The organism is Kitasatospora sp. NPDC096147 (genome assembly GCF_044763225.1).
Taxonomy (GTDB): Bacteria; Actinomycetota; Actinomycetes; order Streptomycetales; family Streptomycetaceae; genus Kitasatospora.
In genome coordinates this window covers 149,020-205,684 of record NZ_JBIWFX010000010.1, presented here as the reverse complement: position 1 = coordinate 205,684, position 56,665 = coordinate 149,020, and the positions used below count along the sequence as shown (strand labels likewise).

The 56,665-nt window shown below is 72.4% G+C and carries 49 protein-coding genes; 30 read left to right on the top strand and 19 right to left on the bottom strand.

The genetic code is table 11. From position 1 onward, the window contains the following. Positions 1-34: 34 nt before the first annotated feature. Complete coding sequence (locus tag ACIRBX_RS28050) at positions 35-1,108, bottom strand: hypothetical protein (protein ID WP_402300705.1); 1,074 nt, start codon at positions 1,106-1,108, stop codon at positions 35-37. A gap of 157 nt (positions 1,109-1,265) precedes the next feature. Here ACIRBX_RS28050 and ACIRBX_RS28045 point away from each other — a divergent pair, with 157 nt between their 5' ends. Beyond that, positions 1,266-2,081, top strand: coding sequence for a hypothetical protein (locus ACIRBX_RS28045; RefSeq protein WP_402300703.1), 816 nt, complete (start codon positions 1,266-1,268; stop codon positions 2,079-2,081). A gap of 45 nt (positions 2,082-2,126) precedes the next feature. Here the strand turns inward: ACIRBX_RS28045 and ACIRBX_RS28040 are convergent, their stop codons facing one another. Both ACIRBX_RS28040 and ACIRBX_RS28035 read right to left on the bottom strand, forming a co-directional pair. Next, positions 2,127-2,780 (bottom strand): MBL fold metallo-hydrolase, encoded by a 654-nt coding sequence (locus ACIRBX_RS28040; protein WP_402300701.1) that lies wholly within the window; start codon positions 2,778-2,780, stop codon positions 2,127-2,129. 53 nt (positions 2,781-2,833) lie between these two features. Beyond that, positions 2,834-3,577 (bottom strand): maleylpyruvate isomerase family mycothiol-dependent enzyme, encoded by a 744-nt coding sequence (locus ACIRBX_RS28035; protein WP_402300699.1) that lies wholly within the window; start codon positions 3,575-3,577, stop codon positions 2,834-2,836. A gap of 313 nt (positions 3,578-3,890) precedes the next feature. Here ACIRBX_RS28035 and uvrA point away from each other — a divergent pair, with 313 nt between their 5' ends. From uvrA to ACIRBX_RS27975, 12 genes are all read left to right on the top strand, one after another. Next, the gene (gene uvrA / locus ACIRBX_RS28030; protein WP_402300696.1) at positions 3,891-6,836 is read left to right on the top strand and encodes an excinuclease ABC subunit UvrA; all 2,946 of its coding nucleotides are present in this window, start codon (positions 3,891-3,893) and stop codon (positions 6,834-6,836) included. A 152-nt stretch (positions 6,837-6,988) separates the two neighbouring features. Then, the gene (locus ACIRBX_RS28025) at positions 6,989-7,432 is read left to right on the top strand and encodes a Rieske (2Fe-2S) protein (RefSeq protein ID WP_402300693.1); all 444 of its coding nucleotides are present in this window, start codon (positions 6,989-6,991) and stop codon (positions 7,430-7,432) included. A 161-nt stretch (positions 7,433-7,593) separates the two neighbouring features. Further along, entirely contained in the window at positions 7,594-8,586 is a 993-nt protein-coding gene (locus tag ACIRBX_RS28020) for an ArsR/SmtB family transcription factor (protein WP_402300690.1), read from the top strand. 281 nt (positions 8,587-8,867) lie between these two features. Then, positions 8,868-10,925 (top strand): excinuclease ABC subunit UvrC, encoded by a 2,058-nt coding sequence (uvrC, locus tag ACIRBX_RS28015; RefSeq protein WP_402300689.1) that lies wholly within the window; start codon positions 8,868-8,870, stop codon positions 10,923-10,925. A 77-nt stretch (positions 10,926-11,002) separates the two neighbouring features. Further along, a complete protein-coding gene (rapZ, locus tag ACIRBX_RS28010; protein ID WP_402300812.1) occupies positions 11,003-11,833 on the top strand; it encodes an RNase adapter RapZ in 831 nt (276 codons plus the stop codon). Positions 11,834-11,944: 111 nt separating this feature from the next. Beyond that, positions 11,945-12,949, top strand: coding sequence for a uridine diphosphate-N-acetylglucosamine-binding protein YvcK (gene yvcK, locus ACIRBX_RS28005; protein ID WP_402300809.1), 1,005 nt, complete (start codon positions 11,945-11,947; stop codon positions 12,947-12,949). After that, a complete protein-coding gene (gene whiA, locus ACIRBX_RS28000) occupies positions 12,940-13,920 on the top strand; it encodes a DNA-binding protein WhiA (protein ID WP_345288653.1) in 981 nt (326 codons plus the stop codon). The genes yvcK and whiA overlap by 10 nt, the downstream gene beginning before the upstream one ends. 306 nt (positions 13,921-14,226) lie before the next feature. Next, positions 14,227-15,231: a type I glyceraldehyde-3-phosphate dehydrogenase gene (gene gap / locus ACIRBX_RS27995; RefSeq protein ID WP_402300686.1), complete on the top strand. Its 1,005-nt coding sequence runs from the start codon at positions 14,227-14,229 to the stop codon at positions 15,229-15,231. A gap of 159 nt (positions 15,232-15,390) precedes the next feature. After that, the gene (locus ACIRBX_RS27990) at positions 15,391-16,596 is read left to right on the top strand and encodes a phosphoglycerate kinase (RefSeq protein WP_402300685.1); all 1,206 of its coding nucleotides are present in this window, start codon (positions 15,391-15,393) and stop codon (positions 16,594-16,596) included. Positions 16,597-16,599: 3 nt separating this feature from the next. After that, the gene (gene tpiA / locus ACIRBX_RS27985; protein WP_402300683.1) at positions 16,600-17,385 is read left to right on the top strand and encodes a triose-phosphate isomerase; all 786 of its coding nucleotides are present in this window, start codon (positions 16,600-16,602) and stop codon (positions 17,383-17,385) included. Between the two features lie 86 nt (positions 17,386-17,471). Beyond that, positions 17,472-17,708, top strand: a complete 237-nt coding sequence (gene secG / locus ACIRBX_RS27980) for a preprotein translocase subunit SecG (RefSeq protein ID WP_402300681.1) — start codon at positions 17,472-17,474, stop codon at positions 17,706-17,708. A 269-nt stretch (positions 17,709-17,977) separates the two neighbouring features. Then, positions 17,978-18,265, top strand: a complete 288-nt coding sequence (locus tag ACIRBX_RS27975) for an RNA polymerase-binding protein RbpA (RefSeq protein WP_057240347.1) — start codon at positions 17,978-17,980, stop codon at positions 18,263-18,265. A gap of 72 nt (positions 18,266-18,337) precedes the next feature. Here the strand turns inward: ACIRBX_RS27975 and pgl are convergent, their stop codons facing one another. The 5 genes from pgl to tkt all read right to left on the bottom strand — a co-directional run bounded on the left by pgl (position 18,338) and on the right by tkt (position 25,230). Next, positions 18,338-19,120: a 6-phosphogluconolactonase gene (pgl, locus tag ACIRBX_RS27970; RefSeq protein ID WP_402300680.1), complete on the bottom strand. Its 783-nt coding sequence runs from the start codon at positions 19,118-19,120 to the stop codon at positions 18,338-18,340. Further along, complete coding sequence (gene opcA / locus ACIRBX_RS27965) at positions 19,117-20,316, bottom strand: glucose-6-phosphate dehydrogenase assembly protein OpcA (protein ID WP_402300679.1); 1,200 nt, start codon at positions 20,314-20,316, stop codon at positions 19,117-19,119. The genes pgl and opcA overlap by 4 nt, the downstream gene beginning before the upstream one ends. Next, positions 20,313-21,833, bottom strand: a complete 1,521-nt coding sequence (zwf, locus tag ACIRBX_RS27960) for a glucose-6-phosphate dehydrogenase (RefSeq protein ID WP_402300806.1) — start codon at positions 21,831-21,833, stop codon at positions 20,313-20,315. The genes opcA and zwf overlap by 4 nt, the downstream gene beginning before the upstream one ends. A gap of 105 nt (positions 21,834-21,938) precedes the next feature. Beyond that, on the bottom strand, positions 21,939-23,054 hold the full coding sequence (tal, locus tag ACIRBX_RS27955; RefSeq protein WP_402300677.1) for a transaldolase: 1,116 nt from the start codon (positions 23,052-23,054) through the stop codon (positions 21,939-21,941). 79 nt (positions 23,055-23,133) lie between these two features. Continuing rightward, positions 23,134-25,230 carry a transketolase gene (gene tkt / locus ACIRBX_RS27950; protein WP_402300676.1) on the bottom strand — a complete coding sequence of 699 codons (2,097 nt, stop codon included), beginning with the start codon at positions 25,228-25,230 and terminating at the stop codon, positions 23,134-23,136. A gap of 442 nt (positions 25,231-25,672) precedes the next feature. Here tkt and ACIRBX_RS27945 point away from each other — a divergent pair, with 442 nt between their 5' ends. Next, a complete protein-coding gene (locus ACIRBX_RS27945; RefSeq protein ID WP_402300674.1) occupies positions 25,673-26,614 on the top strand; it encodes a heme o synthase in 942 nt (313 codons plus the stop codon). Positions 26,615-26,924: 310 nt separating this feature from the next. On the opposite strand, the gene ACIRBX_RS27940 is transcribed toward ACIRBX_RS27945, so the two are convergent. Then, positions 26,925-27,566: a DUF2461 domain-containing protein gene (locus ACIRBX_RS27940; protein WP_402300673.1), complete on the bottom strand. Its 642-nt coding sequence runs from the start codon at positions 27,564-27,566 to the stop codon at positions 26,925-26,927. A 75-nt stretch (positions 27,567-27,641) separates the two neighbouring features. On the opposite strand from ACIRBX_RS27940, the gene ACIRBX_RS27935 reads away from it, so the two are divergent. Continuing rightward, complete coding sequence (locus ACIRBX_RS27935) at positions 27,642-27,992, top strand: hypothetical protein (RefSeq protein ID WP_402300671.1); 351 nt, start codon at positions 27,642-27,644, stop codon at positions 27,990-27,992. A 67-nt stretch (positions 27,993-28,059) separates the two neighbouring features. On the opposite strand, the gene ACIRBX_RS27930 is transcribed toward ACIRBX_RS27935, so the two are convergent. From ACIRBX_RS27930 to ACIRBX_RS27915, 4 genes are all read right to left on the bottom strand, one after another. Further along, positions 28,060-29,037: a heme A synthase gene (locus ACIRBX_RS27930; RefSeq protein WP_402300670.1), complete on the bottom strand. Its 978-nt coding sequence runs from the start codon at positions 29,035-29,037 to the stop codon at positions 28,060-28,062. A 47-nt stretch (positions 29,038-29,084) separates the two neighbouring features. After that, positions 29,085-30,356 carry an acyltransferase gene (locus ACIRBX_RS27925; RefSeq protein WP_402300668.1) on the bottom strand — a complete coding sequence of 424 codons (1,272 nt, stop codon included), beginning with the start codon at positions 30,354-30,356 and terminating at the stop codon, positions 29,085-29,087. A 2-nt stretch (positions 30,357-30,358) separates the two neighbouring features. After that, positions 30,359-32,515: a bifunctional polysaccharide deacetylase/glycosyltransferase family 2 protein gene (locus tag ACIRBX_RS27920; protein ID WP_402300666.1), complete on the bottom strand. Its 2,157-nt coding sequence runs from the start codon at positions 32,513-32,515 to the stop codon at positions 30,359-30,361. 73 nt (positions 32,516-32,588) lie between these two features. Continuing rightward, complete coding sequence (locus ACIRBX_RS27915) at positions 32,589-33,023, bottom strand: hypothetical protein (protein WP_402300664.1); 435 nt, start codon at positions 33,021-33,023, stop codon at positions 32,589-32,591. A 171-nt stretch (positions 33,024-33,194) separates the two neighbouring features. Between ACIRBX_RS27915 and ACIRBX_RS27910 the strand changes: the two genes are divergently transcribed. The 3 genes from ACIRBX_RS27910 to ACIRBX_RS27900 all read left to right on the top strand — a co-directional run bounded on the left by ACIRBX_RS27910 (position 33,195) and on the right by ACIRBX_RS27900 (position 36,517). Beyond that, positions 33,195-34,268, top strand: coding sequence for a glycoside hydrolase family 26 protein (locus tag ACIRBX_RS27910; protein WP_402300663.1), 1,074 nt, complete (start codon positions 33,195-33,197; stop codon positions 34,266-34,268). 143 nt (positions 34,269-34,411) lie between these two features. Continuing rightward, entirely contained in the window at positions 34,412-35,728 is a 1,317-nt protein-coding gene (locus ACIRBX_RS27905; RefSeq protein ID WP_402300661.1) for a choice-of-anchor A family protein, read from the top strand. Positions 35,729-35,908: 180 nt separating this feature from the next. Next, positions 35,909-36,517 (top strand): LPXTG cell wall anchor domain-containing protein, encoded by a 609-nt coding sequence (locus tag ACIRBX_RS27900; protein ID WP_402300659.1) that lies wholly within the window; start codon positions 35,909-35,911, stop codon positions 36,515-36,517. Positions 36,518-36,539: 22 nt separating this feature from the next. On the opposite strand, the gene ACIRBX_RS27895 is transcribed toward ACIRBX_RS27900, so the two are convergent. Together ACIRBX_RS27895 and ACIRBX_RS27890 are read right to left on the bottom strand one after the other, a co-directional pair. Then, entirely contained in the window at positions 36,540-37,304 is a 765-nt protein-coding gene (locus ACIRBX_RS27895) for an ABC transporter permease (protein WP_402300657.1), read from the bottom strand. After that, positions 37,301-38,224 carry an ABC transporter ATP-binding protein gene (locus ACIRBX_RS27890; protein WP_402300655.1) on the bottom strand — a complete coding sequence of 308 codons (924 nt, stop codon included), beginning with the start codon at positions 38,222-38,224 and terminating at the stop codon, positions 37,301-37,303. Before ACIRBX_RS27890 ends, ACIRBX_RS27895 begins: the two co-directional genes overlap by 4 nt. A gap of 164 nt (positions 38,225-38,388) precedes the next feature. Between ACIRBX_RS27890 and ACIRBX_RS27885 the strand changes: the two genes are divergently transcribed. From ACIRBX_RS27885 to ACIRBX_RS27850, 8 genes are read left to right on the top strand one after another with little or no spacing between them, the layout of a single operon-like run. Then, a complete protein-coding gene (locus ACIRBX_RS27885; RefSeq protein ID WP_402300653.1) occupies positions 38,389-39,231 on the top strand; it encodes a helix-turn-helix transcriptional regulator in 843 nt (280 codons plus the stop codon). Continuing rightward, positions 39,228-40,643 (top strand): Fe-S cluster assembly protein SufB, encoded by a 1,416-nt coding sequence (gene sufB / locus ACIRBX_RS27880; protein WP_402300651.1) that lies wholly within the window; start codon positions 39,228-39,230, stop codon positions 40,641-40,643. The genes ACIRBX_RS27885 and sufB overlap by 4 nt, the downstream gene beginning before the upstream one ends. A gap of 59 nt (positions 40,644-40,702) precedes the next feature. Next, entirely contained in the window at positions 40,703-41,932 is a 1,230-nt protein-coding gene (gene sufD, locus ACIRBX_RS27875) for a Fe-S cluster assembly protein SufD (RefSeq protein ID WP_402300648.1), read from the top strand. Then, positions 41,932-42,252, top strand: coding sequence for a bifunctional 3-phenylpropionate/cinnamic acid dioxygenase ferredoxin subunit (locus ACIRBX_RS27870; protein ID WP_402300647.1), 321 nt, complete (start codon positions 41,932-41,934; stop codon positions 42,250-42,252). Before sufD ends, ACIRBX_RS27870 begins: the two co-directional genes overlap by 1 nt. A 6-nt stretch (positions 42,253-42,258) precedes the next feature. Continuing rightward, complete coding sequence (gene sufC / locus ACIRBX_RS27865) at positions 42,259-43,023, top strand: Fe-S cluster assembly ATPase SufC (protein WP_402300645.1); 765 nt, start codon at positions 42,259-42,261, stop codon at positions 43,021-43,023. A gap of 35 nt (positions 43,024-43,058) precedes the next feature. After that, positions 43,059-44,309 (top strand): cysteine desulfurase, encoded by a 1,251-nt coding sequence (locus ACIRBX_RS27860; RefSeq protein ID WP_402300804.1) that lies wholly within the window; start codon positions 43,059-43,061, stop codon positions 44,307-44,309. A gap of 14 nt (positions 44,310-44,323) precedes the next feature. Then, on the top strand, positions 44,324-44,776 hold the full coding sequence (gene sufU, locus ACIRBX_RS27855) for a Fe-S cluster assembly sulfur transfer protein SufU (protein WP_402300643.1): 453 nt from the start codon (positions 44,324-44,326) through the stop codon (positions 44,774-44,776). 22 nt (positions 44,777-44,798) lie between these two features. After that, the gene (locus ACIRBX_RS27850) at positions 44,799-45,176 is read left to right on the top strand and encodes a metal-sulfur cluster assembly factor (protein WP_402300641.1); all 378 of its coding nucleotides are present in this window, start codon (positions 44,799-44,801) and stop codon (positions 45,174-45,176) included. Positions 45,177-45,381: 205 nt separating this feature from the next. Here ACIRBX_RS27850 and ACIRBX_RS27845 read toward each other — a convergent pair whose 3' ends face one another. Further along, on the bottom strand, positions 45,382-46,704 hold the full coding sequence (locus tag ACIRBX_RS27845) for an MFS transporter (protein WP_402300639.1): 1,323 nt from the start codon (positions 46,702-46,704) through the stop codon (positions 45,382-45,384). A gap of 367 nt (positions 46,705-47,071) precedes the next feature. Between ACIRBX_RS27845 and ACIRBX_RS27840 the strand changes: the two genes are divergently transcribed. Then, complete coding sequence (locus tag ACIRBX_RS27840; RefSeq protein ID WP_402300638.1) at positions 47,072-48,682, top strand: hypothetical protein; 1,611 nt, start codon at positions 47,072-47,074, stop codon at positions 48,680-48,682. 476 nt (positions 48,683-49,158) lie between these two features. On the opposite strand, the gene ACIRBX_RS27835 is transcribed toward ACIRBX_RS27840, so the two are convergent. Continuing rightward, positions 49,159-49,605, bottom strand: a complete 447-nt coding sequence (locus ACIRBX_RS27835; RefSeq protein ID WP_402300635.1) for an SRPBCC family protein — start codon at positions 49,603-49,605, stop codon at positions 49,159-49,161. Between the two features lie 72 nt (positions 49,606-49,677). Then, positions 49,678-50,124: a VOC family protein gene (locus tag ACIRBX_RS27830; RefSeq protein WP_402300633.1), complete on the bottom strand. Its 447-nt coding sequence runs from the start codon at positions 50,122-50,124 to the stop codon at positions 49,678-49,680. 199 nt (positions 50,125-50,323) lie between these two features. Here ACIRBX_RS27830 and ACIRBX_RS27825 point away from each other — a divergent pair, with 199 nt between their 5' ends. Together ACIRBX_RS27825 and ACIRBX_RS27820 are read left to right on the top strand one after the other, a co-directional pair. Next, positions 50,324-51,472, top strand: coding sequence for a hypothetical protein (locus ACIRBX_RS27825; RefSeq protein WP_402300631.1), 1,149 nt, complete (start codon positions 50,324-50,326; stop codon positions 51,470-51,472). 151 nt (positions 51,473-51,623) lie between these two features. Further along, entirely contained in the window at positions 51,624-53,111 is a 1,488-nt protein-coding gene (locus ACIRBX_RS27820) for an alkaline phosphatase PhoX (protein WP_402300629.1), read from the top strand. A gap of 40 nt (positions 53,112-53,151) precedes the next feature. On the opposite strand, the gene ACIRBX_RS27815 is transcribed toward ACIRBX_RS27820, so the two are convergent. Next, positions 53,152-54,762, bottom strand: a complete 1,611-nt coding sequence (locus ACIRBX_RS27815) for a PucR family transcriptional regulator (RefSeq protein ID WP_402300627.1) — start codon at positions 54,760-54,762, stop codon at positions 53,152-53,154. Positions 54,763-54,968: 206 nt separating this feature from the next. Between ACIRBX_RS27815 and ACIRBX_RS27810 the strand changes: the two genes are divergently transcribed. Then, on the top strand, positions 54,969-56,492 hold the full coding sequence (locus tag ACIRBX_RS27810) for an L-lactate permease (RefSeq protein WP_402300626.1): 1,524 nt from the start codon (positions 54,969-54,971) through the stop codon (positions 56,490-56,492). The last annotated feature ends 173 nt before the right edge of the window (positions 56,493-56,665 follow it).

Below are 56,665 nucleotides of genomic sequence, written 5' to 3'. Positions count from 1 at the left end.
GGGGCCGCTGCTCCGTCCTGCTCGGCAGCCCGCCTCAGCCCCCGAAGGCGGGGTAGCCGGGCAGCGGTGGCACGTCCCAGTCGAACGCCGCCGGCAGTGCGCGCGCCACTTCGCCGACCGCCGGCAGGCCCTCCAGGGCGCTCGCCGCCGCCCAGCGGTGCCGCAGCAGTTGGCGTGTGGTCGCCACCGGGCGGCGGGTGCGGTGCAGCGGCGCGTCCCGCTCGACGGCCCCCGCCAGCACCCGCACTGTGGCGTCCACCGTCCAGGCCGCGACCGCCCCGGCCATCCCGGCCTCCCAGCGGGCGTCGTCGGCCAGCTCCGGACGGGCCGTCAGCAGCTCGTCCCGGAAGGTCCGCTCGACCTCGGCGGCCAGTGGCTCCGGCAGCCGGAAGACGCACCAGCAGGTGGAGAACGGCATCCGGCAGTAGGCGGCGGTCAGGAAGACCGACTGGTAGCAGGCGCCCTCGAAGTCGATCAGCCGCAGGCCGTCCGGTGTCAGCAGGTTGTTGTCCGGGCAGGTGTCACCGGGCGTGAAGGCCGGGTACGCCCCGGTGCCGGCCGCCGCGATCCGCTCCAGCTCCCCGACCAGCCCGTCCGGCACCGGCAGGCCGAAGCGTTCGAGCAGCGCGGGCAGCACCTCGGCCTGCTCGGCCAGCCAGGGCAGCTCCTCCCACTCCGCCCCCTCCCAGTCCCGCCGGTACCCGGCCGCCGTCACCGCCAGCTCCGCCCGCCGGTCCACCGACCCGGCCGCCAGCCGCCCGAGCCCCCGGGCCCAGGCCAGCAGCCCGGCACGGGCCGCCGCCGGATCCGGCCCGAGCAGCACGTCCGCCAGGCTCGGCGCCTCCCCGAGGTCCTCCAGCACCAGCAGCGGCAGCTCCGCGTGCACCCCCAGCAACTCCGGCCCGGCCAGCCCCAACGACAGCCCCGCCGCCTCCGCCGCGAACCCGCGCCACGCGTCCGGCCCCTGCCCGAAGGCCTTCACCACCACGCTTCCGCCGCCCGCCGTCCGGCACCGCAGGACCGTGCTCCGGGTCGACCCCCCGAGGTCCACCGGATCACTGAGCCCGGTCCCGACCACGTCCTCGGCCGCCCGCACCATCGCATCCATCCCGGCATCCTGGCATCGGTCTCCGGCGGACGGCACCCGCTTTCCGGCCGGGCGCGGGTGCGCTGAACTGACGGTGAGTCACGGCTTGGCAACTCCCGGGTCGGTGGCCGGCCCGTTCTGGGAGGCTCGGCGGCACATCGCACCCGAGGAGCAGAGCGTGGCACATCCCCCGCAGTGGAACAGTCAGCCCCCGCCGACCCGTTCGTACCTCGAACTGATCAAGAAGAACAAGAAGGCGGCCGGGTTCGGCGCGGGCGGTGTGCTGCTCCTGATCCGGGTGGCCGCCGTGGCGGACCCCGCACCGACCTCGACGGTTCCGGTCGCGCAGGCCTCGCCGCCGCCCTCCTCGGCGCCTGCTGCTCCGGCGCCTGCGACTTCAGCGCCTGCTGCTCCGGCGCCTGCGACTTCAGCGCCTGCCGCTCCGGTGCCGGCGGCCTCGATGTCCGCGACACCGGCCCCGCCGGCTCCGGCCGCACCCGCAGCTGCGTCCCCGGACGCCGCGGAGCTGCCGAACTTCGTCGGGATGGGCCTGCAGTCCGCCCAGGACAAGGCTCCGGCCACCGGGTTCTCCTACCTGACCTCGCACGATGCGCTCGGCCGCTCGCGCCTCCAGATCGACGACCGGAACTGGAAGGTCTGCACGCAGTCGCCGGTGGCGGGTCGTCAGTCCGCGAGTGCGAAGGTCGACTTCGGCACGGTGCAGCTCGACGAGCAGTGCCCGGCCGCCGACCAGGGGGTGCAGATGCCGAAGGCGGGGGCCACCATGCCGGACTTCTCGGGGAAGGCGATGTCGACCGCCCGGCAGGCACTCGACCGCTCCACCAGCTTCGTCGTGAAGGACGTGCTGGAGAAGCGGATGGTGCTGGTCGAGTCGAACTGGCAGGTGTGCACCCAGGACCCGAAGCCGGGGACCGCCCTGAACGGACAGCCGGTGACGTTCGGCGTGGTGAAGTTCGAGGAGAAGTGTCCCTGAGAACACGCGAGTGCGGCGCCGGCCGGGCCGGCGCCGCACCGGGTGTCACCAGCCCCGGGTGCGCCACTCCGGGAGGTGGGGGCGTTCGGTGCCGAGGGTGGTGTCGCCGCCGTGGCCCGGGTAGATCCAGGTCTCGTCGGGGAGGACGTCGAAGAGCTTGGCGGTGACGTCGCGGTAGAGGGTGTCGAAGGCCGCAGGGTCGCCCCAGGTGTTGCCGACGCCGCCGGGGAAGAGGCAGTCGCCGGTGAAGACGTGCGGGTGGCCCTGGGGGTCGTCGTAGACCAGGACGATGGCGCCGGGGGTGTGGCCGGTGAGCTGGCGGACGGTCAGCTCGACCTGGCCGACCCGGAGGACGTCGCCGTCGTCGAGGGGGAGGGCGGTGGGGACGTCGATGGCCTCGGCGTCGATCCGGCCGGCCGCGGTGGTGGCGCCGGTGGCCTCGACCACGCCGGCCAGGGCGGCCCAGTGGTCGTGGTGGCGGTGGGTGGTGACCACGGTGGCCAGTCGGGGGCCGACGGTCTCCAGCAGGGTCTCGGGCTCGGCGGCCGCGTCGATCAGCAGCTGCTCGTCGGTGGCCCGGCAGCGCAGCAGGTAGGCGTTGTTGTCGTGCGGGCCGACCGCGATCTTGGTGATGATCAGGTGGGCCAGCTCCCGCACGTCCGGCGGGCCGCCGACCTTCACCGCTCCGTGGTACGTCATCGTTGCTGCCGCTCCTCGATCCTCGGGGCCGTCTGATGGACCATCATGCCCGCTCAGCCCATCGCCGGGAGGGCGGGCAGCGGGGCCGGGGCGGTGAGCGCCGAGCCGTCGGTGCGGCCGGAGAGCCAGCCGACCAGCTCGCGGACTGGGCCCTCGACGGTGACGGGGGCGCCGGCGGAGCCCCCGGTGGTGGCGGTCGCGCCGGTGTCGGTGGCGGTGAGGCGGAGCTCCGGAAGGCCGTCCGAGCCTTCGAACAGGGCGGCGAGCCGGGGGAGTTCGGCCTCGGCGAAGGCGAGCGGCCAGTCGGCGGGGGTGTAGCCGGCGGCCAGGTCGACCAGGTGGTACTCGACCTCCATCAGCCGCTTGCGGGGAAGTTCGTGGGCCGGGAAGACGTAGCCGGAGCGGTGCCTGAGCGGGGCGTTCCAGTTCTCCTCGGTGAGCCGGGCGGCGGCCTCGGTGAAGCGCCGGTGGCTGGCCCGCAGGTCCTCCCACTGCTCGGCCAGCGGGCGCGGGGCGTCCGCCTCGATGCCCCGGTCGCGGGCCTCGGCGCTGGCGTACTGCGGGATGTCGCGGCCGGTGGAGGCGCTGTCCAGCAGGTTGACCAGCGAGTCGGCGTTGCGCGAGATGTGGGCGAGGACGTGGCCCCGGGTCCAGCCGGGCAGCGCGGAGGGCTGCGGCACCTGCTCGTGCGAGAGCTCGGCCGCGACCCGGAGCAGGGTGGCGGTGGAGTCCTCGACGGCCTTCAGGTCGGCGGCGGCCCGGGCGGCCGCGCCCGCGTTGTCAGTGGTGTCGGTCATCGTGGTGGCAGCGCTCCCGGGTTGCGGTGGCCGAGGGCGTTGCCCGGAGGGGCCGCGCCTCGTTGACGTTCCGGACGCTACCGGTGGGCGCGGGGCCTGAGCAGCAGGTTTTGCGGAGAGCGTCAGTTCGGCCCGTCCGGGCCGTCACTCGTTCGGGTGGACCTGGCTGGACGCGGTCGTTATTCGAACGCATGAGCTAGTAGGCTGACTGGCGCACACTGGAAGAATTCACCCGATTGCGCTTGTTGGTCCCAAGCAGTGGGCCACGCAGCCCTTCCCAGCCACCCTCCCTCGGAGAAAGGCGCCAGAAGCAGTGGCCGACCGCCTCATCGTCCGCGGTGCTCGCGAGCACAACCTCAAGAACGTCTCGCTCGACCTGCCGCGCGACTCCCTCATCGTCTTCACCGGCCTCTCCGGCTCGGGCAAGTCCTCGCTCGCCTTCGACACGATCTTCGCTGAGGGCCAGCGCCGCTACGTCGAGTCGCTGTCCTCCTACGCCCGCCAGTTCCTGGGCCAGATGGACAAGCCCGACGTGGACTTCATCGAGGGCCTCTCCCCGGCCGTCTCGATCGACCAGAAGTCGACCAACCGGAACCCGCGGTCGACCGTCGGCACCATCACCGAGGTCTACGACTACCTCCGCCTGCTGTTCGCCCGGATCGGCAAGCCGCACTGTCCGCACTGCGCCCGCCCGATCGCCAAGCAGTCCCCGCAGGCGATCGTGGACCGGGTGCTGGAGCTGCCCGAGGGCACCCGCTTCCAGGTGCTCAGCCCGGTGGTCCGGGAGCGCAAGGGCGAGTTCGTCGACCTCTTCGCCGACCTGCAGTCCAAGGGCTACGCCCGGGCCCGGGTGGACGGCGCGACGATCCAGCTGACCGAGCCGCCGACGCTCAAGAAGCAGGAGAAGCACACCATCGAGGTGGTCGTCGACCGCCTCACCGTGAAGTCCACCGCCAAGCGCCGGCTGACCGACTCGGTCGAGACCGCGCTGCGGCTCGGCGGCGGCATGGTGGTGCTCGACTTCGTCGACCTCGCGGAGGACGACCCGGAGCGCGAGCGGATGTACTCCGAGCACCTCTACTGCCCGTACGACGACGTGTCGTTCGAGGAGCTGGAGCCCCGCTCGTTCTCCTTCAACTCGCCGTTCGGCGCCTGCCCGGACTGCTCGGGCCTGGGCAGCCGGATGGAGGTGGACCCGGAGCTGGTGGTCCCCGACGAGGAGAAGTCGCTGGACGAGGGCGCCATCCACCCGTGGTCCCAGGGCCACACCAAGGAGTACTTCTCCCGGCTGACCGACGCGCTGGCCGGTGAGCTCGGCTTCCGCACCGACCTGCCGTGGGCCGGGCTGCCGCAGCGGGCCCGCAAGGCGCTGCTGTACGGCCACAAGACCCAGGTCGAGGTCCGGTACAACAACCGCTACGGGCGCGAGCGTTCGTACACCGCGCCGTTCGAGGGTGCCATCCCGTTCGTGACGCGCCGTCACTCCGAGTCGGAGAGCGACAGCAGCCGCGAGCGCTTCGAGGGCTACATGCGCGAGGTGCCCTGCCCGACCTGCCGGGGCACCCGGCTCAAGCCGGTGATCCTGGCCGTCACCATCCTCGACAAGTCGATCGCCGACGTCTCCGCGATGTCGATCGCCGACTGCGCCGAGTTCCTCGGCGCGATGAAGCTGAACGCGCGGGACAAGCAGATCGCCGAGCGGGTGCTCAAGGAGGTCAACGAGCGGCTGCGCTTCCTGGTCGACGTCGGCCTGGACTACCTCTCGCTGAACCGCGCGGCCGGCACCCTCTCCGGCGGCGAGGCCCAGCGCATCCGGCTGGCCACCCAGATCGGCTCCGGCCTGGTCGGCGTGCTCTACGTGCTGGACGAGCCCTCCATCGGACTGCACCAGCGGGACAACCACCGGCTGATCGAGACCCTGGTCCGCCTGCGCGACATCGGGAACACGCTGATCGTCGTCGAGCACGACGAGGACACCATCAAGACCGCCGACTGGGTGGTCGACATCGGCCCCGGCGCCGGTGAGCACGGCGGCAAGGTGGTGCACTCCGGCTCGCTCAAGGAGCTGCTGGACAACGAGGAGTCGATGACCGGGCAGTACCTGTCCGGCCGCCGCTCCATCCCCACCCCGGCGGTCCGCCGCCCGCGCGACAAGAAGCGCCAGCTGGTGGTGCACGGCGCCCGCGAGCACAACCTCCGGGACGTCACGGTCGGCTTCCCGCTCGGCACCTTCACCGCGATCACCGGCGTCTCCGGCTCCGGCAAGTCCACGCTGGTGAACGACATCCTCTACACCCACCTCGCCCGCGAGCTGAACGGGGCGCGCAGCGTCCCCGGCCGGCACACCCGGATCACCGGCACCGAGCTGGTGGACAAGGTGGTGCACGTCGACCAGTCGCCGATCGGCCGCACCCCGCGCTCCAACCCGGCCACCTACACCGGAGTCTTCGACAACATCCGCAAGCTCTTCGCGGAGACCCAGGAGGCCAAGGTCCGGGGCTACCTCCAGGGCCGGTTCTCCTTCAACGTCAAGGGCGGGCGCTGCGAGCACTGCTCCGGCGACGGCACCATCAAGATCGAGATGAACTTCCTGCCCGACGTCTACGTGCCGTGCGAGGTCTGCCACGGCGCCCGGTACAACCGGGAGACGCTGGAGGTGCACTACAAGGGGAAGTCCATCGCCGAGGTGCTGGACATGCCGATCGAGGAGGCCATGCACTTCTTCGAGGCCGTCCCCTCGATCGCCCGCCACCTGCGCACGCTGAACGACGTCGGCCTCGGCTACGTCCGGCTCGGCCAGTCCGCGCCGACCCTCTCCGGCGGCGAGGCGCAGCGCGTCAAGCTCGCCTCCGAGCTGCAGAAGCGCTCCACCGGCCGCACGGTCTACGTGCTGGACGAGCCCACCACCGGCCTGCACTTCGAGGACATCAGCAAGCTGATCAAGGTCCTCGACGGCCTGGTGGAGAAGGGGAACACGGTCATCGTCATCGAGCACAACCTCGACGTCATCAAGACCGCCGACTGGCTGGTCGACATGGGCCCCGAGGGCGGCTCCGGCGGCGGCATGGTGGTCGCCGAGGGCACCCCGGAGGAGGTGGCCGCCGTGACGGCCAGTCACACCGGCAAGTTCCTCCGGGACATCCTGCTGCCGGCCGCCCCGGTGCTGGCCCAGGGCAAGGCCTCGGCGAAGGCCCCCGCCAAGGCCCCCGCGAAGAAGGCCGCCGCGCCCCGGAAGCGGGTGGCAGCGGCGAAGAAGTAGCCCGGCGCGGAGGCGGTACGGCGCAGAGGCAGTACGGCGCACGGGCGGCCGACGCGCGCACGGACGGGCCGCTCCCCCAGGGGGAGCGGCCCGTCCGGCGTCCCGGCATAGACTGCGTCGGTCGAGCCGAGTGCACTGAGGGAGCGTCACCGATGACCGAGACCACGCCCGCCCGGCCCGCGCCGGCCGTGCCCGTGACCAGCCGCCGGACCCTGCTCTGCGGGGCCGTGCTGGCCGCCGGTGGCGCGGGCGCGCTGACGGCCTGCGGGTCCTCCGGCTCCGCGGACCAGCCGGCCGCGAGCGGTCCGGTGCAGGTCGGTGCGGTGGCGGACGTGCCGGTGGGCGGCGGCAAGGTCTACCGCGAGCAGCGGATCGTGGTCACCCAGCCCGCCGAGGGGCAGTACAAGGCGTTCAGCGCCAAGTGCACCCACGCCGGCTGCGTGGTTGACGAGGTCAAGGACGGCACCGTCAACTGCCCCTGCCACTACAGCAAGTTCACCATCGCCGACGGTGCGGTCAAGGAGGGCCCGGCGCCCAGTCCGCTGCCGCAGTACCAGGTCGTGGTCAAGGACGGGGCGTTCCAGGTCACCAAGTAGCAGGTCGGGTGCGGCTGCTGCCGTACGGGCCCGGCCATGCCGGTGGGGCGGCGTGGCCGGGCCGGCGCGCTGTCCGTACCCCCGTACCGGGCAGCGGCGTCGGGGACGATCCTGCGGGGTGGGCGGGGGTTCCCGCCAGGGGATTAGGGGGTGGCTTAAAGGTGCTGCGCATCCATCTGACGGCGGACGACCTCGCGCGGGTGCGGGTCGCGCCGACGGCCGGGCCGCTGGCGGAGACCTTCCACGGACTGGCCAAGCTGACCGGGCCGCTCGGCTGCTCCCAGTTCCGGCCCTGGAGACGGCAGTTCGGCGGTCGGCTGGCCGCGGAGCTGCGCCCGCTGGCCTCGCTGATACCCGGCCCCGGCGCGCGCTTCGACCTCGGGGCGCTCACCGGCACCGACCCCTCGGTGGAGGTCGGCATCGACCGGCTGCTCAGCGCCCCCGACCGGCTGGTCCGCCTCGAACTCGGCCCGATCGCCACCCCGCAGGCCGACCCGCGCTGGATCCGCGCCCTGCTGGAGGGCGACCTGACCGCCCGTCAGCTGCTCGCCGACTCGCTGCGCGCCTCCCACGACGCCACCGTCGGCCCGTACTGGGCCCGGATCCGGGCCCACCTGGACGCCGTCCGGGCCGACCTGGCGCGCACCCTGCTGGACGGCGGGGTGGAGCAGCTGCTCGCCACCTTCTGCGTCCCCGGCATCCGCTGGCACGCCCCCGTCCTGGAGGTCGACTACCCGAACGACGTGGAGATCCACCTCTGCGGTCGCGGACTGGTCCTGCTGCCGATGGCCTTCCAGGCCGACCCGCCCACCCTGCTCACCGACACCATGGACCCGGACGCCCCGCACGCCCTGGCCTTCCCCACCGTCCGCGACCCGCTCGCCGCCGCGCACCTCCTCACCCCCGACCCGACCGCCCGGCACTCCCTCGGAGCCCTCCTCGGCCGCACCCGCGCCGCCGCCCTCGACGTGGTCACCGACGGCTGCACCACCACCGAGCTGGCTCGCCGCCTCAACGTCTCCCCGGCCGCCGCCAGCCAGCACGCCACGGTGCTGCGCAACGCCAACCTGATCACCACTCAGCGCCGCGGCGGCGCCGTCCTGCACACCATCACCCCGCTGGGCGCGGACCTGTTGAACCGCACGGGGTTGTGAGAGGGCGGGGTGCGCTCCGCGCGGGGTGGGGTGGGCGAGTGGGGAGTGGCGCGGATCTGCTGTGCCGGGCGGGGTTGTGAGGGCGGGGGTGTGCTCCGCGCGGGATGGGGCGTGGGTGGGGGTGGCACGGACCTGTTGAACCGGGCGGGGTTGTGAGGGTGTGGGGTGCGCTCCGCGCGGGGTGAGGTGGGGGAGTGGCATGGAGGTGGCGAACCGCAGCGGGTGCCTAGCTGACGGACAGGGCCCCGGGGTGTCGGTCCGGGTCGGTACGGTAGGGGACTATGGCAGACCCCTCCACGTACCGGCCCGCTCCCGGGGCCATTCCGACCTCGCCCGGTGTGTACAAGTTCCGTGACGGGCACGGGCGGGTCATCTACGTGGGGAAGGCGAAGAGCCTTCGGCCCCGGCTCTCCTCGTACTTCCAGGACGTGGCGAACCTGCACCCGCGGACGGCCACCATGGTGACCACGGCGGCCTCGGTCGAGTGGACGGTGGTGGCCACCGAGGTCGAGGCGCTGCAGCTGGAGTACTCCTGGATCAAGGAGTTCGACCCCCGGTTCAACGTCAAGTACCGGGACGACAAGAGCTATCCGGAGCTGGCGGTCACCCTCAACGAGGAGTACCCGAGGGTCCAGGTGATGCGCGGGGCGCACAGGAAGGGCGTGCGGTACTTCGGGCCCTACGGGCACGCCTGGGCGATCCGCGAGACGGTCGACCTGATGCTGCGGGTCTTCCCGGTGCGGACCTGCTCGAACGGGGTGTTCAAGCGGGCGAAGCAGATCGGCCGGCCCTGCCTGCTCGGCTACATCGGCAAGTGCGCGGCACCCTGCGTGGGGAAGATCTCCGCCGAGGAGCACGCCGAACTCGCCGAGGAGTTCTGCGACTTCATGGCCGGTCGGACGGGCAACCACCTGCGCCGGGTGGAGCAGGAGATGCAGCAGGCCGCCGCCGCGATGGAGTACGAGAAGGCGGCCCGGCTGCGCGACGACCTCGGGGCGCTCCGGCGGGCGATGGAGAAGAACGCGGTGGTGCTCGGCGACGGCACCGACGCCGACCTGCTGGCACTGGCCGAGGACGAGCTCGAAGCCGCGGTGCAGATCTTCCACGTGCGCGGCGGCCGGGTGCGCGGCCAGCGCGGCTGGGTCACCGACAAGGTGGAGGACGTCGACACCGCCGGGCTGGTGGAGCACGCGCTGCAGCAGCTCTACGGCGGCGGCTCCGGCTCGGAGTCGGTGCCGCGCGAGGTGCTGGTGCCCGCGCTGCCGGAGCCGGCCGGGCCGGTGCAGGAGTGGCTGAGCGGGCTGCGCGGCTCGCAGGTGGACCTGCGGGTGCCGCAGCGCGGGGACAAGAAGGACCTGATGGCCACCGTGCAGAGGAACGCCCAGCAGTCGCTGGTGCTGCACAAGACCAAGCGGGCCTCCGACCTGACGACCCGTAGCCGGGCGCTGCAGGAGATCGCCGAGGCGCTGGAGCTGGATTCGGTGCCGCTGCGCATCGAGTGCTTCGACATCTCGCACCTGCAGGGCCAGGACGTGGTGGCCTCGATGGTGGTCTTCGAGGACGGCCTGGCCCGCAAGAGCGAGTACCGCCGCTTCCAGATCAAGGGCTTCGAGGGCCAGGACGACGTCCGCTCGATGCACGAGGTGATCACCCGTCGGTTCCGCCGCTACCTCCAGGAGCGCGAGCAGACCGGCGAGTGGGCGGTCGAGGAGGACGGCCCCGAGGAGCCGAGCGGGCCGCGGACCGAGGACGGGCGGCCCAGGCGCTTCGCCTACCCGCCGCAGCTGGTGGTGGTCGACGGCGGGCAGCCCCAGGTGGCCGCCGCGCAGCGGGCGTTGGAGGAGCTGGGGATCGACGACGTGGCGGTCTGCGGGCTGGCCAAGCGGCTGGAGGAGGTGTGGCTGCCCGGCCAGGACGACCCGGTGGTGCTGCCGCGCTCCAGCGAGGGCCTCTACCTGCTCCAGCGGGTCCGCGACGAGGCGCACCGCTTCGCCATCACCTACCAGCGGGCCAAGCGGGCCAAGCGGCTCACGGCGGGGGAGCTGGACTCCGTCCCCGGCCTCGGCGAGACTCGCCGCCAGGCACTCCTCAAGCACTTCGGATCGTTGAAGAAGCTGCGGGCCGCCACCGTGGCGGAGATCTGCGAGGTGCCGGGGATCGGCCGGCGGACGGCGGAGACTGTTGTCGCGGCGTTGGCCGTCCGTACACCGGTCGCTCCGGCCGTGAACACCGCCACCGGCGAGATCATTGACGACGGCACGGCCGGCGACGGCACGGGCGACCACAGCAGCAGCATCGGCAGTAGCAACGGCAGGACCGAGAGCGGGGACCAGAAGTGACTGCGGCAGACCACGGGGGCACCACCCAGAAGACGGGCGGCGTCGAGAGCTCCCCCGAGCTGGTGATCATCTCCGGCATGTCCGGAGCCGGGCGGAGCACCGCCGCCAAGTGCCTGGAGGACCTGGGCTGGTTCGTGGTGGACAACCTCCCCCCGGCCCTGATCCCGACCATGGTGGACCTCGGCGCCCGCTCGCAGGGCGCGGTGCCCCGGATCGGCGCGGTGGTGGACGTCCGGGGGCGGAAGTTCTTCGACGACCTGCTGACCTCGCTGGAGGAGCTGGAGAAGCGCGGCGTCCGACTCCGGGTGGTCTTCCTGGAGTCCTCCGACGAGGCCCTGGTGCGCCGCTTCGAGTCGGTCCGCCGCCCGCACCCGCTGCAGGCCGACGGCCGGATCGTGGACGGCATCGAGCGCGAGCGCGACCTGCTGCGCGAGCTGCGCGGCGAGGCCGACCTGGTGATCGACACCTCCGACCTGAACGTGCACCAGCTCCGGGCCAAGCTGGACGCGGCCTTCGCCGACCACGACGAGCCCGAGCTGCGCGCCACCGTGATGTCCTTCGGCTTCAAGTACGGCCTGCCGGTCGACGCCGACCTGGTGGTGGACTGCCGCTTCCTGCCGAACCCGCACTGGGTGCCCGAGCTGCGGGCCCGCACCGGCACCGACCCCGACGTGGCCGGCTACGTCTTCCAGCAGCCGGGGTCGAACGAGTTCCTCAACGGCTACGCGGAGCTCCTCAAAATCGTCACCGAGGGCTACCGCCGCGAGGGGAAGCGGTACATGACCCTTGCCGTAGGCTGCACCGGTGGGAAGCACCGCAGCGTGGCGATGTCCGAGCGGCTGACGAAGCGTCTGATCGCGGACGGCGTCGAGACGGTGCTGGTCCACCGCGACATGGGCCGGGAGTGACCACCACGGGCCCGACCGGCCGGGAGTGACGGAACCGGCCCCGCTGTCGCTCGTACAGGCATGGTGGAACGACGGACTGGGGTCGGCGTGGCAGTGGTGGGGCACTCGGCGATGGGGCCGGCGAGGCAGCGGCGCGCGCCCAGGATCGCCGCGCTCGGTGGTGGCCAGGGGCTGTCCGCCTCGCTCTCCGCGCTGCGCAGGCTGACCACCGAGCTGACCGCCGTGGTCACCGTCGCCGACGACGGCGGCTCCAGCGGTCGGCTCCGGGCCGAGCTGGGCGTGCTCCCGCCGGGCGACCTGCGCAAGGCGCTGGCCGCGCTCTGCGGGGACGACGAGTGGGGCCGGACCTGGTCCGAGGTGATCCAGCAGCGCTTCACCGGGGACGGCGAGCTGGGCGGCCACGCGGTGGGCAACCTGCTGATCGTGGCGCTCTGGGAGAAACTCGGCGATCCGGTGGCCGCGCTGGACTGGGTCGGCCGGCTGCTGAACGTGCAGGGCCGGGTGCTGCCGATGTCGGCGGTGCCGCTGGACATCGAGGCCGAGGTGCGCGGGCACGACCCGGCCCACCCGGCCGAGCTGACCGCCGTCCGGGGGCAGGCCCACGTGGCCGTCACCCCCGGCACGGTGGAGTCGATCCGGCTGCTGCCCGAGGATCCCCCGGCCGTGCCGGAGGCGGTCAAGGCGGTGCTGGACGCGGACTGGGTGGTGCTCGGCCCGGGCTCCTGGTTCACGAGCGTGCTGCCGCACCTGCTGGTGCCCGAGCTGGCCGCCGCGCTCTCCGAGACCCGGGCCCGCCGGCTGCTGACCCTCAACCTGGCCCCGCAGCCGGGCGAGACCGAGGGCTTCACCCCGCAGCGCCACCTGGAGGTGTTCGCCGACCACGCCCCGGGGCTCTCGGTGGATGCGATCCTTGTCGACGAGCGCGCCGTCACCGGTGGCGCCTTCGGCCAGGCGGACCTGGCCGGCCTGGAGAAGGCCGCCGCGCGGATGGGTGCCGTACTGGTGCTCGACCGGGTCGCCGCCGCGGACGGCACGCCGCGACACGACCGGGAGCTGTTGGCGGCTGCGTACGACCGGATTTTCCGGACACATGGAAGGATCGGCCCATGGCGATGACGGCAGCGGTCAAGGACGAAATCAGCCGGCTCCCCGTCACCCGGGCCTGCTGCCGAAAGGCAGAGGTCTCGGCGATCCTCCGGTTCGCGGGCGGTCTCCACATCGTGAGCGGCCGGATCGTGATCGAGGCGGAGCTGGACACCGGCATTGCGGCCCGGAGGCTGCGCAAGGACCTGTTGGAGATCTTCGGACACTCCTCGGACCTGGTGGTGATGGCACCCGGCGGGCTGCGGCGCGGCAGCCGGTACGTGGTGCGGGTGGTGAAGGACGGCGAACTGCTGGCCCGGCAGACCGGGCTGGTGGACGGGCGCGGGCGCCCGATCCGGGGGCTCCCCCCGGCGGTGGTCTCGGGCGCGACCTGTGACGCGGAGGCCGCCTGGCGCGGGGCCTTCCTGGCGCACGGCTCGCTGACCGAGCCCGGCCGCTCCTCCTCCCTGGAGATCACCTGCCCCGGCTCGGAGGCGGCGCTCGCCCTGGTCGGCGCGGCCCGTCGGCTGGGCATCCCGGCCAAGGCCCGCGAGGTGCGCGGGGTGGACCGGGTGGTGATCCGGGACGGCGACGCGATCGGCGCGCTGCTCACCCGGCTGGGTGCGCACGAATCCGTGCTGGCCTGGGAGGAGCGCCGGATGCGGCGCGAGGTCCGGGCCACCGCGAACCGGCTGGCCAACTTCGACGACGCCAACCTGCGCCGCTCGGCCCGGGCCGCGGTGGCGGCCGGTGCCCGGGTGCAGCGGGCGCTGGAGATCCTCGGCGAGGAGGTGCCCGAGCACCTCGCGGCCGCCGGCCAGCTGCGGATGCAGCACAAGCAGGCCTCGCTGGAGGAGCTCGGCGCGCTGGCCGACCCGCCGCTCACCAAGGACGCGGTGGCCGGCCGGATCCGCCGGCTGCTGGCGATGGCCGACAAGCGGGCCTCCGAGCTCGGCCTGCCGAGCACCGAGGCGAGCCTGACCGACGAGATGGCGATGAACTGACCGGCGCACCCGGGCGGGGCTGACGGGGCCTCAGGACGCTCACACACCGAACGGCCGGTGTCCACATGGTGGACACCGGCCTTCGTGGCACCTGACGGGCCGTCGGGTGCCGAGGGGGTGGGCCCAACTGCCCTGCGGGGTCGGGACGTAGGGCCTGACAAGGTCCCGAAAGCCCGTCAGTGCTGGGCCGCAGCGGTGAGGCGATGTGCCCAGCCCGGCCCCGGAGAGGTAGGGTCATAGGTGGTCGGGGACATCCCATTTCCATCGCGTCGGGCTACCGGCGTTACCCAATAAGGAGATCGGTTCGTGACGATCCGGGTAGGCATCAACGGATTCGGCCGCATCGGCCGCAACTTCTTCCGTGCGGTTAAGTCCCAGGGCGCGGACATCGAGATCGTCGGTGTGAACGACCTGACCGACACCAAGACCCTGGCTCACCTCCTCAAGTACGACTCCATCCTCGGAACCCTCCAGGCCGAGGTCTCCCACACCGCCGACAGCATCACCGTCGACGGTCACACCTTCAAGGTGATCGCCGAGCGCGACCCGGCCAACCTCCCCTGGGGGGAGCTGGGCGTGGACATCGTCATCGAGTCCACCGGCATCTTCACCAAGGCGGACGCTGCGAAGAAGCACGTCACCGCCGGTGCGAAGAAGGTCATCATCTCGGCGCCGGCGACGGACGAGGACGTCACCATCGTGATGGGCGTCAACGACGAGAAGTACGACCCGGCGAACCACACGGTCATCTCCAACGCCTCCTGCACCACCAACTGCGTGGCGCCGATCGCCAAGGTCCTCCAGGAGAACTTCGGCATCGTCAAGGGTCTGATGACCACCGTCCACGCGTTCACCAACGACCAGGTGACGCTGGACTTCCCGCACAAGGACCTGCGTCGTGCGCGCGCGGCGTCCATCAACATCATCCCGACCTCGACGGGTGCCGCCAAGGCCACCGCCCTGGTCCTGCCCGAGCTCAAGGGCAAGCTGGACGGCACCTCGCTGCGCGTGCCGGTCCCGACCGGCTCGATCACCGACCTGGTGGTCACCCTCGAGCGCGAGGTCACCGTCGAGGAGGTCAACGCCGCCTTCCAGAAGGCGTCCGAGGGCTCCCTCAAGGGCATCCTGCAGTACACCGAGGACCCGATCGTCTCCTCCGACATCGTGAACTCGCCGTTCTCCACGATCTTCGACTCGCTGATGACCATGGTCCAGGGCAACCAGGTCAAGGTCTTCGGCTGGTACGACAACGAGTGGGGTTACTCGAACCGCCTGGTCAACCTCACCACCCTCGTCGGTGGCCAGCTCTGATCCAGCGGAAGCTGATGTGATGTGAGCAGCGGCCCGGACGCCTGGCGTTCGGGCCCCTGCTCTGCGTCCCTCACCCGGGTCGGGACGCCCGGGTTGCCACTGCCGAGCGGTCCGCCGTCGTGCCGCTGCCACCTCCTCTTCCCAGGAGATCCGTCCACCGTGAAGAAGATCGAAGACCTCCAGGTCAACGGCCAGCGGGTGTTCGTCCGCGCCGACCTGAACGTGCCGCTGTCGAACGGTGCCATCACCGACGACGGCCGCATCCGCGCCGTCGCCCCGACCATCGCCAAGCTGGTCGCGGCCGGTGCCAAGGTGATCGTCGCTTCCCATCTGGGCCGCCCCAAGGGCGAGCCCGACCCGCAGTACTCGCTCGCCCCGGTCGCCGTCCGCCTCGGCGAGGTGCTGGGCCGGCCGGTGTCGTTCGCCACCGACACCGTGGGCGAGAGCGCGAAGGCCACCGTCGCCGCCCTCGGCGACGGCGAGGTCACGCTGCTGGAGAACCTGCGCTTCAACGCCGGCGAGACCGCCAAGGACGACGCCGAGCGCGGTGCCTTCGCCGACGAGCTGGCCGCCCTGGCCGACCTCTACGTGGGCGACGGCTTCGGTGCGGTGCACCGCAAGCACGCCTCGGTCTACGACCTCCCGGCCCGCCTGCCGCACGCGGTCGGCGACCTGATCGCCACCGAGGTCGGCGTGCTCAAGCGGCTGACCGACGAGGTCGAGCGCCCCTACGTGGTGGTGCTCGGCGGCTCCAAGGTCTCCGACAAGGTCGGCGTGATCGACAACCTGCTGGGCAAGGCCGACCGCATCCTGATCGGCGGCGGCATGGCGTACACCTTCCTCGCGGCCCAGGGCCACGAGGTCGGCATCTCGCTGCTGCAGAAGGACCAGATCCCGACCGTGCTGGAGTACCTCAAGCGCGGTGCGGAGACCGGCGTCGAGTTCGTGATCCCGGTGGACGTGGCGATCTCCGCCAGCTTCCCGGACACCAAGACCCACGCCCCGGTCGAGGACTTCGAGATCGTCGACGCGGACAAGATCCCCGCCGACAAGGAGGGCCTGGACATCGGCCCGAAGACCCAGCAGCTGTTCGCCGAGAAGCTGGCGGACGCGAAGACCGTGTTCTGGAACGGCCCGGTCGGTGTCTTCGAGCACCCGGCCTTCGCCGAGGGCACCAAGGCCGTCGCGCAGGCGCTGCTGGACAGCGACGCGTTCACCGTGGTCGGAGGCGGCGACTCGGCCGCCGCCGTCCGCATCCTGGGCTTCGACGAGAACGAGTTCGGGCACATTTCGACCGGCGGTGGCGCGAGCCTCGAGTACCTGGAGGGCAAGTCCCTCCCCGGTCTCACCGCCCTGGAAGGCTGAGACATGACGGACCGTCTCCCGCTGATGGCGGGCAACTGGAAGATGAACCTCGACCACTTCGAGGCCATCCACCACACCCAGAAGCTGGCGTTCTCGCTGGCCGACAAGGACTTCGCGGCCGTCGAGGTCGCCGTCCTGGTCCCGTTCACCGACCTGCGCTCGGTGCAGACCCTGGTGGACGGCGACAAGCTGAAGATCAAGTACGGCGCCCAGGACATCTCGGCGCACGACTCCGGTGCGTACACCGGCGAGGTCTCCGGCCCGATGCTCTCCAAGCTCAACTGCACCTTCGTGGCGATCGGCCACTCGGAGCGGCGCCAGTACCACGGCGAGAACGAGGAGATCGTCAACGCCAAGGTGAAGGCCGCCTACCGCAACGGGATCACCCCGATCCTGTGCGTCGGCGAGCCGCTGGAGATCCGCAAGGCGGGCACCCACGTCGAGTACACCCTGGCCCAGCTGGACGGTGCGCTGGACGGCGTCACCGCCGAGCAGGCCGAGTCGATCGTGGTCGCGTACGAGCCGGTCTGGGCGATCGGCACCGGCGAGGTGGCCACCCCCGAGGACGCGCAGGAGGTCTGCGCGGCGATCCGGGTCCGGCTCGGCGAGCTGTACTCGGCCGAGCTGGCCGGCAAGGTCCGTGTACTGTACGGCGGTTCGGTGAAGTCCTCCAGCGCGGCCGGCCTGATGGCCAAGCCCGACGTGGACGGCGCGCTGATCGGCGGGGCCTCGCTGGACGCCGAGGAGTTCGTCAAGATCGTGCGCTACCGGGATCAGGCAGTAGGCTAACGCCCCACCGGCAACGTAGGCTTTGGGGCCGGACCGCTTCGTGCGGCCCGGCCCCTTCGCCGAAGATACGAGAGATTGGTCCCGCTGTGGTTCTCGGGTTCACGATTAGCCTGATCGTCTTCAGCCTGCTGATGATCCTCCTGGTGCTGCTGCACAAGGGCAAGGGCGGCGGTCTCTCCGACATGTTCGGTGGCGGCGCGATGTCCACCGGTGGCGGTTCGGCGGTCGCCGAGCGCAACCTCGACCGGATCACCATCATCGTCGGCCTCGGCTGGTTCGCCAGCATCGTGGTGCTCGGCCTGGTGCTCAAGTACAAGAGCTGACACCGCACTTCGGGCTTCCCCGGTCCTGCCGGACTCCTGACGCGGCGTCGGGTCGCGGCTTATGCTCGGAAGCGGTGAAGCGCCGGGAGTGGTGCGGACAGTTCCTTAACCGCTGCTTACACTAGGACGACTTCGCCACCGGGCGCGGGCGTTCCAGCCCCCTTCCCCGGGCAGCGGCCGAGATCGCAACGCACCAGTAAGCCTTCGCAGGGAGTCAGACCGTGGCAAGTGGCAACGCCATCCGTGGCAGCAGAGTCGGCGCCGGCCCGATGGGCGAGGCGGAGCGCGGCGAGTCCGCCCCCCGCAACCGGATCTCCTTCTGGTGCGCGAACAAGCACGAGACCAAGCCGAGCTTCGCCGCCGAAGCGGTCATCCCGGACACCTGGGACTGCCCGCGCTGCGGCTTCCCGGCCGGGCAGGACGAGCACAACCCGCCCGCCCCCTCGCGGAACGAGCCGTACAAGACCCACCTCGCCTACGTCCGCGAGCGCCGCACCGACGCCGACGGCGAGGCGATCCTGGCCGAGGCGCTGGCCAAGCTCCGGGGCGAGATCTGACCGGACGTCAACCGTCGTACGCAGCAGGGCCCGGCTTCCGAACGGAAGCCGGGCCCTGACGCTTGCCCACCCTCAGGCCGAGGCCGGGGGGTAGAGCTGCGGCGGGATCTTGGCCGCCGCGGCCTTGTCCAGCAGCCAGAGGGTGCGGGCGGTGCCGTAGGCGCCGGAGGCCGGGGCCAGCAGCTCGCCCGGGCCGGTCAGGGCCAGGGCGACGGCGTCGGCCTTGTCCTCGCCGGCCGCCAGCAGCCAGACCTCGCGGGCCGTGCGGATGGCGGGCAGGGTGAGCGAGACCCGGACGGGCGGGGGCTTGGGGGCTCCCCGGACGCCGACCACGGTCAGCTCGGTCTCCCGGACACCGGGGTGCTCGGGGAAGAGCGAGGCGACGTGGGTGTCCGGGCCGACGCCGAGCAGCAGGACGTCGAAGGCGGGCACCGGCCCGCGTCCGGCGGCCTCGGCCAGCTCCTCGGCGTACCGCTCGGCGGCGGCCTCCACGTCCGAGCCGTCCGGGCCGTCCGAGGCGGGCATCTCGTGCACCCGGGAGGGGTCGAGCGGCACCGCGTCGAGCAGCTCGGCCCGGGCCTGGGTGGCGTTGCGCTCCGGGTCCCCGGCGGGGAGGTAGCGCTCGTCGCCCCACCAGAGGTCGATCCGGCCCCAGTCCACCGCGTCCCGGGCCGGGGAGGCGGCGATGGCGGCCAGCAGCGCGTTGCCGTTGCGCCCGCCGGTGAGCACCACCGAGGCGGTGCCCCGGGCGGACTGGGCGTCCACGATCCGGGTGATCAGCCGGGCGGCGGCGGCCTCGGCCATCAGCTCCTTGTCGCCGTGCACGACCAGCTGCGGGGTGGAGGCGTTGCTCACGAGCCCGCCTTCTTCCGCGTGGTGGCCTTCTTGGCGGCCGGTGCCTTCTTGGCCGGAGCGGCCTTCTCGGCGGTGGCCTTCCCGGTGGCCGGAGCCTTCGCGGCCGGTGCCTTCTTGGCCGGAGCCTTCCGGGCGGGGGCCTTCGTGTCGGGGGCCTTCGGGGCGGCGGGAGCCTCGGCGGCGGGCGCCTCCTCGATCCGGGCGGTGACCCGGGCCGGGGCGGCGACGGCGGCCTCGACCACCGGAGCAGCCGTCACCTGCTCCGACTTGGGCTCCTTGAGTCGCTCGATCGGCGTCTTCACGGCGGCCGCGTAGATGTCGTCCGGGTCGAGCCGGCGCAGCTCCTCGGCGATCAGCTCGGCCGTCTCCCGCCGCTTCAGGGCGACCTGACGGTCCGGCGCACCGGGCATCGACAGGGTGCCCATCAGACCGTCGGGGCGGTCCAGCACGATGTCGCCGTCCTGGGTCCGCAGGGTGACCGAGGTGATGCCCGGACCGGCCGTCACCACCCGCTCCACCGGCACCCGCAGACGGGTCGTCAGCCAGAGGCCGAGCAGCTCGACGCTCGGGTTGTACGACTCGCCCTCCACCACGGCGGAGGTGACGGTGACCGGGCGCTGGTCCAGGGCGGCGGCCAGCATGGAGCGCCAGCCGGTGATCCGGGTCCAGGCCAGGTCGGTGTCGCCGGGGGCGTAGCTGGCGGCCCGCTGGGCCAGCTGGCCGACCGGGGACTCGGCGGTGACGGCGTCGGTGATCCGGCGCTGGGCCAGTGCGCCGAGCGGGTCCTGGGCGGGGTGCAGCGGGGCGTTCTCCGGCCACCAGACCACCACGGGGGCGTCCGGGAGCAGCAGCGGGAGGACCACCGACTGGGCGTGCGAGGCGAGTTCGCCGTGCATCCGGAGGATGACGGTCTCGCCGGAGCCGGCGTCGGTGCCGACCAGGATCTCCGCGTCGAGCCGGGTCTCGGCCCGGGCGCGCGGCGAGCGGCCGGCCCGCTTGATGACGGCCAGGATCCGCGAGGGGTGCTCGCGGGAGGCGTCGTTGGCGGCCCTGAGGGCGTCGTAGGCGCTGCCCTCGTCGGTCACGATCACCAGGGTGAGGACCATGCCGGCCGCGGTCGAGCCGCTCTCCCGGCGGGCGTCCATCAGGGCCGCGTTGATCTTGCTGGAGGTGGTGTTGGTGAGGTCGGTCTTCATGGCCGGCGCCAGCTCCTGCCGTCTCGTGCGAGCATCTCGTCCGCCTCGGCGGGACCCCAGGTACCGGAGGCGTACTGGGCGGGGGTGCCGTGGGTGTCCCAGTACTGCTCGACCGGGTCGAGGATCTGCCAGGACAGCTCGACCTCCTGGTGGCGCGGGAAGAGGTTGGCGTCGCCGAGCAGCACGTCCAGGATGAGCCGCTCGTACGCCTCCGGGCTGGACTCGGTGAAGGACTCGCCGTAGGCGAAGTCCATCGTGACGTCGCGGACCTCGAAGGAGGTGCCCGGCACCTTGGAGCCGAACCGCACGGTGACGCCCTCGTCCGGCTGGACCCGGATGACCAGGGCGTTCTGCCCCAGCTCCTCGGTCGCGTAGGAGTCGAACGGCAGGTACGGGGCGCGCTGGAAGACCACCGCGATCTCGGTGACCCGGCGGCCCAGCCGCTTGCCGGTGCGCAGGTAGAACGGCACCCCGGCCCAGCGGCGGTTGTTGATCTCCAGCTTGATGGCGGCGTAGGTGTCGGTCTTGGACTCGGGGTTGATGCCGTCTTCGTCCAGGTAGCCGACCACCTCCTCGCCGCCCTGCCAGCCGGCCGCGTACTGGCCGCGCACGGTGTGCTCGCCCAGGTCGGCCGGGAGCCGGACGGCGCTGAGCACCTTGAGCTTCTCGGCCACCAGCGCCTTGGGGTGGAAGGAGGCGGGCTCCTCGATGGCGGTCAGCGCCATCAGCTGGAGCAGGTGGTTCTGGATGACGTCACGGGCCGAGCCGATGCCGTCGTAGTACCCGGCCCGGCCGCCGATGCCGATGTCCTCGGCCATGGTGATCTGCACGTGGTCCACGTAGGACCGGTTCCAGATCGGCTCGAACATCGAGTTGGCGAAGCGGAGCGCCAGGATGTTCTGGACGGTCTCCTTGCCGAGGTAGTGGTCGATCCGGAAGACCTCGTCACGGGGGAAGACCTCGTGCACGATCCGGTTCAGCTCCTGGGCGCTGGCCAGGTCGTGACCGAAGGGCTTCTCGATCACGGCGCGCCGCCAGGAGCCGGCCGGCGGGTCCGCCAGGCCGTGCTTCTTGAGCTGCTTGACCACGATCGGGAAGGCGCCGGGCGGGACGGACAGGTAGAAGGCGAAGTTGCCGCCGGTGCCCTGGGCCTCGTCCAGCTCGGTGATGGTCTTGCGCAGGTGCTCGAACGCCTCGTCGTCGTCGAAGGTGCCCTGCACGAACCGCATGCCCTTGGCCAGCTGCTGCCAGACCTCCTCGCGGAACGGGGTCCGGGCGTGCTGCTTGACCGCGTCGTGGACCTCCTTGGCGAAGTCCTCGTCCTCCCACTCGCGGCGGGCGAAGCCGACGAGCGAGAAGCCCGGCGGCAGCAGGCCGCGGTTGGCCAGGTCGTAGATGGCCGGCATCAGCTTCTTGCGCGACAGGTCGCCGGTGACCCCGAAGATGACCAGGCCCGACGGCCCCGCGATGCGCGGGAGCCGTCGGTCGGCGGGGTCACGCAGCGGATTCGAGGGCACGGGCGGGGGATCGCCCTGCTCGCCCTCGGCCCCGGACAGGTCGGGGAAGGTTTCAGTGCTCACTGGTGGTGAACTCCGCTTCGTGGACGTCGGTGTGAGCGGGTGTCAGTTCTGCTCGGCGAAGGAGGCGAGCGAGGCGGTGACGGTGTCCAGCAGTTCGGTCCAGGACTGCTCGAACTTCTGCACGCCCTCGTCCTCCAGCACCTGGACCACGTCGTCGTAGTCCACGCCGGCCGCCGCGATGGCGTCCATCACGGCCTGGGCGTCGGCGTAGTTGGGGGTGATGGTGTCGCCGGTGACCACGCCGTGGTCGCCGGTGGCGTCCAGGGTGGCCTCGGGCATGGTGTTGACGGTGCCCGGCGCGACCAGCTCGGTCACGTACAGGGTGTCCGGGAGGTTCGGGTCCTTGACGCCGGTCGAGGCCCAGAGCGGGCGCTGCGGCTTGGCGCCGGCCGCCTCCAGCGCCTTCCAGCGCTCGCTGCCGAACACCTCCTCGTAGGCCTGGTAGGCGAGCCGGGCGTTGGCCAGCGCGGCCTTGGAGCGGAGCTCCTTGGCGTCGCCGCCGATCTTGTCCAGGCGCTTGTCGATCTCGGTGTCGACGCGCGAGACGAAGAAGGAGGCGACCGACTCGATCTGGGACAGGTCGAGGCCGGTGGCCTTGGCCTTCTCCAGGCCGGTCAGGTAGGCGTCCATCACCGCGCGGTAGCGCTCCAGCGAGAAGATCAGCGTGACGTTGACGCTGATGCCCTTGCCGAGCACCTCGGCGATGGCGGGCAGGCCGGCCTTGGTGGCGGGGATCTTGATCAGCACGTTCGGGCGGTCGACCAGCCACCACAGCTGCTTGGCCTCGGCCACCGTCGCGGCGGTCTCGTGCGCCAGCCGCGGGTCGACCTCGATGGAGACCCGGCCGTCGCGGCCGTTGCTGGCGTCGTAGACCGGGCGCAGCACGTCGGCCGCGTCCCGCACGTCCGAGGTGGTGATCATGCGGATCGCCTCGTCGGTGGTGACCTTGCGGACCGCCAGGTCGCGCAGCTGGCCGTCGTAGGCCTGGCTGCCGCCGCCGATGGCCTTCTGGAAGATGGTCGGGTTGGTGGTGACGCCGACCACGTGCTTGCTCTGCACCAGCTCGGCCAGGTTCCCGGAGTTCAGCCGGTCACGGCTCAGGTCGTCCAGCCAGATCGCCACGCCCTCGTCGCTGAGGCGCTTCAGTGCGTCAGTCATGGTGCTTCATTCCTCTTCTGTGCTGATGGGAAGTCAGGAAAGGGGTGGGCACCCTCGCGGATACCCACCCCCGGTGCGACTAGCGCGAGATGGCCTCGACGGTGCGCAGCGAGGCGCGGGCGGCGTTGGCCACGGCGTCGGCGGTCAGGCCGAACTCGCGGAAGAGGACCTTGTAGTCGGCGGAGGCGCCGAAGTGCTCCAGGCTGATGATCCGACCGGCGTCGCCGACCAGCTCGCGCCAGCCCTGGGCGATGCCCGCCTCGACCGAGACCCGGGCCTTGACGTTCGGCGGCAGCACGCTGTCCCGGTACGCCTGGTCCTGCTCGTTGAACCACTCGATCGAGGGCATCGAGACCACCCGGGTCGGGATGCCGTCGGCCTCCAGCTCCTCGCGGGCGGTGACCGCGAGCTGAACCTCGGAGCCGGTGGCGATCAGGATCACCTTGGGCGCCGAGTCGGACGCCTCGGCCAGCACGTAGCCGCCCTTGGCGGTGCCCTCGGCCGAGCCGAAGACCTCGCGGTCCCAGGTCGGCACGCCCTGGCGGGTCAGCGCCAGGCCGACCGGGCCGGGGTGGCTGGTCTGCCGCTCCAGCACGGTGCGCCAGGCGACGGCCGTCTCGTTGGCGTCGGCCGGGCGGACCATGGCCAGGCCCGGGATGGCGCGCAGCGAGGCCAGGTGCTCCACCGGCTGGTGGGTCGGGCCGTCCTCGCCGAGGCCGATCGAGTCGTGCGTCCAGACGTAGGTGACCGGCAGCTTCATCAGCGCGGCGAGGCGGACCGCCGGGCGCATGTAGTCGGCGAAGACCAGGAAGGTGCCGCCGAACACGCGGGTCCTCCCGTGCAGCGCGATGCCGTTCATGGTCGAGCCCATGGCGTGCTCGCGGATCCCGAAGTGGATCGTCCGGCCGTACGGGGAGGCCGACTTGAGCGGGTTCCCCTCCGGCAGGAAGGAGCTGTCCTCGTCGATCGTGGTCAGGTTGGACTCGGCCAGGTCGGCCGAGCCGCCCCAGAGCTCGGGGATGACCGCGCCGAGCGCCTTCAGGGTGTCGCCGGAGGCCTTGCGGGTGGCGACCTCCTTGCCGGCCGGGAAGACCGGGACGGCCTTCTCCCAGCCGTCCGGCAGCTCGCCGTTCGAGATCCGGTCGAACTCGGCGGCCCGCTCCGGGTTGGCCTCGCGCCAGGCGTGGAAGCCCTTCTCCCACTCGGCCCGGCCGGCCTTGCCGCGCTGGACCACCTCGCGGGCGTGGGTGATGACCTCGTCCGCGACCTCGAAGGTCTTGCTCGGGTCGAAGCCCAGCACCTTCTTGGTGGCGGCGATCTCGGCGTCGCCGAGCGCGGAGCCGTGCGCCTTGGCGGTGTTCTGGGCGTCCGGGGCCGGCCAGGCGATGATGGTGCGCATCGCGATGATCGACGGACGGGCGGTCTCCGCCTTGGCGGCGGCCAGCGCGGCGGCCAGCGCGTGGACGTCCACGTCGCCGTCGGCCTTCTGGGTGATCCGCTGCACGTGCCAGCCGTACGCCTCGTAGCGCGCGAGCACGTCCTCGGAGAAGGCGGTCTCGGTGTCGCCCTCGATGGAGATGTGGTTGTCGTCGTAGAGCGCGACCAGGTTGCCCAGCTTCTGGTGGCCGGCCAGCGAGGACGCCTCGGCCGAGATGCCCTCCTCCAGGTCGCCGTCGCTGACGATGGCCCAGACGGTGTGGTCGAACGGCGACTCGCCGGCCGGGGTCTCCGGGTCGAACAGGCCGCGCTCGTAGCGGGCGGCCATCGCCATGCCCACCGCGTTCGCGATGCCCTGGCCCAGCGGGCCGGTGGTGGTCTCGACCCCGGCGGTGTGACCGTGCTCCGGGTGGCCGGGGGTGCGGCTGCCCGCGACCCGGAAGGCCTTCAGGTCGTCCAGCGACAGCCCGTAACCCGACAGGTAGAGCTGGGTGTAGAGCGTCAGCGAGGTGTGCCCGGGGGAGAGCACGAAGCGGTCGCGGCCGGCCCACGCGGGGTCGGTCGGGTCGTGGCGCAGGAAGCGCTGGAAGATCACGTACGCGGCGGGGGCCAGCGACATGGCCGTCCCCGGGTGCCCGTTGCCGACCTTCTGGACGGCGTCCATGGCCAGGACACGGGCGGTGTCGACGGTCCTCTGGTCCAGCTCGGTCCACTCGAATGCGTTCGGCGTGGTGCTCACCCTTTCTCAGGGCTCCTTCCATATGAAGAGTGACCCCGTGAGGGACCGGGTCGGCCACGGCGCTGTGGACCTGACGTCTCGTTGGTTCCGGTCACGGAGGGTTGATCCCGCTTCTCTGTGCGAGCCTACCGCCCGGGCGGCCCTTCACCCTGCGTGGCAGGACAACCCGGACGTACCTCCCGGGATTCCCGGTGACCGTGTCAGCTGCGCCCCGTCCACCCTCACCCGGAACGCGTCCGACGGCCCGTCAGGAGGGCAGGTCGGGGGAGTGGCCGCTTTGCCACGATTCACCCGGCGGTGTGCGGTTCGGCTCGCCGGAGGACCCCGGCGCCGATCGCGGTATATGGAGCGTCTAAGGTGGCGTGGTACGCGCAGAGCGGACGGATCGGCACCATCTCGTTCCGGTGACGCCTGTGAAGATTCACCGTGAGTTGGGGTGTCCGTGACCGCCGTTGAATCCCGCCCTGCCGGGGTGCTGGGGGCGACCCCTGCCCGCAGGCCGTTCGGGGCCCGCGTCGGGGCGTTCGTCGCGCTGACGAAGCCCCGGATCATCGAACTGCTGCTGATCACCACCGTGCCGGTGATGTTCCTGGCGCAGCGTGGCGTACCCGATCCGCTGCTGGTGGTCTGGGTGGTGGTCGGCGGGTACCTCTCGGCCGGCGGCGCCAACGCGCTCAACATGTACATCGACCGGGACATCGACGCCGTGATGTCGCGGACCGAGCGCCGCCCGCTGGTGACCGGCATGGTCTCCCCGCGCGAGGCACTGGTCTTCGGCATCTCGCTGGCCGTCCTCTCCACGGTCTGGCTCTGGCTGCTGGTCAACCCGCTGGCCTCGGGGCTGGCGCTGGCCGCGCTCCTCTTCTACGTCTTCGTCTACACGCTGGGCCTCAAACGGCGCACCGCGCAGAACATCGTCTGGGGCGGCATCGCCGGCTGCATGCCGGTCTTCGTCGGCTGGGCGGCGGTGACCAACTCGCTGTCCTGGTCGGCGCTGGTGCTGTTCCTGGTGATCTTCTTCTGGACGCCGCCGCACTACTGGCCGCTCTCGATGAAGGTCCGGGACGACTACGCCAAGGCCGGCGTGCCGATGCTGCCGGTGCTCAAGGGCAACCTCGCGGTGGCCCGGCAGATCGTCGCCTACTCCTGGGTGATGGTCGGCGTGTCGATGCTGCTCTGGCCGGCGGCGCACACCAGCTGGCTGTACCCCGTCTCGGCGGCGGTGCTCGGTGCCTTCTGGCTGAAGGAGGCGCACGGGCTGCACGCCCGGGCCAAGGCCGGGGTGGTCGGGGCGAAGCTGAAGGAGATGCGGCTGTTCCACTGGTCGATCACGTACCTGACGCTGCTGTTCGTGGTCATTGCCGTGGACCCCTTCATCGGCTGACGCGGCCTCAGGACGGGAGCCCCCTGCGGGGGGCTTTCGGCGTTCTCGGGGGAGGGGCGGTCACTGCGGTGGACCGCTTCGTCGGCTGACGCGGCCTCAGGACGGGAGCCCCCTGCGGGGGGCTTTCGGCGTTCTCGGGGGAGGGGCGGTCATCGCGGTGGGCCCCTTCGTCGGCTGACGCGGCCTCAGGACGGGAGCCCGCTGCACGGAGGGTCCCGTCGTCTCCGGGGCTGACGCGGCCTCAGGGCGGGAGCCGCCTCGGCGTTCCGGAGGGCCGGGCGGAGGGCCCCGCGCGGGGCCCTCCGCGGGGTCAGCGGCCGGGGAGTTCGCTGGGGCCGACGTGGTCGTCCAGCCAGGCGCGCAGCGGCTGCGCGGCGCGCAGGAAGGCGGCGACCGGCTTGACCGCCTCCGGGGTGCCCATCCAGGCGGCGGGCTCCCACTCCTGCCAGGCGATCAGGCCCTTGTTGCGCAGCAGCCCGATCCTCGGGTGGTCCTTGCCGAAGCCGCGCGGGGCGGTCTTCAGCGGCTCCTGCCCGTGCACCCCGGGGCCCTGCGCCTCGACGGCCGCGATCACCCGCTCCAGCTCGGCGCCGGTCACGTCCTCGGCCACCGCGGCCCGGTAGCGGGCGAGCTGGTCGGCGGCCAGGCGGTACATGCCGCTGCCGCAGGCCAGGTGGTCGGCGGAGAGCTGGACGTAGCCGCCGCTCTCCAGCCAGGCCCCGATGTGGGTCTTGTACGGGGTCTTGTCGGCGCTGAACCGCACGTCCCGGAACGGGCGGAACACCTTGCCCGGCCCGAACTCCGGCTCCAGCGCGTCCAGCAGGGCGAGCATCGGGGCCCGGACGTCCTGCTCGTAGCGGCCCTTGTGGGTCTGCCAGAACGGCTTGGAGTTGTCCGTCTCCAGCTGCTCGAAGAACTCGAAGGCCTCGGCGGGCCATCCTTGGAAGGTCACCCGGCCAGCCTATGTGTCCGGCCGCACACGCCGCTGCCGTCGCCAGACCGACTACCCGTCGGTAGCATGCGGTCCATGAGCAGCGCAGAGACCGCCACCACAGCCGCGTCGGACACCCGCGCCCAGCGCCGTGACCAGCGCCGTGCCGAGCGCATCGCCAAGAACATCCGGAGCTTCGCCGAGCAGCACGGCGGCAGCGTCGAGGGTGTGGTCGAGAACGTCAGCGGCATCGCCACCCGGATCGTGCTGGTCGGCACGGACGGCTCCTGGGGCGACCAGGTCGCGCCGACCCGGGCGGTCGGCCTGCGGGCCGCCGAGCTGGCCGGGGTGAAGCTGCACGAGGACTTCGAGGGCGAGCTGGCCCTGCGGGTGCGCACCGGCGCCTACGAGTGGAAGCGGATGGCCGGCTCCCAGCTGGGCGGCTGACGCACCGTCGCACCGTACGCCGCAGGCCCGGCCCCGCACACCGCGGGGCCGGGCCTGTGACGTGTCGTCAGGCGTCCTGCAGCGCCTTGGCGGCGGCCGGGACGGGGGCGGTGACCACCGGGCGGTGGCGCAGCGCGAGCGGCACCCGCAGGGCGGCGATCCAGACCAGCGCGGCGCCCAGCATGTGCAGGCCGACCAGGATCTCGGGGGCGTCGCTGAAGTACTGGACGAAGCCGATCAGGCCCTGGGCCAGCAGCAGCACCAGCAGCTCCAGCGCCCGGCGGCGGGCCGCCTTCGGGGCCTTCACGGCGGCGAAGGTGAAGAGCACCGCGATCGACAGGCCGAGGGCCAGGAAGACGAAGTCGGTGTGCAGCTGGGCGAGGCGGTCGTAGTCGACCGGGATCCGGGCCACCGGCTTGCCGTCCGAGCTGGAGGCGCCGGGGTGGTGGCCCGCGCCGGTGACCAGGGTGCCGGCCACCACCAGCAGGCCCATCGCCACCACCAGCACGTCGGCCAGCTTGCGGACCGGGCGGGGCACCAGCGGCTCCGGCTCCCCGTCGCCCTCCTTGGCCCGCTCCCAGGTCAGCACCGCGACCCAGACCAGGCCCATCGCGGCGATCAGGTGGGCGCCGACGATGTACGGGTTGAGGCCGGTCAGCACGGTGATGCCGCCGAGCACGGCGTTGCTCATCACCAGCCAGAACTGGGCCCAGCCCAGCCGGCTGACGCTCCGCCGCCACGGCTTCGTGCACCGGCCGGCCAGGGTGACCCAGGCGACCGCTGCGCAGAGCACGTAGGTGAGCATCCGGTTGGTGAACTCGATGATCCCGTGCACGCCCATCTCGGCGGTCGGGGTCAGGCTCTCGTCGGTGCACTTGGGCCAGGTGGAGCAGCCCAGCCCGGAGGCGGTCAGCCGGACCGCGCCGCCGGTCACCACGATCACCACGCTCATCACCAGCGCGGCCAGGGCGGCCCGGCGGACGGTCTCGGCGGACGGGTGCCAGCGCTTGGCGAGCAGGGCGGAGGGAGTAAGCACGCCAGACACTGTAATTCGCCTTATAGGTGATCAATGCACCAGGGCGCCACCCGCCGTCAGGCGCGTCTCTTCCCCTTGATCCGCCTCGGCCAGGGGAACAGCCGGGGCTTCCGTTTCGCCGCCAGGTCCTCGATCCAGCCGAAGCAGAGCACGAACAGCCCGATCAGCGGGACGCCGACCAGCAGTTGCGGGTACAGGGTCCGCAGCAGCCAGCCGAAGTTCTCCGCCAGGAAGTCGCTGCGCCAGGCCAGGTCGACGATCGGGACGGAGAGCTCCAGCGCCAGGGTGTGCCAGAGGTAGACGCTGACCGCACGGGCGTTCAGCAGGCTGATCAGGCCGTTCCAGCGCTCCAGCTTCGGTGGCCACTGCTGCCAGGAGGGGCTCAGGTGGAGCAGCAGCAGGACGAAGCCGAAGGACCAGATCGCCTGGGCGACCGGCACGCTCTCCAGGTCGCCGATCTCGGTCGGGTCGAGCACCGGTCGGCTGGTGTACCACCAGAAGCCGGCCACCATCACCAGCGGGGCGACCGACGGGGCGACGTACTGCGGGAGCTTCTTCAGCAGGCCCTCGTTGTGGGCCATGCCGAGGATCCAGCAGGAGCCGAAGACCAGGAAGTCGTTGAGGGTCTCCCAGATCCGGCCGTCCTCGGGCAGGAAGCCGCTGCCCATCGCCAGCACCAGCGGGGTGAGCACGGTGACCACCGGGAAGCGGCGCAGGCAGCGCAGCATCAGCGGGGAGAGCAGTACGTACCAGAGGTAGGCCCGCAGGTACCAGAGCGGGACGCCGACCTGCTCGCCCCAGGTGTCCTCCATCAGCCCGCCGAAGCCGGGCAGGTCGCCGGTCGGGAACGGCGGGGTGGAGAGCGGCATGATCCAGAGCGCCAGCTTGCCCCACCACCAGCCGGGGTGGCCCTCGGCGTTCGGGCCCCAGCCGTCCAGGATCCACAGGGTGGTGATCACCACGCCGTAGAGCCAGAGCGGCGGCAGCAGACGGCGCAGCCGGCCCCGGATCACGCCCAGGGCGGGCTTCGAGAGCGAACGGGCCATCAGCGACCCGGCCAGGGCGAACATCACGCCCATGGACGGGAAGACCAGCGGCAGCCAGGTCCAGCTGAAGTTGTGGTAGAGCACCACGCGGCCCAGCGCCAGCGCGCGGAGCAGGTCGAGGTAGCGGTCCCGGCCGCCCTTGCGCGGTGCCGGGGCCTCGGGGGCCTGCTGGTCCTGCGGAGGTTCGGTGAGCTGCCACTCGGCGGGAACGCGGGGCTCGGTGGGGATGCGGGGATCGGTGAGCACGCGCAACTGCACGGTCTCGATGTGCGGCTGGTGCACCGTCAGACCTCCAGGACCGGGGCGGAGACCTCGCCGGTGCGCCGCAGCTTCTGCCACCGCAGCCGGCCGCCGGTGAGGGCGGTGATCGAGGATTGGAGCAGGACCAGGTACATCAACTGGCGGTAGACCACCTGCTGGATCGGCAGGGTGACCAGGTGCCAGGGCCTCTCGCGGTCCAGGCGGAAGGCGTACCAGGCGCACAGGCCCTGGACGGCGAGCACCGAGGCCCAGCCGATCAGGGTGCGCGGGGCGTCCACGAAGAGCACGCCGTAGAGCAGGAAGAGGTCGATCACCGGGGCGAGCAGCGGGGTGAGCACGCCGAACAGCGTGACCAGCGGCAGGCCGAGCCGGCCGAACCGGCCGCCCGGGCCGCGCTCCAGCAGGGCGTGCCGGTGCTTCCACATCGCCTGCATGGTGCCGTAGCTCCAGCGGTAGCGCTGCGACCAGAGCTGGTCCATCGAGGCGGGCGCCTCGGTCCAGGCCCGGGCCTTCTCGGCGTAGACGATCCGCCAGCCGTCGCGCAGCAGCGCCATGGTGACGTCGGTGTCCTCGGCCAGGGTGTCGTCGCTCATCCCGCCGACCCGCTCCAGCGCGGAGCGGCGGAAGCCGCCGATCGCGCCGGGGATGGTCGGCATGATGTTGAGGACGTCGTACATCCGGCGGTCCAGGTTGAAGCCCATCACGTACTCGATGTGCTGCCAGGCGCCGATCAGGGTGTCCCGGTTGCCGACCTTGGCGTTGCCGGCCACCGCGCCCACCGTCGGGTCGGCGAACGGCTGGACCAGCTCGCGGACGGTGGCCGGTTCGAAGACGGTGTCGCCGTCCATCATCACGACCAGGTCGTGCGAGGCGTGCGCCAGGCCGGTGTTGAGCGCGGCGGGCTTGCCGGCGTTCTGCTGCCGGATCAGCCGGACGCCGGGTAGCGCCAGCTCCCTGACGATCTCCGAGGTGTCGTCGGAGGAACCGTCGTCCACCACGATGACTTCCAGCGGGTGCTCACTGGCCATCAGCGAGTTGAGCGTGTTGGCGATGCACTCCTGCTCGTTGTACGCGGGGACCAGCACGGTAACCGGCTCGGTGACCGGGGCTCCCCAGGAGAAGCCGGGCCTGCGGGTGCGCCGGACGTGCACGGTGGCCAGCACCAGCATCAGCGCGAACCGGCCGAAGACCAGCACGCCGACCACCGCCAGCAGCGAGATCAGCCAGGGCAGCAGGGCGATCGACACCTGGGTGGCCCAGACGTAGGCCTTGCCGGTCCACAGCTGGAAGCCGGTCACCGGCACCATGGTCGGCGAACTGTCCAGCGCCTGCTCGAAGGTGGCGAACCGGTAGCGCTGGTGGTGCATGGTGTCGATCAGCCGGCCGACCGCCTCGACGGTCTGCGAGCGGTCGCCACCGGCGTCGTGCAGCAGCACCACGGCGCCCTTGCCGGGCTCGGTGGGCATCGCGGCCTTGACGATGGCGTCCACGCCGGGGCGCTGCCAGTCCTCGGTGTCGGTGTCGATCAGGGTGGTGAGGTAGCCCCGGTTGCCGATCTCCTTGACCACCGGCCAGGTCCAGTCGTCCAGCGCGCTGGGCTTGGAGGAGTACGGCGGCCGGAACAGCGTGCTGTGCATGCCGGTCACGCCGGCCAGTGCCAGCTGGGTCTGGCCGAGCTCGAAGGTGAGCCGGGCCTGGGACTGCAGGCTGAGGTCGGGGTGGGTGAAGGTGTGCAGGCCGATCTCGTGGCCCTCGTCCACCATCCGCTTGACCAGCTCCGGGTGGTGGGCCGTCATCGAGCCGGTGATGAAGAAGCTGGCCTGCACGCCCCGGTCCTTCAGCACGTCGAGCAGCTTCGGGGTCCACTCCGGGTCCGGGCCGTCGTCGAAGCTGAGCACCATGGTGCGGTCCGGGACCGAGTAGCCGACGGGTGCCTCCTGCCGCTCCCCCCGGGCGTCGATCACCGGCCCGCCGGTGAGCAGGGCGGGCGGCACCGTGTCGGCGTCCTGGGCCTCGGTGGTGCGGGTGTCGCGGAACACCTCGTTGGTGGCCATGCCGCGCAGCACCATCAGGCCGAGCAGACAGAGCAACAGGGTGACGGGAAGGAAGAAGCGCAGCGGTGGAGCGGCCAGGCGGCGGGAGCGTCGGTCGGACTGCCGACGGCGCTGGTGGCGGGACATGGGCGGTTCCTGCGCGGTGAGGACGGTCAGGGCGGTGCGGGGGGAAGGTCGTCGGGAGGACGGGTGGTGCGGATCAGCGGGCGACCGTGCTCGGCTTGCCGGTGGTGGCCGTCCGGTTCTGCGGGGTGGGGTTGCCCGCGGTACCGGGGGAGGACGGCCTGGTGGTGGTCTTGGGAGTGGCCTTGGGAGAGACCTTGCCGGTGGCGGGCTTGGGGGAGGCCTTGCCGGTGGCGGTGGCGGGGCTCGGGGACGGACTGGGGGACGGGCTCGGGCTCGACGGTGCCGGAGTGGGGGTCGGTACGACCGTCCCTCCGACCTGCAGCGATGCCGGGAGCTCCAGTACGGGCGCCTGGGACTGCGCCCCGAGCAGGGTGGTTGCCAGTGCCGCGGCGAACAGCACGCACCCGGCCGCGCCGAGCCAGCCGAGGCCGCGCAGGCGGCGGCCACGGGTGCCGGACTGGTCGACGAAGACCGGTGCCGGTTCGGCGGGAGCGGGAGAGGGAGGCATCCGAGCTGACGCTAGTGCAGCACCGGCGGCTGATTGACCGTCAATGTCCGATCTGAGCGGTTCTGCGCTTCCCTTGTGACCGGATCGAGATTACGTACACCCCACGGCTGGCAGGCCACCGTCAGCTCGTAGGATGCCCCGGATCGTCCACCGAGAGAGCGGTACCACCCCGTGCGCAGACTCGTCGCTCCGCTGCTCGCAGCCCTGCTCCTGCTGACCGGCTGCTCCTCCGAGCAGTTGGTGCCGGACGCCGTGCCCAAGGGGGCGGCGCAGAAGAAGGGCGGAGCCGAGGAGGCGGACGACGGTGCCGGCAGTGGTGCGCCGAGCGCGCCCGCCGACTCGCCCGCCGAGTCGCCGGCCGGTGGTCCGGTGGACCCGGTCGCGCTGCGCAAGCCCTCCGGGCGGCTGCTCGGGGTGGCCTCCGAGGGGGCCCCCGGCGACCTCGCCCCGGTCACCGCCTTCGCCGCCAAGGCCGGCAAGCGGCCCGACCTGCGCGAGTACTACCTGCTCTGGGGCACCCCGTTCGACCGGGCGGGGAACGCGGCGCTGCGGGCCAACGGCCAGGTCCCGCTGGTCTCCTGGGTGCCCGGCGAGACCACCCTGACCGACATCGCGGCCGGTACGCAGGACGAGTACCTGGCCGACTTCGCCGAGGAGGTCGCCGCCTACCGGGAGCCGCTGGTGCTGGCCTTCGCCCCGGAGATGAACAGCGGCTGGAACCGCTGGGGCGTCGGCCACGCCACCCCCGCCGACTACGTCAAGGCCTGGCGCCACGTGCACGGGCTGTTCCGCCGGCACGGGGCGGTGAACGTGGTCTGGCTCTGGACCCCGCACGTCTCCGACCAGCACTCCTCGGTGGCGCCCGAGCCGTACTACCCGGGCGACGAGTACACCGACTGGGTCGGCCTGGTCGGCTACTACGGCCCGGAGGACGGCAAGTCGTACGCCTCCCTGTTCGCCCCCGCCGCCAAGGAGCTGCGCACCTTCACCCGCAAGCCACTGCTGATCAGTGAGACGGGGGTGGCCGAGGACCCGCGCAAGCCGGCCCAGATCGCCGACCTGTTCGCCGGGGCGGAGCGGACCGAGGGCCTGATCGGGCTGGTCTGGTACGACCTGCGCAAGCAGTGGCCGGGTAGCAAGTACCGGACCGACTGGCGGGTGGACAGCTCGGCGGCGGCTGCCGCCGCGCTGGGCCGGGCGGTGGCGGGCTGGACGTCCGACGCGGTGCCCGCTCCGCTCCGGTGAACCGTCAACTCGCCCGGATTATCAGTTAATCGGGCCAGTCCCGGGCAAAGCGGACATTGGTCTTGACCAGTCGGGGGTCGGCTGGAAAGAGTGCGCCCTGACCCATATTCGATATGGCCGCACCCACAGCGGAGATCCTGCACATGCGCATATCCGTGCCCGCCGCCGCGTTCGTCCTCGGCAGCTCGCTCGCCCTCGCCTCCCTCACGGTCCCGATGGCCTCCGCCGTCCCGAGCGAGGAGCAGTGCGCCACCCTCGGAGTGGCCAACCTCTACGGCGAGTTCATCGAGGGCGACGACACCCACAGCCCCGACGCCGAGGGCGCGGTCGCGGTCGGCGGCAACTTCAGCGGCACCTTCACCGTCGGCAACGAGCTGACCGCCGCCCAGATCGACAAGCTGCCCGGCAAGAACGCCTTCGTGGTGGCCGGCAACGTCTCCGGCAACGTCCAGGTCATGAAGGGCAACGGCGTCTACGGCGGCACCCTGACCGGCAAGCTGGAGGCCCACCAGGGCAAGATCGCCAAGGGCCCGTCCCCGATCGACTTCGCCGCCGAGTTCACCAAGCTGCGCGCCGCCTCCGGCCAGCTGGCCGCCGTGGCCGCCAACGGCAAGGCCGTCACCGACGGCAGCGCGCTGCGGCTGACCGGCACCGACGCGAAGCTGAACCACTTCTCGGTCTCCGCCGAGCAGTTGGAGAAGGCCAAGGACGTCTACCTGACCGTCCCGGTCGGCGCCGTCACGGTGATCACCGTGACCGGCTCCTCCTACGACCAGGCCAAGGCCGGCACCACCGGCTTCCTGCTCAACGGTGTGCTCGACGACAAGCTGCAGAGCGCGTCCGGCGGCGCGGTCCGCGAGAAGCTGCTCTGGAACTTCCCGACCGCCACCAAGGTCACCAAGAACAGCGGCAACGCCTGGCCGGGCAGTGTGCTCGCCCCCAACGCCCACTTCGACCTGGGCAAGGGCGGCCCGGTCAACGGCTCCGTCATCGCCAAGTCGCTGGTCGGCAGCGGTGGCGCCGAGACCCACCACTACCCCTTCACCGGCTGCCTCCCGGTGACCCCGCCGGTCACCCCGAAGCCCAGCGAGCCGGCCGGCAGCCCGTCCCCGTCGGCCCCGGTCTCGCCGTCGCCGTCGGTCAGCCCCTCCACCAGCCCGTCCGGCACTCCCTCGGGCACGCCGTCGGGCACCCCGTCCGGCAGCGCCTCGCCGAGCACCCCGCACGGCTCCGGCTCGCCGACGCCCGGCGCTCCCGGCGTGCCGTCCGGCAGTGCCAGCCCGTCCGCCACCACCCCCGGTGGTACCGCCCCCAGCGCCTCGCCCTCCGCCCCCGGTGGCGGCCTGGCCTTCACCGGTGCCAGCGGCCTGCTGCCGCTGACCATCGGCGGTGTGCTGGTGATCGGCGCGGGCGCCGCCGTCGTGGTGGCCACCCGCCGCCGGGCCGGCCGTCGCGCCTGACGCCCCGTCGGCTCCGGCCCGTACCCGTCGTTCGGTTCCGAACGGCGGGTACGGGCATTTTTTCGCCAAGGCCGCCAGGGCCGTGGCCGTCCGCCGGTAGAGTCCGCTGGAAGGTCCGGGCAAGGGTCAAGACGGAGTCAAGACCCTTGCCGGACAAGGTCGTTCGGGAGGGATGAGCGGATGGCACGGCAGCGTGGGGTGTTCGGCGGAGTACTGGCGGCGGGGGTGCTGGCGCCACTGCTGATGGCCGGTGGCGCGGTGGCGGCACAGGGCCACGGGGTGGACTGGACGGTCGGCTGCGACAAGGTCAGCGTCCGGGTGTCGGGCTACGACTCCGAGTTCACCAACCGGGTCACCGTCGAGATCGGCGGTCGGCAGGTGGTGACGGCGGAGAAGTTCGGCACCGGGTACACCAAGGACTTCCCGGTCGAGGCGCACACCGAGGACGTCGTGGTCACCCTCACCGTGACCACCGACCAGGAGCCCAAGTCCCCGATCATCAAGACCGGGACCAGCGCCCCCTGCCCGAAGCCCACCCCGACCCCCACGCCGACGCCCTCGGCCACCCCGACCCCGACCCCCAGCGTGACCCCGTCGGCCACCCCGACGCCCAAGCCGACGCCCACGCCGAGCGTGACCCCGTCGAAGAAGCCCAGCCCCAAGCCGAGCACCCCGCAGCTGGCCGAGACCGGTGGCGGCGGCAGCGCCCTGCCGATCGCGCTGGCCGGCGCGGGCGTGATCCTGGTCGGCGGCGCCCTGGTGCTGGTCGGCCGCCGCCGCTCGCGCTAGCCGCAGCGACCGGCCCGCGGGCTCACTCCCAGCGGAAGTACCGGGCCGCCAGGCCCAGCCCCAGCACCGCCCAGGCGCCGAGGATGCCCAGGTCCGCCCAGGGCATCCCGGCGCCGTGCTGGAGCACCCCGCGCAGCCCGTCCGAGAGCGCGCTGATCGGCAGCAGCTCCAGCACCGGCCGCACCGCCTCCGGGAACTTCGACAGCGGCACCACCACGCCGCCGGCCAGCAGCAGCAGGACGAAGACCAGGTTGGCCGCCGCCAGGGTGGCCTCCGCCCGCAGCGTGCCGGCCATCAGCAGGCCGAGGCCCGAGAAGGCGGCGGTGCCGAGCAGCAGCAGCGCGGCCACCGCGAGCGGGCTGCCCTGCGGTGACCAGCCCAGGGCCAGCGCGATCACCGAGAGCAGCGCCACCTGGAGCACCTCGGTCACCAGCACGCAGCCGGTCTTGGCGGTCATCAGCGCCCAGCGCGGCAGCGGGCTGGCGCCCAGGCGCTTGAGCACGCCGTAGCGCCGCTCGAAGCCGGTGGCGATCGCCTGCCCGGTGAAGGCGGTGGACATCACCGCCAGCGCCAGCAGCCCGGGGGCCAGGAAGTCCACCCGCTTGCCGGGCCCCTCCACGTCCACCACGTCCACGGCGGAGAACAGCACCAGCAGCACGGTCGGGATCACCACGGTGAGCAGCAGCTGCTCACCGTTGCGCAGCAGCATCTTCGTCTCGAACGCGGTCTGCGCCAGCAGCATCCGCCCGACCGGGGCGGCGCCCGGCATCGGCTCGTAGGTGGTCATCGCAGGTCCCGTCCGGTCAGTTCGAGGAAGACGTCTTCGAGGCTGCGCCGACGCACCGTCAGCTTCTCCGGCAGCACGCCCACCGAGGCGCACCAGGCGGTCACGGTGGCCGGCAGCGCCGGGTCCAGCGGAGCCTCCACCCGGTACGAGCCCGGGGAGGTCTCGGTGGCGTGGGCACCGTCCGGCAGCGCCTTGCGCAGGCCGCCGAGGTCGAGGCCGGGGGCGGCCTCGAAGTGCAGGGCGGACTCCGAGCCGCCCCGGCAGAGCTGCTCCACGGTGCCCTCGGCGATCACCTTCCCGGCGTCCACGATCGCCACCCGGTCGGCCAGCTCCTCGGCCTCGTCCAGGTGATGGGTGGTCAGGACGACGGTCACGCCGTCCCGGCGCAGGTCGCGGACCAGCTCCCAGGTGGCCCGGCGGGCCTGCGGGTCCAGCCCGGCGGTGGGCTCGTCCAGGAAGACCAGCTCGGGGCGGCCGACCACGGCCATCGCCAGCGCGAGCCGCTGCTGCTGCCCGCCGGAGAGCCGGCGGTAGGCCGTCCGGCCGCAGGAGCCGAGGCCGAGCCGCTCGACCAGCGCGTCCACGTCCAGCGGGTGGGCGTGCAGCTTCGCGGTGTGCCGGAGCATCTCGACCGCGCGGGCGCCGGCGTACACGCCGCCGGACTGCAGCATCACGCCGATCCGGGGCCGCAGCGCGGCGGCCTCGGTCACCGGGTCGAGGCCGAGCACCCGGACGGTGCCGGCATCCGGACGGCGGTATCCCTCGCAGGTCTCGATGGTGGTGGTCTTCCCGGCGCCATTCGGCCCGAGTACGGCCGTCACGCTGCCGCGGGAGATGACCAGGTCGAGGCCGTCGACGGCGGTCTTCGGGCCGTACCTCTTCACCAGCCCGGTGACCTGGACCGCTGGTTCGCTATGCATGCGGCTGAGTCTAAGAGGGCTCACGGGGCCGCTCGGACCGGGCCTCGATGATCGCAATTCCCAGGTCAGGTAAGGCTTACCTGCGTGACAGATGTCATCGGTGAGGCCTGGATCACGGCTTGAAGAGGCGGAACGAATTACGCAACAATCGTGTTGTGAAAAACATGCGCGAGCACAGCGAGCTGCCGGAGGCCGACGCGGCCCCCGGCCGCGCCGTGCCCGCGTCCCCGGAGCCGGAGGGCCACCCGGCCACCCGGGACCGGGTGGCCCGCTCGATCCTGGACCACGGCCCCTCCTCGGCGGCCGACCTGGCCAGCCGGCTGGGCCTGACCGCCGCCGCCGTCCGCCGCCACCTGGACGGCCTGGCCGCCGCCGGGCTGGTCGGGGCCCGCGAGCAGCGGGTCTACGGCAGCCGGGGTCGGGGGCGTCCGGCCAAGGTCTTCGCCCTTACCGACGCCGGCCGGTCCGCGTTCTACCAGGCGTACGACCAGTTGGCCGCCGACGCGCTGCGCTGGATCTCCGAATCGGCCGGTGGCGGCAAGGCGGGCGAGGAGGCGGTCGCCGCCTTCGCCCGGGCCCGCTTCGGCAGCCAGGGCGAGCGGTACCGGGCCGCCCTCGAATCGGCCGGATCCGACCAGCGGGCGGAGGCCCTGGCCCGCGCGCTCAGCGCCGACGGGTACGCTGCCACGGTGCGGCGAGTGCCGTCGGCGGCGGCTCCCAAGGCCCCGGCCGGCGCCCAGCTCTGCCAGCACCACTGCCCGGTCGCGCACATCGCCGAGCAGTTCCCCCAGCTCTGCGAGGCGGAGACGGAAGTCTTCTCCCAGCTCCTGGGCACCCATGTGCAACGGCTGGCCACCATCGCCCACGGCGACGGGGTCTGCACCACCTATGTGCCGGCATCCGGTGCCGCACCGTCAACTGGCGCCCGCCAGCTGCCCGGTGCAGTGCCGACTGCCGGTACGTCCACTCCACCAGCACCTGCGTCCGCGCGGAGGAACCTCGCATGACTGACACCGTTTCGCACCCGGAGCTCGAGGGCCTCGGCACCTACGAGTACGGCTGGTCCGACCCGGACGCTGCCGGTGCCGCCGCCAAGCGCGGTCTGAGCGAGGACGTCGTCCGCGACATCTCGCAGAAGAAGTCCGAGTCCGAGTGGATGCTCAACCTGCGTCTCAAGGGCCTCAAGCTGTTCGGCAAGAAGCCCATGCCGACCTGGGGCTCCGACCTGACCGGCATCGACTTCGACAACATCAAGTACTTCGTCCGCTCCACCGAGAAGCAGGCGGCCTCCTGGGAGGACCTGCCCGCCGACATCAAGGCGACGTACGACAAGCTCGGCATCCCGGAGGCGGAGAAGCAGCGCCTGGTCGCCGGTGTCGCCGCGCAGTACGAGTCCGAGGTGGTGTACCACCAGATCAACGAAGAGCTGGAAGCTCAGGGCGTGATCTTCATGGACACCGACACCGCGCTGAAGGAGCACCCGGAGCTCTTCCGGGAGTACTTCGGCACCGTCATCCCGGCCGGTGACAACAAGTTCGCCGCGCTGAACACGGCGGTCTGGTCCGGCGGCTCGTTCATCTACGTGCCGAAGGGCGTGCACGTGGAGATCCCGCTGCAGGCCTACTTCCGGATCAACACCGAGAACATGGGCCAGTTCGAGCGGACGCTGATCATCGTCGACGAGGACGCCTACGTCCACTACGTCGAGGGCTGCACCGCCCCGATCTACTCCTCGGACTCGCTGCACAGCGCCGTGGTCGAGATCATCGTGAAGAAGGGCGGCCGCTGCCGCTACACGACCATCCAGAACTGGTCGAACAACGTCTACAACCTGGTGACCAAGCGCGCCGTCGCCTACGAGGGCGCCACCATGGAGTGGGTCGACGGCAACATCGGCTCCAAGGTCACCATGAAGTACCCGGCCGTCTACCTGATGGGCGAGCACGCCAAGGGCGAGACCCTGTCGATCGCCTTCGCGGGCGAGGGCCAGCACCAGGACGCCGGCGCCAAGATGGTGCACATGGCGCCGAACACCTCCTCGAACATCGTCTCCAAGTCGGTGGCGCGCGGCGGCGGCCGGACCTCCTACCGCGGTCTGATCGAGATCGGCGAGGGCTCGAAGGGCGCCAAGTCCAACGTGCTCTGCGACGCGCTGCTGGTGGACACCATCTCCCGCTCGGACACCTACCCCTACGTGGACGTCCGCGAGGACGACGTCTCGATGGGCCACGAGGCGACGGTCTCCAAGGTCTCCGAGGACCAGCTGTTCTACCTGATGAGCCGTGGCATGACCGAGTTCGAGGCGATGGCGATGATCGTCCGTGGCTTCGTGGAGCCGATCGCCCGCGAGCTGCCGATGGAGTACGCGCTGGAGCTCAACCGGCTGATCGAGCTGCAGATGGAGGGATCGGTCGGCTGACGCCCCGTCAGTCACCGTGACCCGCCCACGATTTGAGGAAGAGAGCACCACGAACAGCCATGGCTGAGCAGAACACTTCCGGCTCCACCACCGCCGGTTCGATCGAGGTCGGCACCGCAGGTGCCGGCGCCCAGCTCGCGGGCCCCGGCACCGGCCGGGCCACCGTGCAGCAGCCGATCGACGCCCGCGTCGCGGTCAAGCCCTCGTACGACGTCAACGACTTCCCGGTGCCGCACGGCCGCGAGGAGGACTGGCGGTTCACCCCGCTGCACCGCCTCAACGGGCTGCACGACGGCACCGCCGCCGAGGGCGCGCAGGGCCAGGACAAGATCGAGCTGAGCCTGCCCGATGGCGTCACCGCCGAGACCGTCGGCCGCGACGACGCCCGCCTGGGCAAGGCCGGCAAGCCGGTGGACCGGGTCGCCGCGCAGGCGTACTCCGCGTTCCAGCAGGCGCTGGTGGTCACCGTCCCCAAGGACGCGGTGCTCACCGAGCCGGTGCGGATCGACGTGCACGGCGAGGGCGGCACCGCCTTCGCCCACCTGGTGGTCGAGGTCAAGCCGTTCGCCGAGGCGGTCGTGGTGCTCAACCACACCGGCACCGGCACCCGGGCGGCCAACGTCGAGCTGCTGCTCGGCGACGGCGCCAAGCTCACCTTCGTCTCCGTCCAGGACTGGGAGCGGGACGCGGTGCACGCCGCCCAGCACACCGCCCTGGTCGGCCGGGACGCCTCGCTCAAGTCGGTCGTGGTGACCTTCGGCGGCGACCTGGTCCGCCTGCACCCGCGGGTGCGCTACGCCGCCCCCGGCGGCGAGGCCGAGCTCTACGGCCTGTACTTCGCGGACGCCGGCCAGCACCTGGAGCACCGCCTGGTGGTCGACCACGACACCCCGCACTGCCGCTCCAACGTGACCTACAAGGGCGCGCTGCAGGGCCAGGACGCGCACGCCGTCTGGGTCGGCGACGTGCTGATCCGGGCCGCCGCCGAGGGCACCGACACCTACGAGCTCAACCGCAACCTGGTGCTGACCGACGGCGCCCGGGTGGACTCGATCCCGAACCTGGAGATCGAGACCGGCGAGATCGTCGGCGCCGGCCACGCCTCGGCGACCGGCCGCTTCGACGACGAGCAGCTGTTCTACCTGATGGCCCGTGGCATCCCGGCCGAGGAGGCCCGCCGTCTGGTGGTCCGCGGCTTCTTCGCCGAGCTGGTCCAGCAGATCGGCGTCCCGGAGGTGCAGGAGCACCTGATGGCGAAGATCGAGACCGAGCTCGGAGCGGCGGTCTGATGAGCGCCTTCCTCCGCGCCTGCGCGCTGGCCGACCTGGCCGAGGACACCCCCAAGCGCGTCGAGCTGAACGGCGTGCCGGTCGCCGTCGTCCGCACCGAGGGCGAGGTGTTCGCGATCAACGACATCTGCTCGCACGCGAACGTGTCGCTCTCCGAGGGCGAGGTCGAGGACTGCATGATCGAGTGCTGGCTGCACGGCTCCAGCTTCGACCTGCGCACCGGCAAGCCCAACGGTCTGCCCGCCACCAAGCCGGTCGCCGTCTATCCCGTGAAGATCGAAGGGGACGATGTGCTCGTCTCCGTCAACCAGGAGTCCTGAGTACACATGGCAACGCTTGAAATCCGTGACCTGCACGTCTCCGTCGACGCCGAGAACGGCCCGCGCGAGATCCTCAAGGGCGTCGACCTGACGGTCAAGCAGGGCGAGACGCACGCGATCATGGGCCCGAACGGCTCCGGCAAGTCCACCCTGGCCTACTCGCTGGCCGGCCACCCCAAGTACACCGTCACCGGCGGCACCGTCCTGCTGGACGGCGAGGACGTGCTGGAGATGTCGGTCGACGAGCGCGCCCGGGCCGGCGTCTTCCTCGCCATGCAGTACCCGGTCGAGGTCCCCGGCGTCTCGGTCTCCAACTTCCTGCGCACCGCCGCCACCGCCGTGCGCGGCGAGGCCCCCAAGCTGCGCACCTGGGTGAAGGAGGTCAAGGAGGCGATGTCCGCGCTCTCCATGGACCCGGCCTTCGCCGAGCGGAACGTCAACGAGGGCTTCTCCGGCGGTGAGAAGAAGCGCCACGAGATCCTCCAGCTGGAGCTGCTCAAGCCGAAGATCGCGATCCTCGACGAGACCGACTCCGGCCTGGACGTCGACGCGCTGCGGATCGTCTCCGAGGGCATCAACCGGGTCCGCTCGACCGGCGAGGTCGGCACCCTGCTGGTCACCCACTACACCCGCATCCTGCGGTACATCAAGCCCGACCACGTCCACGTCTTCGCGGGCGGCCGCATCGTCGAGTCCGGCGGCGCCGAGCTGGCCGACAAGCTGGAGAACGAGGGCTACGAGGCATACGTGAAGGGCGGCGCTTCCGAGTGACGATCCATCATTCCGGCTCGGCGCTGACCGGGCTCCTGGCGGACGCCCAGGCGTTCGGCGACGCGGTCCGCAAGGACTTCCCGATCCTCCAGCGGGTGCTGCACGACGACAAGCAGCTGGTCTACCTGGACAACGCGGCGACCTCGCAGAAGCCCCGCCAGGTGCTGGACGCGCTGAACGCGTACTACGAGCGGCACAACGCCAACGTGCACCGCGGTGTGCACGTGCTCGCCGAAGAGGCCACGGCGCTCTACGAGGGTGCCCGCGACAAGGTCGCGGCGTTCGTCAACGCGCCGAGCCGGGATGAGGTGATCTTCACCAAGAACGCCTCGGAGTCCCTCAACCTGGTCGCCAACATGCTGGGTTGGGCCGACGAGCCGTACAAGGTGGACGCCGACTCGGAGATCGTCATCACCGAGATGGAGCACCACTCCAACATCGTGCCGTGGCAGCTGCTCTCGCAGCGCACCGGCGCGAAGCTGAAGTGGTTCGGCCTGACCGACGAGGGCCGGCTCGACCTCTCGAACATCGACGAGCTGATCACCGAGAAGACGAAGATCGTCTCCTTCACGCTGGTCTCCAACCTGCTCGGCACCGTCAACCCGGTCGAGGCCATCGTCCGCAAGGCCCAGTCGGTCGGCGCCCTGGTGCTGATCGACGCCTCGCAGGCGGCCCCGCACATGGTGCTGGACGTCCAGGCGTTGGAGGCCGACTTCGTCGCCTTCACCGGCCACAAGATGTGCGGCCCGACCGGCATCGGCGTGCTGTGGGGCCGTCAGGAGCTGCTGGAGGACCTCCCGCCGTTCCTCGGCGGCGGCGAGATGATCGAGACCGTCACCATGGGCGCCTCGACCTACGCCCCGGCCCCGCACAAGTTCGAGGCCGGCACCCCGCCGATCGCCCAGGCGGTCGGCCTCGGGGCGGCCATCGACTACCTGTCGGCCATCGGCATGGACAGGATCGCCGCGCACGAGCACGCGCTCACCGAGTACGCGGTGCAGCGCCTGCTGGAGGTCCCGGACCTGCGGATCATCGGCCCGCGGAACGCCGTGGACCGGGCCGCCGCGATCTCCTTCACGCTCGGCGACATCCACCCGCACGACGTCGGCCAGGTGCTCGACGAGCAGGGCATCGCGGTCCGGGTCGGCCACCACTGCGCGCGGCCGGTCTGCCTGCGCTTCGGCGTGCCGGCCACCACCCGGGCCTCGTTCTACCTCTACTCCACGCCGAGCGAGGTGGACGCCCTGATCGACGGGCTGCACCACGTCCGCAACTTCTTCGGCTGAGGGGTGAGCGCGGCATGAAGCTGGACTCGATGTACCAGGAGATCATCCTGGAGCACTACAAGAACCCGCACGGCAAGGGCCTGCGCGACGGCGACGCCGAGGTGCACCACGTCAACCCGACCTGCGGCGACGAGATCACCCTCCGGGTGAAGCTCGACGGCCCGGTGGTCGCGGACGTCTCCTACGACTCCCAGGGCTGCTCGATCAGCCAGGCCAGCGCCTCGGTGCTGAACGAGCTGGTGGTCGGGAAGACGGTCGGCGAGGCCCAGGCGATCCAGGAGGCCTTCCTGGAGCTGATGCAGTCCAAGGGCAAGTCCGAGGGCGACGAGGAGGTCCTGGAGGACGCGGTCGCGTTCGCCGGGGTCTCCAAGTTCCCCGCCCGGGTGAAGTGCGCGCTGCTCAGCTGGATGGCCTGGAAGGACGCCACCGCCCAGGCGCTCGCCGAGCACCCCGCCGTCAACGACTGAACTACTGGATGAGGATTCACCCATGAGCGACACCGAGGCCGGCACCACGCCGACCGAGGGCCCGGTCCAGATCGTCGGCACCACCGCCGGCACGGTCTCGGTCGAGGACCTCACCGAGGCCCTGATGGACGTGGTCGACCCCGAGCTGGGCATCGACGTGGTCAACCTGGGCCTGATCTACGGCATCCACATCGACGAGGGCGACGTCGCCACCATCGACATGACCCTCACCTCGGCCGCCTGCCCGCTCACCGACGTGATCGAGGACCAGGCCAAGACCGCCACCGACGGCCTGGTCCAGGACCTGCGGATCAACTGGGTCTGGATGCCGCCGTGGGGCCCCGACAAGATCACCGACGAGGGCCGCGACCAGCTCCGCGCCCTCGGCTTCAACGTCTGACCCGGCGTCACCACGAAGGCCCGGCTTCCCCGCGAGGGGAGGCCGGGCCTTCTTCGTGCGGGCGTGACGTCGGGTCGCGGCCACCCGGGGGCGCGGGGGACTGCGCGCAGCGGAACGGCCGCAGGTGCGACCGGTCCGCTGCGGACGGTTCGGCTGCCGCTGGGCCGCCTTCCGTACGCGCGCGGTTCCTCGCGCCCCTGACGGCTCAGCGCCGTCGAAGCACCGCACCGGCGAGGGCCAGGCAGGCGAGGGCCGCCAGGCCGACGAAGGCGGACACGGCGGGGAGCAGGCCGTACGCCTGGACCAGGGCGCCGACTCCGACGATGGGGAGGGAGGAGCCGAGGTAGACGATGACCCAGAGGGTGGAGAGCTCGGAGCCCCGGCGTTCGGGGTCCATCGCGGCGACGGCGGTGGTGAAGAGGGAGCGGAAGGCGACGCCCTGGCAGGCGCCGCCGAGGACGCTGCCGAGGAAGAGCAGGGCGGCGGTGCCGGTCCAGGCGGCGGTGACCACCAGGCCGAGGCCCAGGGCCAGCCCGGCCATGCCGATGGCGATCACCACCCGGTCGGTGGTGGGCGGGATCAGCAGCTGGGCGACGGCCGAGGAGCCGAGCAGCAGGGCGGCCACCACGGCGCCGATCAGCGAGGAGCTGGTGCCGAGCAGCTTGGCGGAGAAGGCCGGGGCCAGGCTGAGGTAGACGCCGAAGACCGCGTAGGAGGCGAAGCCGGCGCCGGCCGCGAGCAGGAACTCGCGGCGGCCGGTGCGCGGCAGCCGCAGCCGGCGGGGCCGCAGGTGGGCCGGGGTGGTGATGCGCGGCGGGGCGGCGGCGGGCCGGGGGCCGCCGGGCTTGCGCGGGTGCACCAGGGCGAGCGGCACGCAGAGCGCGAGCAGCACGATCGAGTGGATCAGGAACGGCGTCAGCAGCGGGTGCTCGCCGGAGGAGAGCAGCGAGCCGATCACCGGGCCGATCGCCACGCCGCCCGCCGAGCAGGCGAGGGTGAGCTTGGCGGCCAGGGTCTGGTGGTCGGGCAGCAGGTCGCCGAGGGCGGCACCGGCCGCGCCGGTGGCGACGCCGACCGCGATGCCCTGGACGGCACGGCCGAGGGCCAGCTGCCAGAAGCTGCCGGCGGTGGCGAAGACCGCGTCGCCGGCCGCGGCGAACGCGACGGCCGGGAGGATCATCGCCCGGCGGCCGAGGTGGTCGGACCAGTGGCCGACGGCGGCCAGCACCGGGACCAGGGCGAAGACGTAGACCGTGAAGAGGATCGTGGTGTCGAGCGCGGTGAGGCCGAGTTGACGCTGCAGCACCGGGTAGATCGGGGTGGCCAGGTTGGCGCCGATCAGCAGGGTGAGCAGGGAGGCGGCCACCAGGCCGACGCGGACGCCGCGCAGCGCGTTCCAGCGGCTGATCGAGGCGAGCTGGAGCTGCGTGCGTGGTGCGAGCTCCAGGGGGAGCAGGGCCTCCGAGAGCCGGCGTCCTTCGAACTGGGGGCTGCCCAGTCCGGCGCCGGCGGGGGAGAGGTCCGCCATGGCAGGGGTCTCCTGTGGCCGGGCACCACCGAGGGCGGCCCGGGCCTGGGGTGGTGGCCTGCCGGCGGAGCCCTGGTGGGGCGGGGGGAAAGAAGGGGTGGGCGACGTTGCCCGTGGGCCGGTCCAGGGGTTGTGGTACCGCGCGCCTGCTGAAGGATACGTGTTCGAAAGGGTGGCAAATCGCCCACGGGAGTGTCGCTTTCGCCACTCCGCCGGTACTTCGGCAAGTCACCCGGAGGACTGCGTCAGAAGGCGGACGCCGGGGACGATCCCCGAGGTCGGAGCGGGGGCGTACGGCGCGCGGCCCGGGCGGGCGGGGGGCCGGACGGCTACGCTGAGTTGACGGACCGGCACCATCCGGTCGGCAGTGACCACCGCCACACCGGGAGAGCTCAGCACGATGGCCGGACGACGCAGCACCCCTGACAACCCGTCGGACAGCCCGGCCGCCGAGAGCCTGCTGCCCGCCGACTACGAGCTCGCCGACCTGTACGGCGCCTTCGCCGCGCACGGCCAGCCGGAGGAGGACGACGCGGCGGTCCTGGTGCCGCCGGTCGAGCTGCCCTCGGACCGCGAGCTGGCCGACGCGGCGCTGGCCGTCCCGCTGATCGGCCACGCGCTGAAGCTGGCCCGGTGGACCGCGCCGCACCGCCCGGTGGACGAGTTCGGCGACCTGCTGCCGCCGGACCGGGCGCCCGCCGCCCGGCTGATCGGCCTCGGCGAGGGCGAGGAGGCCGAGGTCGAGGCGGTCCGGGCCTGGTCGCTGGCCTGCGACCTGGACCTGGTGGAGGTCGGCACCACCGAGGCCGGCGAGCACGTGGCCATCCCCGGGCCGGACCTGGAGGCGGCCGAGCAGGGGGACGAGGGGACCGTCCTGGAGCTCTGGCTGACCGCCGCCGGGATCGTCCGGGAGCTGGCCGCCGAGGCGGACTCGCTGGACCTGGAGGACGAGGACGGCGACGCGGACGAGGAGGACGAGGACCGGCTCGCCGCGGTCGAGGAGTCCCGCAAGGCCGCCGCCGAGCTGCTGGACGAGGCGCTCCAGGTGCTCTACGAGACCACCGCCTTCGCCGAGCCGGGTGAGGAGACGGTGCCGCTCGGGGTGCTGGCCGCGCTGCTGGTGGTGCCGGAGGGCGAGGAGCCGGACGAGGAACTGCTCGGCGACATCACCGACCTGATGGTCACGCTGGACCCGATGCTGGCCGACCTGGCCGAGCTGGGCCTGCTGGAGCACCGCCCGATCGACCCCGAGCTGTTCGAGGAGGAGGACTCCCCGGCCGGGGCGGACGAGGAGCTCAGCGAGGAGGAGTCGGCCCGCTTCGGCCTGGTCCGGCTGACCCCGCTGGGCCAGTACGGCGTCCGGCAGTGGCTGCTGGAGGAGGGCTACGACGCCCCGCTGGTCGGCGAGCTGGCCAAGGGCGACGCCGAGACGGTGCTGCGCGCGGTCACCGAGACCGCCAACGTGTTGCCCGAGCGGGAGCTGCTGATCTGGCTGGCGGGCAAGGAGCCGGCCGCGGCGGCGGCGGAGCTGCTGGCGGCGGCCCGGGGCACGGACGCGTTCGGGCCGGTGCGGCGGCTGCTGGTGGTGCAGACCCTGGAGCTGATCGGCGAGCCGGCCCGGGGCGCGGCCGTCGAGGTGCAGGACGATCCGGAGCTCGGCGGGGCGGTCCGGGCCTGGCTGCTGGCGCAGGGTCAGGAGGTGGTGGCGCCGGAGCGCTCGATGGTGCTCTGGACGGCGGTGGACGGCTTCGCGGCCCAGCTGCTCACCAGCGAGGGCGAGGCGGGCGAGCTCCAGCGGCTGGTCGCGGAGCTGCCGGTGACGGCGAACCCGGCGAGCTTCTTCGGCGAGCTGTGGCGGGTGGAGCACCCGTACACGGCGGACGTGCTGGAGGCCATCGGCGAGCTGCACCTGGACCGGACGGTGGCCAAGGAGGCCCGCAAGGCGGCCTTCAAGGCCCGCTCGCAGCAGAAGGGCTGACGCCGGGTCGGCCCGGAGCGGTCCCGGGGCCGGGGGACGGGATACGCCTCCGGCCGGAGGCGTGCCCGAGCGCTCGGAGCCGACCTCGGACGGGCCGTCCGGCGGGGCCGGTACGGCTGGTGGAGGGCAGCGGGCGTGCGACCCCCGGTCGAGGGTGGTGCGGTCCGCTCGGGCTGACCTCCCACGGGATGTCCGGCCGGGTCGCGGGGGCAGGGCGGCGGAGCCGGGCCCGGAGGCATCGTGGCCCGGCCGTCGGCCGGCCGGTGGTGGCGGGGCCCGGCCGTGGCGGTCGGTACCGACGGGCCGGCGGCCGGGGTGCCGGAGTCCGCGCCGCCGACGTGGGGCTGACGTCCGGTCAGGGCGGAGCGCGCCACTCGTCGCGGGACCGTCCTCGGCCGCCTGCCCGACGGTTCGGGGGCCGTCCCCCGCGTGCCTGCCCGCCTGTGGTGGGGCGCAGCTCCGGCGCGCGCGGGGGGTCAGGCCGCCAGGTGGGCACGCAGGCCGCGGAGGCCGCTGCGCATCATGGCGGCGTGGTTGGCCAGGAAGAGCGGACGGGCGACGGGGGCCAGCCGGCGCATCAGCGGCTTGGCGGGGCGGACCCGCTCCTCGAAGACCGCGCGGGTGCCGGTGCCCTTGGGGCGGACGGTCCAGCGGGACCAGCCGACCAGGTCGCCGCCGAGCTCGGCGGCCAGGATGCCGGCCGCCTCGTCCTGGAGCTGCTCACGGGCCGTCAGGAGCAGGGAGTAAGGCAGCACCGAGCGGATCAGCAGCTCGCCGCTGCGGTCGTCCAGCCGGCGGACGGAGCGGACCTGCGGCCACCAGTCGGGGTAGTGCCCGACGTCCCGCAGGGCCGCGTAGACCCGGGCCGGGGCGGCGGCGGGCAGGGGCCAGGAGGAGACCAGGTGGTAGTCGTTGGCGTCCACGTGCCGGTGTCCTCCCGTGTGGTGACGTGCGGTCGGGAGGCTCCTGCCCGCCGGGCGGCGGTCTGGCACCCGTCAGGGCAGGTCGAGCTGTCCGGTGGGGGTGAACGGGAAGAAGGGGTTGTGCGCCAGCTCCCAGAGGTGGCCGTCGGGGTCCTCGAAGTAGCCGGAGTACCCGCCCCACTCGGTGGCGGACGGGGGCTTGACCACCGTCGCCCCGGCGACGTCGACCGCGTGTGCCAGGGCGGCGTCCACCTGCTCGCGGGACTCCAGGTTGACCGCCAGGGTGACGCCCCGGAAGGACGGCTCGCCGGTGGCGGGGACCCCGGCGTCGGCGGCCAGCTCCTCGCTCGGGAAGAGGCCGAGCGCCGAGTCGGCGGTGCGGAACCAGACGATGGAGTCGTTCGACGCCTCGGAGCGCTGCCAGCCGAGGGCCTGGTAGAAGGCGGCGGAGGCGGCGAGGTCGCTCACCCCGAGCGTGACGATGCTGATCCGGGCGGGGAACGGCGTGGCTGCGGTCATACCGCCCAGCGTAGGCAAGGCTACTGACAAATCCGGGCGTACGGGGCCGGAGCGGCGAGCTGCCAACCGTACGGGGGAAGCTGATGGCCCACCGGCCCCGGGGCCCGTAAGGTTGGGCGGGCTCCGCCGACTTCGCCGCACGTGAGGCGAGGTGCGGGGCGACCGACGGCGAGGCGAGTACCCGGGGGTGCGGCAGAGGATGAAGAGGCAGGACGCGACCAGGCCCCAGGAGCCCGAGGACTTCCACGCCGAGCACGAGGAGCACAGCCGGCGGGTGCTCGCGGACGCCGACTTCCCGGTCTACGGGGTGGACCGCTCGGAGCAGGCGCACGGCCTGCACCGGCCCGGCCCCGAGGGGGAGCCCGCCGAGGACGGCGACGTGCTCGCCGAGTGGGAGGTCAGCAACGGACGGCTCGGCTGGGTGGAGATGCGCTCCGGCGACTGGTCCTCGGCCGAGGGCCCGTACGTCACGGTCCGCACCTACCGCCCCGGTGCCGAGCACCGCCCGCTGCCCGAGCTGGAGGACGTGGTCGAGGACGAGCGCGACCGGGTCTTCGAGCAGTTGGAGGTGGACGAGGGCGACGGGCCGGGCGCGGTCCGCGCGCTGCGCGAGTGGATCACCGTCGAGGGCGAGCCGAGGGCGTTGCAGATCCACGAGGACCGCCGCCCGGAGAGCGAGCCGCCGGCCCCGCCGGTCTGGGCCGGCCGCCTGCGGGTGGACGGGGTGACCGTCCAGGTGACGGGCCGTGGGGTGCCGCCGGGCGGGGTGGAGCTGCGCCGGATCGAGGACTTCGAGCGCTACGTGCTGGGCCGGACCGACCTGCTGCGCCGGCTGGCCCGGCGGCAGGAGTACCAGGGGGTGCTGGAGGAGCGCGAACTCCCGCCGGTGGCCGGGCTGGAGGCGCACCGGGAGCTGATCGAGCACGCGGTGCAGGAGGCGGTGGCGCTGGCCGCCCAGGCCCGGGCCCGGACCGCACCCCGGCTGCCCCGGCGGCTGCGCGGCGAGGCGGGTGCGGTGCGCTGGGAGGCGGCCGTCCGGCAGCAGATGCGGCTGGCCTCGGAGACCAGGGAGGAGGCCGGGGAGGCCGTCACCGCGATGGTCAACCACCTGACCAGGCTGGCCCAGAACACCGGCTGGGCGGTCGGCACCCCGGAGGGTGAGGCCGCCGTCGAGGAGGTGGTCCGGTACACCGTGTTCGCCAGTGAGGTGCCCAGCCTGCCGGCCCAACGGGCTTGGGAGCGGCTCTGGTTGGGCGGCGCTCCACGGGTCCAGGGGACGGTGCCGGCCGCCGAGGAGGCGTGGCTGACGGCCTGGGAGCAGTGGCGGATCGAGCGGGTCGGACGGTGAGCGGGCGCCCGCCGAACGGGTAAAGGCCGTTCCATTTGTTCGAATACGGTTGGCAAATCACCACCCTGACGAGGTGTCGGGTTCACCTCGGGTTCACGCGGGCGGCCGAGTCTGCTGGGCGTTACGCCCTCCCACACGCTCAGGAGTGAACATGTCGCTGTCCCGCCGGGACTTCGTCAACCGTTCGACCGCCATCGGTGCCGGTGTCCTCATCGCCGGCAGCGCCGAGGTGCTGGCCACCGCCCCGGGAGCCATCGCGGCCCCGGTCGGCGGCGAGGGCGTCGCCGAGGCCGAGACCGCCGCGGCGGCCCGCCGGGCCGTCGGCTACGGCGAGCTGATCGCCGACCCGAAGGGCGTGCTGGCGCTCCCGCGCGGCTTCAAGTACCGCGTGATCACCCGCACCGGCGAGACCAAGCTGGTCACCGGTGAGTTCACCCCGAGCAACCACGACGGCACCGCCTCCTTCGAGGGCAAGCACGGCGCGACCCTGCTGGTGGTCAACCACGAGCTGGCCGGCGCCCGTTCGAGCTGGCCGCACCCGGTGCCGCTGACGGAGGGTCACGTCTACGACCCGGGCGCGGCCGGCGGCTGCACCGTGGTCGAGGTGAAGAACGGCGGCAAGCAGGTCCGCGAGTGGGTCGGCATCGCCGGCACCGCGACCAACTGCGCCGGTGGCGCGACCCCGTGGGGCACCTGGCTGTCCGGCGAGGAGACCGAGGACAAGGCCGGCAAGAACGGCTTCACCAAGGATCACGGCTACGTCTTCGAGGTCGACCCGTACGACGACAAGGCCAACCGCAACCCGCAGCCGATCAAGGCGCTGGGCCGGTACGCCCACGAGGCGGTGGTGGTGGACCAGAAGCGCGGCCACCTCTACCTGACCGAGGACGCCTCCAACCCGAACGGCCTGCTGTTCCGCTGGACCCCGCCGGCCGGCTTCAAGCACGGCAAGGGCAAGCTGCGCACGCTGGCCGCCGACGCCGGTGTGCTGGAGGCCTTCAAGGTCTTCGACTCCAAGGGCGGCTTCGTCGACGACCTGTCCCGCGCCACCAAGGTCGGCACCGTCTACGGCGTGGACTGGGTCAAGGTCCAGGACCGCGACGCCAAGACCGTCTCGGTCCGCAAGCAGTTCGCGGCCGGCGAGGTCACCCGGGCCCGCAAGCTGGAGGGCATGTGGTGGGGCGACAGCGGCTTCTACTTCGTCTCCAGCTACGCCCGCACCGAGAGCCCGGGCGCCGCGCACGACGGCCAGGTCTGGTTCTACGACCCGAAGCGCCGCACCATCACCCTCAAGCTGCTGCTGGGCGTCAACACCGACGTCGCGGGTGACCACGGCAACTACGACGGCCCGGACAACATCACCGTCTCGCCGTACGGCGGCCTGGTGATCGCCGAGGACGGCGAGGGCGTCTCGCACCTCTTCGGCACCACCGAGGACGGCAAGACCTACCCGATCGCCCGCAACGACCTGAACATCGGCACCGCCGAGGAGCCGGAGTTCAGCGAGTTCACCGGGGTCAACTTCTCCGAGGACGGCGAGACCCTGTACGCCAACATCCAGGTGCCCGGCATCCTGGTCGCCATCACCGGCCCGTGGTGGCGCCTGCGCCACCGCGGTGGCCACGGCTACAACGACTGATCCGCGCCCCGCGCTCATCCGGCTGCCCGCCGACGAGGTGTCAGACCTCGTCGGCGGGCAGCCGCAGTTGCAGCATCGCCAGCAGCCGCTGCTGCGGCTGAGCCAGGTCGATCCCGGTCAACTGCTCGGCCCGGCGCACCCGGTACCGCAGGGTGTTGGGGTGGATGTGCAGCGCGTCGGCGGCCACCCGGACCTCGCCCAGCGCGTCCAGCCAGGCCAGCACCGACTCGGCCAGCCGGGTGCCGTGCCGGCGGTCGTACGCGCTCAGCGCGGTCAGCCGGGGATCGCGCAGGCCGCCGCGCTCCTGGAGCAGCGCCAGCACCTCGCTGACCAGCACCTCGGCCTGCACGTCGATCAGCGCGGCCACCTCCAGCTGCACCCCGCCCCGGCCCATCGCGTCCAGGATGCGGTCCGCCTGGGCCCGGGACTCGGGCACCGCCGCCAGCCCGTCCACGGTGGCGCCGACCGCCGCCCGCAGCGGGACGCCGAGGTGCTCGCGGGCCGCCTCCACCACTTCCTGGGCCCAGGCCCGGACGGTGGACATCGGCAGCCCGGCCGGGAGCTCGGGCAGCAGCACGTAGACCCGGGAGTCGATCGGGGCGAGCAGGGCCGAGCGGTGCCGGGCGGCGGTGTGCACCGAGATCAGGCCGGTCACCTCGGCCCGGGTGAGCTCCAGATCGGAGCCCTCGGAGGGCGAACCGGCCGCGTACGCCAGCACGGTGGCCGGCCGCCGCAGGTCCAGGCCGAGGTGGGTGGCCAGCGTCTGCGGGCCGGTGGAGCCCTCCAGCAGGCCGGTCAGCAGGGTCCGGGTGAGCCGGACGTCGGCGGACAACTCCCGCCTGCGGCGCACCAGTTGGGCCGCCGCCACCCGGGCCGCGCCGACCAGCGCCTGGTCCGCCAGCGGGGCCAGTGGCTGCGCGCCCTCCTGCACCCAGATGGTGCCCAGCGGCTGGGCCCCGGCCCGGATGCCGATGGCCAGCCGGCGCCGGATGCCGAGCTCCGGGTGCGGGTCGATGCCGATCACCGTGTCGGAGGAGCGCAGGTGCTGGAAGATGCCCCACTCGCGGAGCTTGGAGAGGTACGGCTCGGGGCCCTGCCAGCCCAGGATGGAGAGCCGTCGCAGGTCGTCCACCTCGTCGCTGTCCGAGGAGCGCGAGTAGGCCAGCACCCGGCTGGAGGTGTCCTCGATCGAGACGATGCCGTTGGTCAGCACCGCCACCGTCTGGGCCAGCGAGAACAGGTCCCCGGTGTTGTGCTCCGGGGTCTCCGGCGCGTCCGGCCCGGCGATGATCGCGCGGGCCAGCGAGTCCAGGTGCTCCCAGCGGGTCTCCCGCCGCACGCTGAGCAGCGCCACCCCGGCCTCGGTGGCCGCCTCGCGCAGCGCGTCCGCCTGGCCCGGCCCGTCCAGCTTCACGGCCACCGCCGCCGCCCCGGCCCGCCCGGCGGCCCGCAGCGCGGGCAGCGCGGCCCGGCCCCGGGCGCCGATCGCCAGCACCAGCTCACCGGCCGAGGCGGTGGCCGGGTCCTCCGGGTCGAGGATCGCCACGTCCCGCACCGGCACGTCCAGACCGGCCGGGGCCGCCTGGAGCTCGACCAGCGGTTCGCCCAGCGACATCAGCAGCTGACGCAGCGGCAGCCCGGCGGCGGCCATATTCGCTCCCGTCCTCGTCCTCGTGGATGTAAGGTCCACCGGGCCTGACGGCCCGTCACCCCGCGCCGACCTGACCTAGTCGCGGCCGGACTACCCGGGTTTGCGGGACATCCCGCCCCGGCGGCGCGTTGCCGTTCCTATTCTCGGCCCGGGGTGGCCGTGACCGCCGAGCGCCACCACGCCGAACCCGTCCCTGGAGGACCGCGATGAACGCCGCGCTGGCGACCCTGCCGATCCTGGTCACCTTAGGGCTGCTGGCGGCCCGGGTGCGAGCCCTGTACGCCGCGCTGGCCGCACTCGCCACGGCGGTGCTGGTCACCCTCACCTCCTTCCGCCACCCGGTGGGCGAGCTGCTCCGGGCCGAGCTGCACATGCTGCCCACCATCGTGGAGCTGGCCGCGATCCTGTTCGGCGGCATCCTGCTGAGCGAGCTGATGAGCCGCACCGGCACCCAGAAGCGGCTCGGCGACTGGATCGGCGGCTCCTCCGGCACCGCCGCCCGGGCGGTGCTGCTGGTGCAGCTGGGCGTCACCCCCTTCGCCGAGTCGCTGACCGGCTTCGGCATCGGCGTGGTGGTGGCGATCCCGCTGCTGCGCCAGCTCGGGCTGAGCGCGCCGAGGGCCGCCGTGGTCGGCCTGCTCGGCCTGGTCACCGTGCCCTGGGGCTCGCTGGCCCCGGGCAGCCTGGTCGCCGCCGAGCTCGGCGGGGTCGACTTCCAGGAGCTGGGCATCAACTCCGCCCTGCTCTCCGCCCCGGTCTTCCTGATCGCCGGCGCCGCCGCGCTGGTGGTCTCCTTCGGCCCGCGCCGGGCGCTCGCCGCCGCCGGTGAACTGGCACTGGCGGCCGGCACCCTCTGGCTCACCGTCTGGGCGGTGGACTACTACATCGGCATGCCGCTGGCCGGGGTGCTCGGTGGCATCACCGTGATCGTGGTGCTGCTGCTGGTCTCCCGGGTGCTCGGCGGCGCGGCGGCCCCCGGCGAGCGGGCCCCGCTCGGCCGGGCCCTGGTGCCGTACGCCTTCCTGGTCGGCGGCCTGCTGCTGAGCCGGGTCGCGCTCGGCCTGGCCGGGATCGAGGAGGGCTGGTGGGCGGTGCTGGCCGGCCCGGCCGGCTGGCTGCTGCTGACCGCCGCGCTCACCCCGAACCTGCTCGCGGCCGACCGCGCGGTCCTGCCGTCGGCCTCCTCGGCCACCTTCGGCCGCTGGTGGCAGGTGACCCTGACCACCGTGGTCTTCCTGGCGCTCGGCACCCTGCTGGCGGCCAGCGGGATGAGCCGGGCCCTGGCCGACGCCGGGGCCGCGCTGGGCTCCGGCTACCTGCTGCTGGCTCCCTGGATCGGCGCGGTCGGCGGCTTCCTGGCCGGCTCCAACACGGGGGCCAACGCGATGTTCGCCTCCAGCCAGGCGGCCACCGCCCAGCTGCTGGACTACTCCCCGGCCCAGCTGGTCGCGGTGCAGAACGTCAGCGCCGCGCTGGCCTCCGGCGGCGCCGTCGCCCGGGTGGTGCTGGCCGCCCAGCTGGCCGAGAACGCCCCCGGCCCGTCCGCCGCCACCGCCCCGGTGGCCGGGGCCGGCGGGGGTACCGGGGGAGCGGTGCTCACCGAGACCGTGGCGGAGACCGAGACCGGGACCGCCGAGAAGGTGGACACCACCTACGTGCTGCGCACCGTGCTCACCGTGCACGGCCTGATCTTCCTGGTGCTCGGCGTGATTGCCCTGCTCTGGCGCTGACCTCGCGACCGTGACGGCCCGTCAGTCCCGCCGTGGCCTGACGGGCCGTCGGCACGATCCCGTCCGGGCTCCGGTTAGCCCGGTCGGGCGGCTTCGTTCACCCGTACAAGGGTGAGGGGCCGACTTTGGCCGCCCCGCCAAGCAAAGCGGTGGCCCGGGCGGCTTAGCGTTTC

What these genes read in the sequence shown, in the direction of transcription:
- ACIRBX_RS28050 (WP_402300705.1), bottom strand. Translation starts at nt 1,108, where the DNA reads ATGGATGCGATGGTGCGGGCGGCCGAGGACGTGGTCGGGACCGGGCTC.
- ACIRBX_RS28040 (WP_402300701.1), bottom strand. Translation starts at nt 2,780, where the DNA reads ATGACGTACCACGGAGCGGTGAAGGTCGGCGGCCCGCCGGACGTGCGG.
- ACIRBX_RS28035 (WP_402300699.1), bottom strand. Translation starts at nt 3,577, where the DNA reads ATGACCGACACCACTGACAACGCGGGCGCGGCCGCCCGGGCCGCCGCC.
- ACIRBX_RS28025 (WP_402300693.1), top strand. Translation starts at nt 6,989, where the DNA reads ATGACCGAGACCACGCCCGCCCGGCCCGCGCCGGCCGTGCCCGTGACC.
- uvrC (WP_402300689.1), top strand. Translation starts at nt 8,868, where the DNA reads ATGGCAGACCCCTCCACGTACCGGCCCGCTCCCGGGGCCATTCCGACC.
- rapZ (WP_402300812.1), top strand. Translation starts at nt 11,003, where the DNA reads ATGTCCGGAGCCGGGCGGAGCACCGCCGCCAAGTGCCTGGAGGACCTG.
- yvcK (WP_402300809.1), top strand. Translation starts at nt 11,945, where the DNA reads ATGGGGCCGGCGAGGCAGCGGCGCGCGCCCAGGATCGCCGCGCTCGGT.
- whiA (WP_345288653.1), top strand. Translation starts at nt 12,940, where the DNA reads ATGGCGATGACGGCAGCGGTCAAGGACGAAATCAGCCGGCTCCCCGTC.
- tpiA (WP_402300683.1), top strand. Translation starts at nt 16,600, where the DNA reads ATGACGGACCGTCTCCCGCTGATGGCGGGCAACTGGAAGATGAACCTC.
- ACIRBX_RS27975 (WP_057240347.1), top strand. Translation starts at nt 17,978, where the DNA reads ATGGGCGAGGCGGAGCGCGGCGAGTCCGCCCCCCGCAACCGGATCTCC.
- opcA (WP_402300679.1), bottom strand. Translation starts at nt 20,316, where the DNA reads ATGAAGACCGACCTCACCAACACCACCTCCAGCAAGATCAACGCGGCC.
- tal (WP_402300677.1), bottom strand. Translation starts at nt 23,054, where the DNA reads ATGACTGACGCACTGAAGCGCCTCAGCGACGAGGGCGTGGCGATCTGG.
- ACIRBX_RS27935 (WP_402300671.1), top strand. Translation starts at nt 27,642, where the DNA reads ATGAGCAGCGCAGAGACCGCCACCACAGCCGCGTCGGACACCCGCGCC.
- ACIRBX_RS27920 (WP_402300666.1), bottom strand. Translation starts at nt 32,515, where the DNA reads ATGTCCCGCCACCAGCGCCGTCGGCAGTCCGACCGACGCTCCCGCCGC.
- ACIRBX_RS27915 (WP_402300664.1), bottom strand. Translation starts at nt 33,023, where the DNA reads ATGCCTCCCTCTCCCGCTCCCGCCGAACCGGCACCGGTCTTCGTCGAC.
- ACIRBX_RS27905 (WP_402300661.1), top strand. Translation starts at nt 34,412, where the DNA reads ATGCGCATATCCGTGCCCGCCGCCGCGTTCGTCCTCGGCAGCTCGCTC.
- ACIRBX_RS27900 (WP_402300659.1), top strand. Translation starts at nt 35,909, where the DNA reads ATGGCACGGCAGCGTGGGGTGTTCGGCGGAGTACTGGCGGCGGGGGTG.
- ACIRBX_RS27895 (WP_402300657.1), bottom strand. Translation starts at nt 37,304, where the DNA reads ATGACCACCTACGAGCCGATGCCGGGCGCCGCCCCGGTCGGGCGGATG.
- ACIRBX_RS27890 (WP_402300655.1), bottom strand. Translation starts at nt 38,224, where the DNA reads ATGCATAGCGAACCAGCGGTCCAGGTCACCGGGCTGGTGAAGAGGTAC.
- ACIRBX_RS27885 (WP_402300653.1), top strand. Translation starts at nt 38,389, where the DNA reads ATGCGCGAGCACAGCGAGCTGCCGGAGGCCGACGCGGCCCCCGGCCGC.
- sufB (WP_402300651.1), top strand. Translation starts at nt 39,228, where the DNA reads ATGACTGACACCGTTTCGCACCCGGAGCTCGAGGGCCTCGGCACCTAC.
- sufD (WP_402300648.1), top strand. Translation starts at nt 40,703, where the DNA reads ATGGCTGAGCAGAACACTTCCGGCTCCACCACCGCCGGTTCGATCGAG.
- ACIRBX_RS27870 (WP_402300647.1), top strand. Translation starts at nt 41,932, where the DNA reads ATGAGCGCCTTCCTCCGCGCCTGCGCGCTGGCCGACCTGGCCGAGGAC.
- sufC (WP_402300645.1), top strand. Translation starts at nt 42,259, where the DNA reads ATGGCAACGCTTGAAATCCGTGACCTGCACGTCTCCGTCGACGCCGAG.
- sufU (WP_402300643.1), top strand. Translation starts at nt 44,324, where the DNA reads ATGAAGCTGGACTCGATGTACCAGGAGATCATCCTGGAGCACTACAAG.
- ACIRBX_RS27850 (WP_402300641.1), top strand. Translation starts at nt 44,799, where the DNA reads ATGAGCGACACCGAGGCCGGCACCACGCCGACCGAGGGCCCGGTCCAG.
- ACIRBX_RS27845 (WP_402300639.1), bottom strand. Translation starts at nt 46,704, where the DNA reads ATGGCGGACCTCTCCCCCGCCGGCGCCGGACTGGGCAGCCCCCAGTTC.
- ACIRBX_RS27830 (WP_402300633.1), bottom strand. Translation starts at nt 50,124, where the DNA reads ATGACCGCAGCCACGCCGTTCCCCGCCCGGATCAGCATCGTCACGCTC.
- ACIRBX_RS27825 (WP_402300631.1), top strand. Translation starts at nt 50,324, where the DNA reads ATGAAGAGGCAGGACGCGACCAGGCCCCAGGAGCCCGAGGACTTCCAC.
- ACIRBX_RS27820 (WP_402300629.1), top strand. Translation starts at nt 51,624, where the DNA reads ATGTCGCTGTCCCGCCGGGACTTCGTCAACCGTTCGACCGCCATCGGT.
- ACIRBX_RS27815 (WP_402300627.1), bottom strand. Translation starts at nt 54,762, where the DNA reads ATGGCCGCCGCCGGGCTGCCGCTGCGTCAGCTGCTGATGTCGCTGGGC.
- ACIRBX_RS27810 (WP_402300626.1), top strand. Translation starts at nt 54,969, where the DNA reads ATGAACGCCGCGCTGGCGACCCTGCCGATCCTGGTCACCTTAGGGCTG.